The organism is Sinomonas mesophila, assembly GCF_001999765.1.
GTDB classification, from domain to species: Bacteria; Actinomycetota; Actinomycetes; order Actinomycetales; family Micrococcaceae; genus Sinomonas; species Sinomonas mesophila.
Genome location: NZ_KV908331.1, coordinates 1 through 40,553, shown reverse-complemented (window position 1 = coordinate 40,553; position 40,553 = coordinate 1). Strand labels below are relative to the sequence as shown.

Annotated in this window: 40 protein-coding genes, 3 tRNA genes and 1 pseudogene; 16 read left to right on the top strand and 28 right to left on the bottom strand. The window is 72.2% G+C overall.

Features of this window, described 5'->3' with window-relative positions; all coding sequences use genetic code 11:
• Positions 1 to 69: 69 nt before the first annotated feature.
• The 6 genes from BV907_RS10335 to BV907_RS10310 form a co-directional block, all read right to left on the bottom strand.
• Positions 70 to 387 (bottom strand): hypothetical protein, encoded by a 318-nt coding sequence (locus tag BV907_RS10335; protein WP_077489648.1) that lies wholly within the window; start codon positions 385 to 387, stop codon positions 70 to 72.
• Positions 388 to 534: 147 nt separating this feature from the next.
• Positions 535 to 1,179, bottom strand: coding sequence for a hypothetical protein (locus BV907_RS10330; RefSeq protein ID WP_077489647.1), 645 nt, complete (start codon positions 1,177 to 1,179; stop codon positions 535 to 537).
• Positions 1,176 to 1,778: a hypothetical protein gene (locus BV907_RS10325; protein ID WP_139346712.1), complete on the bottom strand. Its 603-nt coding sequence runs from the start codon at positions 1,776 to 1,778 to the stop codon at positions 1,176 to 1,178. Before BV907_RS10325 ends, BV907_RS10330 begins: the two co-directional genes overlap by 4 nt.
• Positions 1,771 to 2,154: a hypothetical protein gene (locus BV907_RS10320; RefSeq protein WP_245827912.1), complete on the bottom strand. Its 384-nt coding sequence runs from the start codon at positions 2,152 to 2,154 to the stop codon at positions 1,771 to 1,773. Before BV907_RS10320 ends, BV907_RS10325 begins: the two co-directional genes overlap by 8 nt.
• Before the next feature lie 77 nt (positions 2,155 to 2,231).
• Positions 2,232 to 2,423: a hypothetical protein gene (locus BV907_RS10315; RefSeq protein ID WP_077489646.1), complete on the bottom strand. Its 192-nt coding sequence runs from the start codon at positions 2,421 to 2,423 to the stop codon at positions 2,232 to 2,234.
• The gene (locus tag BV907_RS10310) at positions 2,420 to 2,845 is read right to left on the bottom strand and encodes an Asp23/Gls24 family envelope stress response protein (protein WP_077489645.1); all 426 of its coding nucleotides are present in this window, start codon (positions 2,843 to 2,845) and stop codon (positions 2,420 to 2,422) included. The genes BV907_RS10315 and BV907_RS10310 overlap by 4 nt, the downstream gene beginning before the upstream one ends.
• Before the next feature lie 305 nt (positions 2,846 to 3,150).
• On the opposite strand from BV907_RS10310, the gene BV907_RS10305 reads away from it, so the two are divergent.
• Together BV907_RS10305 and BV907_RS10300 are read left to right on the top strand one after the other, a co-directional pair.
• A complete protein-coding gene (locus tag BV907_RS10305; protein ID WP_077489644.1) occupies positions 3,151 to 5,133 on the top strand; it encodes a CHAT domain-containing protein in 1,983 nt (660 codons plus the stop codon).
• 84 nt (positions 5,134 to 5,217) lie between these two features.
• The gene (locus tag BV907_RS10300; RefSeq protein WP_077489643.1) at positions 5,218 to 7,521 is read left to right on the top strand and encodes a caspase family protein; all 2,304 of its coding nucleotides are present in this window, start codon (positions 5,218 to 5,220) and stop codon (positions 7,519 to 7,521) included.
• Positions 7,522 to 7,590: 69 nt separating this feature from the next.
• Here the strand turns inward: BV907_RS10300 and BV907_RS10295 are convergent.
• The 3 genes from BV907_RS10295 to BV907_RS10285 all read right to left on the bottom strand — a co-directional run bounded on the left by BV907_RS10295 (position 7,591) and on the right by BV907_RS10285 (position 7,945).
• Positions 7,591 to 7,666: transfer RNA gene (locus BV907_RS10295), tRNA-Phe, on the bottom strand.
• Positions 7,667 to 7,716: 50 nt separating this feature from the next.
• Positions 7,717 to 7,790, bottom strand: a tRNA-Asp gene (locus BV907_RS10290).
• An 82-nt stretch (positions 7,791 to 7,872) separates the two neighbouring features.
• Positions 7,873 to 7,945: transfer RNA gene (locus tag BV907_RS10285), tRNA-Glu, on the bottom strand.
• Between the two features lie 62 nt (positions 7,946 to 8,007).
• On the opposite strand from BV907_RS10285, the gene BV907_RS10280 reads away from it, so the two are divergent.
• On the top strand, positions 8,008 to 8,382 hold the full coding sequence (locus BV907_RS10280; RefSeq protein ID WP_245827902.1) for a metallopeptidase family protein: 375 nt from the start codon (positions 8,008 to 8,010) through the stop codon (positions 8,380 to 8,382).
• A gap of 1 nt (position 8,383) precedes the next feature.
• The gene (locus BV907_RS10275) at positions 8,384 to 9,337 is read left to right on the top strand and encodes a cation diffusion facilitator family transporter (protein WP_077489642.1); all 954 of its coding nucleotides are present in this window, start codon (positions 8,384 to 8,386) and stop codon (positions 9,335 to 9,337) included.
• A gap of 24 nt (positions 9,338 to 9,361) precedes the next feature.
• Here the strand turns inward: BV907_RS10275 and BV907_RS10270 are convergent, their stop codons facing one another.
• Complete coding sequence (locus BV907_RS10270; protein WP_077489641.1) at positions 9,362 to 10,402, bottom strand: universal stress protein; 1,041 nt, start codon at positions 10,400 to 10,402, stop codon at positions 9,362 to 9,364.
• Positions 10,403 to 10,741: 339 nt separating this feature from the next.
• Between BV907_RS10270 and BV907_RS10265 the strand changes: the two genes are divergently transcribed.
• Positions 10,742 to 11,416: an NAD(P)/FAD-dependent oxidoreductase gene (locus tag BV907_RS10265; RefSeq protein WP_077489640.1), complete on the top strand. Its 675-nt coding sequence runs from the start codon at positions 10,742 to 10,744 to the stop codon at positions 11,414 to 11,416.
• A gap of 18 nt (positions 11,417 to 11,434) precedes the next feature.
• Here BV907_RS10265 and BV907_RS10260 read toward each other — a convergent pair whose 3' ends face one another.
• Positions 11,435 to 12,067 (bottom strand): copper resistance CopC family protein, encoded by a 633-nt coding sequence (locus tag BV907_RS10260; RefSeq protein WP_077489639.1) that lies wholly within the window; start codon positions 12,065 to 12,067, stop codon positions 11,435 to 11,437.
• A 108-nt stretch (positions 12,068 to 12,175) separates the two neighbouring features.
• On the opposite strand from BV907_RS10260, the gene BV907_RS10255 reads away from it, so the two are divergent.
• Together BV907_RS10255 and hutG are read left to right on the top strand one after the other, a co-directional pair.
• Positions 12,176 to 13,609, top strand: coding sequence for an NCS2 family permease (locus BV907_RS10255; RefSeq protein ID WP_077489638.1), 1,434 nt, complete (start codon positions 12,176 to 12,178; stop codon positions 13,607 to 13,609).
• Between the two features lie 97 nt (positions 13,610 to 13,706).
• Entirely contained in the window at positions 13,707 to 14,732 is a 1,026-nt protein-coding gene (hutG, locus tag BV907_RS10250; RefSeq protein ID WP_077489637.1) for a formimidoylglutamase, read from the top strand.
• 67 nt (positions 14,733 to 14,799) lie between these two features.
• Here hutG and BV907_RS10245 read toward each other — a convergent pair whose 3' ends face one another.
• The 4 genes from BV907_RS10245 to BV907_RS10230 form a co-directional block, all read right to left on the bottom strand.
• The gene (locus BV907_RS10245; protein WP_077489636.1) at positions 14,800 to 15,378 is read right to left on the bottom strand and encodes a hypothetical protein; all 579 of its coding nucleotides are present in this window, start codon (positions 15,376 to 15,378) and stop codon (positions 14,800 to 14,802) included.
• Between the two features lie 241 nt (positions 15,379 to 15,619).
• Positions 15,620 to 15,853, bottom strand: coding sequence for a hypothetical protein (locus tag BV907_RS10240; protein WP_077489635.1), 234 nt, complete (start codon positions 15,851 to 15,853; stop codon positions 15,620 to 15,622).
• Positions 15,854 to 16,054: 201 nt separating this feature from the next.
• Positions 16,055 to 17,659 (bottom strand): histidine ammonia-lyase, encoded by a 1,605-nt coding sequence (gene hutH, locus BV907_RS10235; RefSeq protein WP_077489634.1) that lies wholly within the window; start codon positions 17,657 to 17,659, stop codon positions 16,055 to 16,057.
• Positions 17,660 to 17,671: 12 nt separating this feature from the next.
• Positions 17,672 to 19,378 carry a urocanate hydratase gene (locus BV907_RS10230; RefSeq protein ID WP_077489633.1) on the bottom strand — a complete coding sequence of 569 codons (1,707 nt, stop codon included), beginning with the start codon at positions 19,376 to 19,378 and terminating at the stop codon, positions 17,672 to 17,674.
• A gap of 255 nt (positions 19,379 to 19,633) precedes the next feature.
• Here BV907_RS10230 and BV907_RS10225 point away from each other — a divergent pair, with 255 nt between their 5' ends.
• Complete coding sequence (locus BV907_RS10225; protein WP_077489632.1) at positions 19,634 to 20,047, top strand: hypothetical protein; 414 nt, start codon at positions 19,634 to 19,636, stop codon at positions 20,045 to 20,047.
• A 317-nt stretch (positions 20,048 to 20,364) separates the two neighbouring features.
• Here the strand turns inward: BV907_RS10225 and BV907_RS10220 are convergent, their stop codons facing one another.
• On the bottom strand, positions 20,365 to 21,150 hold the full coding sequence (locus BV907_RS10220) for an IclR family transcriptional regulator (protein WP_077489631.1): 786 nt from the start codon (positions 21,148 to 21,150) through the stop codon (positions 20,365 to 20,367).
• 215 nt (positions 21,151 to 21,365) lie between these two features.
• On the opposite strand from BV907_RS10220, the gene BV907_RS10215 reads away from it, so the two are divergent.
• Positions 21,366 to 22,808, top strand: coding sequence for an amino acid permease (locus BV907_RS10215; RefSeq protein ID WP_077489630.1), 1,443 nt, complete (start codon positions 21,366 to 21,368; stop codon positions 22,806 to 22,808).
• Between the two features lie 23 nt (positions 22,809 to 22,831).
• Here the strand turns inward: BV907_RS10215 and BV907_RS10210 are convergent, their stop codons facing one another.
• The 3 genes from BV907_RS10210 to BV907_RS10200 form a co-directional block, all read right to left on the bottom strand.
• Complete coding sequence (locus BV907_RS10210) at positions 22,832 to 23,593, bottom strand: GOLPH3/VPS74 family protein (RefSeq protein WP_077489629.1); 762 nt, start codon at positions 23,591 to 23,593, stop codon at positions 22,832 to 22,834.
• A gap of 147 nt (positions 23,594 to 23,740) precedes the next feature.
• Entirely contained in the window at positions 23,741 to 24,484 is a 744-nt protein-coding gene (locus BV907_RS10205) for a 3-hydroxybutyrate dehydrogenase (RefSeq protein WP_139346710.1), read from the bottom strand.
• On the bottom strand, positions 24,481 to 25,866 hold the full coding sequence (locus BV907_RS10200; RefSeq protein WP_077489627.1) for an MFS transporter: 1,386 nt from the start codon (positions 25,864 to 25,866) through the stop codon (positions 24,481 to 24,483). Before BV907_RS10200 ends, BV907_RS10205 begins: the two co-directional genes overlap by 4 nt.
• 207 nt (positions 25,867 to 26,073) lie before the next feature.
• Between BV907_RS10200 and BV907_RS10195 the strand changes: the two genes are divergently transcribed.
• Entirely contained in the window at positions 26,074 to 26,988 is a 915-nt protein-coding gene (locus BV907_RS10195; RefSeq protein WP_077489699.1) for a LysR family transcriptional regulator, read from the top strand.
• Here the strand turns inward: BV907_RS10195 and BV907_RS10190 are convergent.
• A complete protein-coding gene (locus tag BV907_RS10190) occupies positions 26,985 to 27,860 on the bottom strand; it encodes a spermidine synthase (RefSeq protein ID WP_139346709.1) in 876 nt (291 codons plus the stop codon). The two genes, BV907_RS10195 and BV907_RS10190, sit on opposite strands and share 4 nt — an antisense overlap.
• Positions 27,861 to 28,151: 291 nt before the next feature.
• Between BV907_RS10190 and BV907_RS10185 the strand changes: the two genes are divergently transcribed.
• Both BV907_RS10185 and BV907_RS10180 read left to right on the top strand, forming a co-directional pair.
• Positions 28,152 to 29,294, top strand: coding sequence for an MFS transporter (locus BV907_RS10185; RefSeq protein WP_139346708.1), 1,143 nt, complete (start codon positions 28,152 to 28,154; stop codon positions 29,292 to 29,294).
• A gap of 109 nt (positions 29,295 to 29,403) precedes the next feature.
• The gene (locus tag BV907_RS10180; protein WP_077489624.1) at positions 29,404 to 30,210 is read left to right on the top strand and encodes an SDR family NAD(P)-dependent oxidoreductase; all 807 of its coding nucleotides are present in this window, start codon (positions 29,404 to 29,406) and stop codon (positions 30,208 to 30,210) included.
• 68 nt (positions 30,211 to 30,278) lie between these two features.
• Here BV907_RS10180 and BV907_RS10175 read toward each other — a convergent pair.
• From BV907_RS10175 to BV907_RS10145, 7 genes and pseudogenes are all read right to left on the bottom strand, one after another.
• Positions 30,279 to 31,465: pseudogene (locus BV907_RS10175) on the bottom strand (acetyl-CoA acetyltransferase).
• Complete coding sequence (locus tag BV907_RS10170; protein WP_077489623.1) at positions 31,462 to 32,157, bottom strand: CoA transferase subunit B; 696 nt, start codon at positions 32,155 to 32,157, stop codon at positions 31,462 to 31,464. The pseudogene BV907_RS10175 and the gene BV907_RS10170 overlap by 4 nt, the downstream one beginning before the upstream one ends.
• Before the next feature lie 28 nt (positions 32,158 to 32,185).
• Positions 32,186 to 32,902 (bottom strand): CoA transferase subunit A, encoded by a 717-nt coding sequence (locus BV907_RS10165; RefSeq protein ID WP_077489622.1) that lies wholly within the window; start codon positions 32,900 to 32,902, stop codon positions 32,186 to 32,188.
• Positions 32,903 to 33,081: 179 nt separating this feature from the next.
• Positions 33,082 to 33,453: a cupin domain-containing protein gene (locus BV907_RS10160; protein WP_077489621.1), complete on the bottom strand. Its 372-nt coding sequence runs from the start codon at positions 33,451 to 33,453 to the stop codon at positions 33,082 to 33,084.
• Positions 33,454 to 33,524: 71 nt separating this feature from the next.
• Entirely contained in the window at positions 33,525 to 33,977 is a 453-nt protein-coding gene (locus BV907_RS10155; RefSeq protein ID WP_139346706.1) for an anthrone oxygenase family protein, read from the bottom strand.
• Positions 33,978 to 33,986: 9 nt separating this feature from the next.
• On the bottom strand, positions 33,987 to 34,649 hold the full coding sequence (locus tag BV907_RS10150; protein ID WP_077489620.1) for an O-methyltransferase: 663 nt from the start codon (positions 34,647 to 34,649) through the stop codon (positions 33,987 to 33,989).
• Between the two features lie 132 nt (positions 34,650 to 34,781).
• Positions 34,782 to 35,153, bottom strand: coding sequence for a thiamine-binding protein (locus tag BV907_RS10145; RefSeq protein ID WP_077489619.1), 372 nt, complete (start codon positions 35,151 to 35,153; stop codon positions 34,782 to 34,784).
• 130 nt (positions 35,154 to 35,283) lie between these two features.
• On the opposite strand from BV907_RS10145, the gene BV907_RS10140 reads away from it, so the two are divergent.
• Together BV907_RS10140 and BV907_RS18850 are read left to right on the top strand one after the other, a co-directional pair.
• On the top strand, positions 35,284 to 35,907 hold the full coding sequence (locus tag BV907_RS10140) for a TetR/AcrR family transcriptional regulator (RefSeq protein WP_077489618.1): 624 nt from the start codon (positions 35,284 to 35,286) through the stop codon (positions 35,905 to 35,907).
• A 167-nt stretch (positions 35,908 to 36,074) separates the two neighbouring features.
• Positions 36,075 to 36,629, top strand: a complete 555-nt coding sequence (locus BV907_RS18850; protein ID WP_175637430.1) for a DUF5684 domain-containing protein — start codon at positions 36,075 to 36,077, stop codon at positions 36,627 to 36,629.
• Positions 36,630 to 36,761: 132 nt separating this feature from the next.
• Here the strand turns inward: BV907_RS18850 and BV907_RS10130 are convergent, their stop codons facing one another.
• The gene (locus tag BV907_RS10130; protein ID WP_077489617.1) at positions 36,762 to 37,637 is read right to left on the bottom strand and encodes a glycerophosphodiester phosphodiesterase; all 876 of its coding nucleotides are present in this window, start codon (positions 37,635 to 37,637) and stop codon (positions 36,762 to 36,764) included.
• Positions 37,638 to 37,758: 121 nt separating this feature from the next.
• On the opposite strand from BV907_RS10130, the gene BV907_RS10125 reads away from it, so the two are divergent.
• Both BV907_RS10125 and BV907_RS10120 read left to right on the top strand, forming a co-directional pair.
• On the top strand, positions 37,759 to 39,027 hold the full coding sequence (locus BV907_RS10125; protein ID WP_077489616.1) for an MFS transporter: 1,269 nt from the start codon (positions 37,759 to 37,761) through the stop codon (positions 39,025 to 39,027).
• A gap of 159 nt (positions 39,028 to 39,186) precedes the next feature.
• Positions 39,187 to 40,494 (top strand): DUF445 domain-containing protein, encoded by a 1,308-nt coding sequence (locus tag BV907_RS10120; protein ID WP_077489615.1) that lies wholly within the window; start codon positions 39,187 to 39,189, stop codon positions 40,492 to 40,494.
• The last annotated feature ends 59 nt before the right edge of the window (positions 40,495 to 40,553 follow it).

The following is a 40,553-nucleotide window of genomic DNA, read 5'->3' as shown; positions in this document are numbered from 1 at the left end:
GCGGGGCGCCGTCGTCGACGGCGCCCCGCTGGTGGAGTGTGTGCGGCCTGCGGCCGGCTGAATCCGGGTCTACCCGGCCTTGTCGCCCTTGAAGATCCCGGCGATCTTCGAGCCGAGGTCCTTCGCGTGCTGCCCGACGTCGCCCGCAAGGTCCTTCGCGTGCTGCCCGACGTCTCCCGAGAAGAACTCCTTGACGTTCCCGACGGCGTCCTCCGCGAGCTCCTTGCCCTTCTCGGCAGCCTCGCCCGCGAATTCCCTGCCCTTCTCCACGGCCTCGCCGGCGAACTCCTTGCCCTTCTCGACCGCCTCGCCCGCGAGCTCCTTGCCCTTGTCCACCGCGGCGTCGAATCCCTGCTTCGCACCCTCGGTGCCGTTGGTCTCGCTCATCGTTCCTCCTCGTGTGGGGCCGGTGTGGGCTCTCGTGTGGAGGCGAATATGCGTCTCCACGCATTCAACCTAGGTCGGCCCCCGCCGGCGAATCAAGGCCGACGGCGTGCGGCGTGTTCTGCGCGAGAGCAGGTACCGCGGGGACGTTCAGTGGACCCGTTCGGCGCGGCTGAGCCGGGCCCTCGCGCCGGACGCGATGTGGACGAGGACGGGCGTCCGAGTACCCATGACACTGTCGAGGCTCGCCACGAGGCGCTCGGCCTCGGCGGCGAGATCCCCGGGGTCGGCACCGTGCCGCGCAACGACCTTCACCCGCAGGGCCGTGCTGCCCTCGAAGTCGACCGCGGCGACAGAGGTGCCCAGGACGTCCTTGCGCTCCGCCAGGCCCGAGCGCAGCGCCTGCTCGACAGCGCTCGCCGCGATGCTCACCCTCCCCGGCACCTCCCCGTCCGCCAACGAGCCGCCGGGCCCCGCCCCGCCGTCGGGCGCCGTCGCAGCCACGAGATCCCTGCGGCCGCGGCCCTGCTGCGCGACCCACCACACCATGAGGAGCGCGAGGACGATCGTGAGGACCATAGCGGCGATCCACAGCCAACTCAGGCTCGTGCCGGGGACGCGGGCACCCTCGAAGGCGCGCCCCGCCGCGAGCGCCGCCTGCGGCGCCCAGCCCCGCCACCACGCAGTGACGGAGGGGACGGCCGCGAGCAGCACGGCCAGGACACCCGCCGCTAGCAGGACCAACCCTGCCAGGAGGATGAGCACACGGTTGAGCATCCGCGGCGTGCTGTTCATGCCCCGACCACCCCCGTTCCCTCGATCCGCACCCGCAGCACCGGGTAGGGCTCGGGGCGCAGCCGCAGAAGCTCGTTCTCGACGGCCGCGAGCACGTCCTCGGCGCGCACCGGGATGCCGGAGGTCGGCCGGACGTTGACCACGGCCTCCCGCTCGGAGAGGACGACGGTGACCTGTTCGGGGCGGACGACGGCGGCGGCGCGGGCCCTGCCCGCAAGCGCGGAGGCGAGCACCTCGTCGTCGACCACGACGGCGACCCGCCCGCCCGGGAGCGCGCGGCGTCCGCGGCGTCCCCGCCGGAGGGCGAGGACGATGAGGACGAGGCCGGCCAGGGCGACGACAGCCCCGACGAGGCTCAGGAGGCCCCGGTTCGTGCCCTCCGGCAGCGCCGCGACGGCGCGGGCCGCGGACGCGGGATCGATGAGCCAGGCCGGCTGCCCGAGGGCCTGGAGCGTCGACTCGAGGAGGACATACGCGCACAGGGCGATCACGGCGAAGGCGACGAGCCCGGCCAGGAACGACCGCGAGGCGGTCGTCTCCCGGCGCACCGCGGCATCAAGGCCGTGTGACGAGGGACGGTCCGTGTCCTGCTCAGGCACGGAGGCCTCCTTCCCCCGGGACGATGGGGCGATGATCCACGGCCCTGAGGCTCGGGCCCACGCGCACACCGGAGATGCGCAGGTCCACGCGGCTGATGAGGGCGCCGCTCAGGGAGGCCACGGACTCGAGGACCCGGCCCTTCGCGCGTGCCGCGCGCTCCCACGCGCTGCCGCCCCACGGCGCGAGGTCCGCCGGGGAGGTCACCGACGCGAGCGGGGGCACCGCGATGGGCGAGACGAGGGACAGGGCGAGCAGGCCGGCGTCGTCCGCCCATTCGGCGCGCACGTCCGCCGGCTGGACGCCGAGCTCGGCCGCCGCTGCCGCGCAGGCGAGCGACGTGAGGGCCTGGGTGCTGACCCGGTTGTGCCCGGCCAACGGCGGGCGTTCCGCGGTGGGCGGCCGACCGGGCGGTTCGGGGGTGGCGGGCTCGGGCACGGCGTCGGGGGTCGTGTTCACGACGACGAGCGCCGGCCCGTCAGCGCCTCCCACACCCTGCGCAGGTCGAGCCGGCCCTCGGCGACGCGGCCGAGGATCGCGCCGGCCGCCATGAACACGAGGGCCCCGAGGAATCCCCCGATGCCGAACTGGAACGACATGAACGCGAGGAACGCCCCCGCCGCCATGCCCACGACCACCAGATTCACTGGACCTCGATTCCCGGCTTGCCGCCGTGCCGCGCCTCGCCGATGAACACGTCGGCTATCTCGACGTTGACCTCGATGACCTTCAGGCCCGTGAGCTCCTCGACCGCCCGATACACGGCGGCGCGGACCTGGTCGGCGAGCTGCTGGAGCGGGACGCCGTAGGAGGCCACAAGCGTCACATCCACGGCCGCCTGCGTCTGCCCGACCTCGGCGCGGACGCCCGCGATGTGGTCCGGCTGCCCGACGGCGTCGCGGATCGCCCCGAGCGCCCTGCTCGGCGCCGTCCCCAGGGAGTGCACGCCGCGGACCTCGCGCGCGGCGGCGGCCGCGACCTTCGCGACGGCCGCCTCGTGGATCACGGTGCGCCCCGTCGCGTCCACCGACAGGAGAGGACGCTCCGGCTCGGCAGAGCTGCTGGGCATGGCGGCCCCCTCAGGCACACCGCCGTCCGCGCCCGGTACCTGGACCACCCTGTCTCCCGTCGCCGTCGTCCGACCGCGCCGCGGCCGTGCGCCCTCGTGCACGGCAGCGGGCCCACTCACGCATGGAGGCGGGCCCTTCCGCGGCTCTCGCGCTCTACCTTAGTACGGCCTCCCGAACCCGCATCCCCTCCGCGCCGCACAGGATCTTTCGCGCCGGGTAACCCTGTGACAGCATGACGCTTGCCATCAACTCTCGGTGTCAGGCTGGCTGGGGAGCTCCCGCCCGACGAAGGGGACAAGCATCAATGGTGACCGGCCCAGCGCCTGCTCCGTCGGGGGCATCGGCCAGCGGCGGGTGGCTGATCGAGCACCTGCCCGCGGAGCCGCTCCCGCCCGAGGTCTTCGACCTGTTCCCTGACGCGCCTCTCGCAGTACTGGACGTCTACGAGCTCACCGCACCCGCGTCTGCCTTGCCGGGGTGCGTGGCCGTCACGCTCCGGTTCCCCGAGGGCGGCCCGGAGACTGCCGTCGTCGTGCTGCGGCCCGGCGCGGCGCCCGAAATCGCCCCGGTGGAGCGCCTCGGAGCCGCCGTCGCCGTCGAGCTGTGGCTCGGGCCGGACGACGGCGGCACGCGCCTCGTGCTCCTCGCCGTCGGCCCGCTGCCCCTCGCCGCCGCGGACGAGCCGTACGAGGCGGCTCCCTGGGAGGAGACCTCCGGCGGCGGGGCCCTCACCGTTCCTCCGCCGCCTCCCGCGATGGCGCCGCCCCCGGCGATGGCGCAGCCCCCGGCGATGGCTCCGCCGGACGCTGCCCTGCCGCGGCACGTCCCCGCGTGGCTCGTTGCAGGCATGCCCTCGGTCCTCAAGCCGGGCGAGCGGGTGTCCGTGACGGTCCGCGTCTCGCGCACCGAGCTCGCACCCGTCGGGGACGAGGCGCACGCGAGCCGGAGCCTGCTCGGCAACCCGGAGCTGCCGTTGCGGATCAAGCTGCGGCGCCGGAACCTCGGCGTCGTGCCCGGGACGCGGGACCGCCATGAGGTCCCGTTCCCTGGTGAAGACGAGGTCGTGGCCCGGACGTTCGAGGTCGTGGCCGGGACGGCGGGGCCGGCCGAGGCCGAGGTGGTGCTCGAGCAGGGTTCCTCGGTCATGCCCCTCGCGGTCGTGCGGCTCGAGGTGACGGTCGCCGAGGACGCGCCGGACATCCCCGAGCGGGCGGAGGCCACGGCGGCCACCTCCGCCCCCGACCCTCGCCTCGCGGGCCTGCCGGTGCTGCGCGTGGACGAGGACCAGTTCGGCGACCGCTGGAGCCTCGAGTTCGATCTCACCCTCGGCGACGACCTCGTCACGCACTACGAGATCGCCCCCGCGGTGCCCAAGGACGAGTTCCTCGACGCGCTCTACGCGCGGATCGGCGAGGGGTGGGCGGGCGCGGGCCAGTCGCCCACGGACTTCGAGTCCCGGCTCGCCGGCCTCGGCGCCGAGCTGGCCCGGACTCTCCTGCCCGAACGGCTCCGCGCCGATCTCGACGCCTCGTGGGACCGGCTCGGCGGGCTCGCTGTCCTCAGCAGCGAAGCGCGCATCCCGTGGGAGCTCGCCCAGGTCGCCGGACCCGGGGAACCGGCCCGATTCCTCGGCGAGACGGGGCTGGGACGGTGGGTGTACGGCGTCGTGCATCCTCACCGGCTGCGCGTGCGCGCGGCTCGGAGCCGCTACCTCTGCCCCGCCTACACCGGCGAGCTCGCGCTGGCGCAGACCCCGCTCGAGGCCGAGTTCCTCGCTGGCCTCGGCGCGTCGCCCCTCGAGCCCGGCGACGCCGGCTCGCTCTCCGCCCTCCTCGGGGCGCGGGGGTTCGACCTGCTGCACTTCGGCGGGCATGGGTCCTCCGACGCCGAGGGCCAGCGGATCCTGCTGGCCGCGGCGGCCTCGTACCCGGCGGCGTCGCTCGCGACGGACTTCCCTCGGCGGGCCCCCGATCCCGCGGGCGAGCCGGGGCCCGTCGTCGTGCTCAACGCGTGCCGCCTCGCCGAGGCGCCCCGCACGGGCGCCGAGGCCTTCGCGCCGGCATTCCTCGCGGGCGGCGCCGGCGCGTTCATCGGCTGCCTGTGGAGCGTGGGCGACCGCCCCGCCCTGGGGTTCGCCGAGGCCTTCTACTCCGCCCTGCGCGGCGGGGAGACGGTCGCCGCGGCCGTGCGCGCCGCGCGCCTCGCCGCCCGCGCCGCGGGCGACGCCTCGTGGCTGGCCTACACCGCCTACGCCCATCCCCTCGCGACCGTGGAGTTCGCGCCCTGAGGCGCGCCGCCCGCCGTCGTGCCGCGCCCGCCGGGACATCGTCCAGTCACCTGACCCGCCCACGAAGCACGCGAAAGGACCGTCATGACCACCCCTGAAACCGACCCGGGCGCGGCCCGGGGCTCCGGGCTCACCGCCGACGAGCTCGCCGCCCTCAAGCCCCACGTGATCAACCTGCGCCGCGGCCTGCTGTCCGAGGGGCCGGGGGCCCTGGACGGCGAGTACTCGAGCACGGCGGACGACGTGCGAGCCATCTTCACGACCCACCTGCCGGCCTTCCTCGCCGAACGCAAGGGGCCTGTCCCGCTCCTGGTCAATGCCCACGGCGGGCTCGTCACCGAAGCGTCGGGGCTGCGCGCGGCCGCCGCCAGGATCCCGTGGTGGACGGCAAATGGCATCTATCCCGTGTTCTTCGTCTGGGAGACCGGGCTCGTGAGCTCGCTCGCGGACGTCCTCGCCGGCTGGCTCGGCGGGAGTCGGGGGCCGGGGGACATCAAGGATCGGATCGTCGAACTCGCCGCGCGCTTCGGCCAGGGCGAGCGCGTGTGGGGCCAGATGAAGGAGTACGCCCGGGCAGCGAGCGCCGACGGGGGCGGGGCATCGTTCTTCGCGGACCAGCTCGGGACCTTCATGACCGACAACCCCGGCGCGCTCACGGTGCATGCCGTGGGGCACAGCGCCGGGTCGATCTTCCACTCGCACTTCATCCCCGTCGCGCTCAAGGCGGGCGTGCGGAAGGTCGAGACGGTGAGCCTGCTCGCACCGGCGGTGCGCACCGACCTCTTCAAGGCCACACTCCTGCGCGAGGTCGACGCCGGGATCGGCAAGCTCTCGATGTTCACGATGACGGACGAGCTCGAGCGCGCCGACAACTGCGTCCGGGTCTACGGCAAGAGCCTGCTCTACCTCGTGCGGGCGGCATTCGAGCCCGGCGTCGGAGATCCGATCCTGGGGCTGCAGGACTCCGTGCGGGCCGACGCCGAGCTGCGCGAGTGGTTCGCCGAACCCGGCTCGGAGTCCTCGGCCGAGGTCGTGTGGGCACACGCGGATCAGGGGCCGTTCAGCAGCACTGATGCGTCGAGCCATGGGGCGTTCGACGATGATCCGGCCACGATGGAATCCGTCATGCGGCGGGTCCTCGGCCGCAAGGACATCCAGCCCATGCCGGTGACGCGCGGCGCCGAGGCGCTGTGGCCCGCGCAGCCGCGCACCGCCAGCCTCGACACGTGGCCGGGCAACGCCACGAAGAAGGCCCTGTGCGTGGGCATCAACGCCTATGAGCGGCCCGACGACCGGCTCAACGGCTGCGTCGCCGACGCCGGGACGTGGGGCACGGAGCTCGAGAAGCTGGGCTTCGCGGTGCATTCCCTGACGGACGCCGAGGCCACGCGCGAGGGGATCCTGCTCAAGATCCTCGAGCTCGTCTCCACGAGCACGGCCGGGGACACGCTCGTGGTCCAGTACGCGGGCCATGGCACGACGGCGCCGGACCTCGACGGCGACGAGGCCGCCACCGGGCAGGGCCGGAACCAGGAGGACGAGGCGCTGTGCCCGGTCGACTTCCGCTCGGGCGAGCTCATCATCGACGACGACCTGGGCCGGATCTGGGACGTGCTCCCGGAGGACGTCTCGCTCACGCTGTTCTTCGACTCGTGCCACTCCGGGACCGCCCGGCGGGAGATCGTGTCTCCGGCGGAGCTCGAGGCCCTCACGACGGCCAAGAGCCTCCCGCGGCGCGTCGTCCTGGGCGACGAGGACCGCGAGCGGTTCCGCGCCCGGCGGGGGCATGGGCGTGCCGCCTCCGCCGAAATGGGGTCTCCCACCACCGAAATGGGGTCCCGGGTCGCCGAAATGGGGTCTCCCACCACCGAAATGGGGGTCTTGGGCGCCGAGATCGGGGCTTCGGTGACGCTGACGACGGCGGGCGCGTCGCCGTCGTCCTCCGTGGACCGCTACCGCGCGGCGCGCGAGGTGCAGTTCGCCGCGTGCGCCCCGGATGAGCTCGCGTACGAGACGGCGGGCCACGGCGACTTCACGTCGAAGGCCGCTCCCCTCCTGGCGGAGGCCGCCGGGGCGGTGACGAACGCGGAGTTCCTCGCCCGCGTGGTCGACGGCTTCGACAAGCGCCAGCACCCGGGCATCTATGCCTCGGACGAGTGGCATTCCCGCACCTTCCTCGGTGCCATCGCCGGGGCACAGGCCCCCACCTCGGCGGTACAGGCCCCCACCTCGGCGGCCCAGGCCCCCACCTCGGCGGGGATGAGGGCGGACGACGCCGAGCTGGCGGCCCTCGACTTGGCCCTCACCGGGGAGGCCGCGGCGGCGGGGCACCGCTCGGCGAGAGTCGCGGCGCTCCTGCGGGCGATCGCCGACGTGATCGAGGGGTGAAGGATCGATTCTGGAATGGTCGGCGCTGGAACGCAGAAGGACCCCCGCATTGCGGGGGTCCTTCACTGCTGGTGGCTCCGACCGGCGTCGATCCGGTGACCTTTCGATTTTCAGTCGAACGCTCTACCAACTGAGCTACAGAGCCTCGGTGACTGCTCACCGAAGGCAACCTGACCGTAAGCCATGTCGCCGAAGCGACCCTGACGGGACTTGAACCCGCGACCTCCGCCGTGACAGGGCGGCGCGCTAACCAACTGCGCTACAGGGCCTTGCTTGTTCCCGGGGCTTCCCCCGCTCACAAGACCAAAATCCTACCAGAGCCTCAGGCCCGGTCAAAATCGGTCTTGCCAGTACCCCCAACGGGATTCGAACCCGTGTCGCCGCCGTGAAAGGGCGGTGTCCTAGGCCACTAGACGATGGGGGCCAGTGGACCCTCAAACTATAGGGCTGGCCGGCAGTACCACACAAATCGCTAGAGTGTGGTGCATGGGCGCGGCGTGGATGGACGAGGACGAGTTCGAGGAGGCCGTCGACGCTGCCCTCGCCCAGATCCCCGACCGGATCGCCCGCCACATGGACAATGTCGCCGTCTTCATCGAGGACCGCTACGTCCCCGGCCCGCACGAGGACCCGGACACGGTCCTCTTCGGTCTCTATGAGGGCACCCCGCTGACCGAGCGCGACAGCTGGTACGGCGCCGGCTCCCTCCCGGACCGGATCATGGTCTACCGCGAGCCCATCCTCGAGATGTGCTCCTCGCGCGAGGAGGTCGTCGAGGAGATCCTCGTGACCGTGGTCCACGAGATCGCCCACCACTTCGGCATCGACGACGAGCGGCTCCACGAGCTGGGCTGGGGCTGACATGGGGCACGGACACACTCACAAGCACACCCACGGGCACGCGCACAGCCACGTCGGCAACACGCAGACCGCCACAGGGAGGCACCGCCGCCGCCTGCTCGTGGTCCTCGGGATCACGCTCAGCGTCGTCGTCGTGCAGCTCGTGGCGGGGTTCCTCTCCGGCTCGCTGGCGTTGCTCGCGGACGCGGGCCACATGTTCTCGGACGCGGCCGGGCTCGGCATCGCGCTCACGGCGGCCTGGATCGCCGCCCAGCCGGCCACCGACCAGCGCACGTTCGGCCTCATGCGCGCGGAGGTGCTCGCTGCGCTCGCCAACGCGCTCGTGCTCATGGTGGTCGCCGTCGTCATCTGCATCGAGGCCGTGCAGCGGCTCGGCGGGGGCAGCGAGGTGCAGACGACGACGATGCTCGCCGGCGCCGCGCTCGGCGCCGGCGCGAACCTGGCCGGGCTGCTCATCCTGCACGGCGCGCACCGGGAGAGCCTCAACGTCCGGGGGGCCTACCTCGAGGTGCTCGGGGACCTCCTGGGCTCCCTCGCCGTCATCGCAGCGGGCATCGTGATCGTCGCGACGGGCTGGGTCCAGGCGGACGCCGTGGCCTCGCTGCTCATCGCCGTCCTGATCGTGCCCCGGGCGTGGGCGCTCCTGCGCGACGTCGTCGACGTCCTGCTCGAGGCGACCCCGAAGGGGGTGAGCATCGAGCAGATCCGCGAACATATCCTCTCCGCGCCGGGCGTCGTGGACGTGCACGACATCCACGCCTGGACCATCACCTCGGGCATGCCGGTGTTCTCGGCGCACGTCGTGGTCGAGGACAGGCTGCTCGACGCCGAGGGCATGGACATAGTCCTCGACCGGCTGGGCACGTGCCTCGGCGAGCACTTCGACACCGAGCACTGCACGTTCCAGCTCGAGCCCGCCTCGCACCGCGACCACGAGCCCGACCAGCACGCCTGAGGTCGGCGGGCCGCCAAGGCGCACTCAGGGCGCGAGCATCGGCCCGAAGGCGGAACGGTCGGCGAGCCGGGCGTCCTCGCGGTCCGGCACGACCATGATGGGTCCCTTCGCGTGGTGCAGGACGCCGTCGGTCGTCGAACCGAGGAGCATCCCGGTGAAGCCGCCGCGGCCGCGCGTGCCGAGCACGAGGAGCTCGACGGTGCGGCTCACGCCGACGAGGACGTCGACGGGCGGCCCGTCCAGGAGGCTCGTCTGGACCTCGAGACGGGGGAAGTGGCTCTGGAGCCACGCCGTGCCGGCCTTGAGCTGGGCGCGGATGTCCTGGAAGAGCTGCTCGCGGTCGATCGGCGCGGGCACCCACGCGAGGCTCCCGCTGAACTGCGGGACGGCGCACACGATCCGCAGGGGCATGCCCAGAAGCATGGCCTCCTCGGCCGCCGCGAGCACCGCGACGCGGGCCTGCTCCGAGCCGTCGACGCCGACGGCGACGATGCGCTCGATCTCGGCCGGGCCCTCCTTGGCCTGCTCGGCGAGCACGTGCCGGTCGTCGACCTTCTCGCCGATCCGCTCGGCGTAGCGGAGGGGCACGGTGACGGTCGTGCAATGCGCGTGGGCGGGCAGGGCGCTCGAGACCGAGCCCAGGAGGCGGCCCACGAAGCCGCCGCGCCCCCGCGTGCCGAAGACGAGGAGCTCTGCGGACTTGGAGAACTCGAGGAGCACGCCGGAGGCGTCACCGGACTCGACGGACGAGGTGACCTCGACGCCGTCGAGCGGTCCGAGGCCGTCCAGGGCCTCTTTGAGCACGGCCTCGGCTCCGTCGCGGATGACGGTGTCGTCGAAGGTCGCATAGCCGCCGTCGAGGCCCGAGGCGGCGAAGAGCGGCACGCTGTATGCGGTGACGACATGGAGGGACGTGCCGCGGCGCTCGGCCTCTCGCGCGGCCCATTTGAGGGCGCAGTTGCCGTGTTCGGAGCCGTCGACACCCACCACGATCCCGGTGGGGAGGTCCGCTTCCTCGGGGCCGTTTCCGGCCGCGCCGTCCTGCGGGTGGAGCTGGTCTGCCATGGCTGCCTCCTCAACTCGGTGCGAGCCTAACACGGTCCTCAGCTTCCATGGTGGACCGTTTCCCGGGTGGGTCAACCCTCTGTTTCCCGGGCCTCGAGCCGCTCTCGAGGGGCCTCCGGAGGGGCCGTGGGGAGGGGCAGGGTGGGCCGCGCCAGGGCGGGTCTCCGGAGCCCCGTGAGTCGCCTACCCATGGGGCAGGATTTTCTGTAGGGTTCAACACGTTGCCGCCGCGCATCGCCTCTGCAGCCTGTGGAGGGCGCCGGCAGCAGTGACCTGCAAGCCGCTGGGGGCGACGCGAGCAGCCCACGTTCAGTCCGTTTCGCCGGGAGGGATACGCTCGTGCCGACGCCGCGCTCCGAGGACATGCCTGCACCTGCCCAGGGCGGAGAGTCGACAGCCGCGGTCGTCATCGGCACGGGGCTCTCGGGCCTCGCGGTCGCCGCCGAGCTCTGCCGCCACGGCGTCCCGGCCACGACCCTCGGCGGCCTCGAGAGCGCCTCGCCCAGCACTGCGACGAGCCAACTGCGGGTCGCGGACCTCTCGAGCGCCGAGTCGGCGGAGTACCTCGACGTCCTCCGCCACGTGCGCAAGTACGCCGTCACCCATGCGCTCGACGTGCGCCACCATGTCCACGCCCGCCACCTCGCGCTGGTCGAGCCGGCCGAGCCCGCTGTGCCCGGGGAGGGCGGCGCTCCCGTCCGCTGGGCGGTCCGGACGGACGACGGCGTGCTGTTCGCCGACGCCGTCGTCCTCACCCGCTGCGCCCACAACCAGCTGCGGCGCTTCCTGGCGGACCTCGGCTACTCCCTCGGCGAGAACCTCATGGCGGCCCTCGCCGAGATCGGCCTCTACCTCATCGGCGTCGCCGAGCTCGAGGCGCCGAGCACGCGGGAGCTCGTGCGCCAGGCCAAGGCCGTCGGGGCCGAGGTGGCCGGGCGGATCGCGGGGCTCACGCCGGAGGGGCGGGGCCTTGCGCCCGAGGGCAGGGACGGCGAGACGCTCCAGACGGCCTGAAGCCCGGCGCGGGGCCTGCTAGGAGTCCCCGCCCGCCCCCAGCCGCTTCCGGGCACCCCAGCCGAGCGCCGCCAGCAGGGCGACGGCGACGAGCGCGAAGACGACGATGAGCCACGGGATGTCCTGCGAGGGGGCCGAGGGCGTCGGCGCGGGCGTGGCCGTGGCCCCCGGCTCGGGGGTCTGGATCGCCGGGCCCGAGACGCCTGGCGAGGCTGTCGCGGCGGGCGACCCGACCGGCGTCGTGCTTCCCTCGGCCACCGTGAAGCCGAACGTGCCCTCGATAGGGTGCGAGTCCGAGCTGACCACGCGCCAGACGACGGTGTAGCCGCCCGCGGGGGCGCCCGGGCGCAGCGGCTGGCGGACGCTGCGGTCCACGACCTCGGGCGAACCCTCCGACCACGTCGCCCCGGACGCGTCCGTGACCCTGACCTCGACGCCGACCCCGAGCGGGCGGTTGTTGAAGTCGAGCCGGATCTCCGACGGCGCCGCCGGCAGCGCCTCGCCCGACGCCGGGGCGGAGCCCTCGAGCGCGTCATGGGCTGCCGCCGGGGCTGCCGGGGCACAGAGAGCGAGAGCGCCCGCGAGCGCGGCCGCGAGTGCGGCTGAGGCCGGGACAGCCAGGACGGAGCGGAGCCTCGTGAGGATGTGCATCACATCAGCCTAGATTTCGACGGCTCGTAGAACAACTGGCCAGTAGGATTGACCCGCCCGGCCCCAGCCGCGCGCGTTCCTCCCGCGACCTGCCCCAGGAGAAAGCCCATGGCATCGGCACTGGACCGCTACTTCATGATCAGTGAACGCGGTTCCTCGGTCCCCCGCGAGATCCGCGGCGGCCTCGCCACGTTCTTCGCGATGAGCTACATCGTGGTCCTCAACCCGCTCATCCTGGCCGGCGCTGACTCCGCCGGCAACACGCTCGGGATCCCGCGGGTCGCGGCGGCGACCGCGCTCGTGGCCGGCCTCCTGACGATCATCATGGGCCTGTGGGCCAAGCACCCGTTCGCGATCGCGACGGGCCTCGGCGTGAACGCGTTCGTCGCCGTCACGGTCGCGACGCATCCCGGCGCGACGTGGCCGGACATGATGGGCCTCGTCCTCGTCGCGGGCGCGGTCATGTTCGTCCTCGTGCTCACGGGCTTCCGGACAGCCGTTTTCAGGGCCGTGCCGGAGGGACTCAAGACGGCGATCGTCGTGGGCATCGGCATCTTCATCGCGCTCATCGGGCTCGTCAACGCCGGGTTCGTGCGCCGCATCCCTGACGCCGCCGGCACCACCGTGCCGCTCAGCTTGGGCGACGGCGGGCGCCTCCTCGGCTGGCCCACGCTCGTGTTCGTCGTCGGGCTCGTGCTGACGGTCGCCCTCGTCGTCCGCCGCGTCCCCGGCGCCCTGCTCATCGGCATCCTGGCCGCGACCGTGCTCGCGAACGTCCTCGAGCTCGTGTTCCGCATCGGCCCGTCCGTCGCTCCGGGGCAGGAGCCCAACCCGGCCGGCTGGTCCCTCGTCGTGCCGGGCCTGGGGACCGTCGCCCCCGTCGACCTGAGCCTCATCGGTCAGGCGGACCCGCTCGGGGCCTTCACCGACCTCGGGGTCCTCGGCGCCTCGATCATGGCGTTCGTGATCCTGCTCAGCATCTTCTTCGACGCGATGGGCACGATGGTCGGCCTCGCCCGCGAGGCCGGGAGCATGCGCCCCGACGGCCAGATCCCGAACGTGGACCGGGTGCTGCTCGTGGATGCGTTCGGCGCGGTCGCCGGCGGCGGCTCGTCGATCTCGTCCAACCAGATCTTCGTCGAGTCCGGGGCGGGCATCGGCGAGGGCGCCCGCACGGGCCTCGCGTCCGTCGTGACCGGCGTCCTGCTTCTGCTCGCGATGTTCCTGACCCCGCTCATCAACCTCGTGCCGTTCGAGGCGGTCGCGCCGGCTCTCGTCGTCGTCGGCTTCCTCATGTTCCAGCAGGTGGCCCGGATCGACTGGAAGGACCTCGGGATCGCCATCCCGGCCTTCCTCACGATCGGCCTCATGCCGTTCACGTACTCGATCGCCAACGGCCTCGGCGCCGGCTTCGTCTCGTACGTCCTCGTGCGCAGCTTCCAGGGCCGGGCCCGCGAGGTGCACCCGATCATGTGGGCCGTCGCGGCGGCGTTCCTGCTCTTCTTCGGCATCGGCCCCGTCGAGAAGCTGCTCGGGCTGTAGGCGGGAGCCCGCGGGCTCCCCACGCGCGTCCGGGATTCCGGACCGCCGCTGTCCTGAGGCCTTCCGCGGCCCCGGCCGGATGCGGTGTGCTGGGATCATGAGCACTGGCCCGCGCATCCCTGACGTCTCTCAGATCCCGTTCACTTCCTGGACCGGCCGGCACGACGGCGACTCCCCCGAGCACCGGCGCTGGTGGCAGGCCGTCCGCGAGCACACGCCGGGCGCCCTGGCCGAGGCGGCGGCTCGGGCTGATGCGGCGCAGGACGGCGGGCGCGCCGCCGCGGTGCCGCGCGCCCCCGCCGTGCTCGTGGGCTTCGCCTCCGACGAGGGCGTGCGGCGCAACAAGGGCCGCATCGGCGCCTCCTCCGGGCCCGCGGCGATCCGCTCGGCGCTGGGCCCGCTCGCCTTCCACCTCGGCCGCGAGGTGTTCGACGCCGGCGACGTCGCGGTGCCGCTGAGCCTCGACGGCGGGACCGGTCCGCTCGAGGAGGGGCAGGAGCGGTTCGGCGGGCTCGTCGCGTCGCTGCTCGATGCGGGCGCGCTCACGGTCGGGCTCGGCGGCGGGCACGAGACGGCGTTCGCGAGCTACCTCGGCGTGGCAGGCTCTCGGCGCACGGACGGGGCGCGGCTCGGGGTGCTCAACCTCGACGCGCACTTCGACCTGCGGGACGAGGAGCGGCCCAGCTCGGGCACCCCGTTCCTGCAGATGGCCCGCGCCGAGGCCGCCGAGGGGCGCACGCTCGACTACGCCGTCGTGGGCATCTCGCGGCCCGGCAACACCCGCGCCCTGTTCGAGCGGGCCGACGAGCTCGGTGTCCGGTACCTCCTCGACGAGTACACGACCCGCGAGACGGCGGAGTCCTTTGTCGAGGACTTCCTCGCGGGGGTCGACGCCGTCTACCTCACGATCGACCTCGACGTCCTCCCGGCCGCCGTCGCCCCCGGGGTCTCCGCCCCCGCGGCCCTCGGTGTCCCGCTCGAGGCGATCGTCGCCGTCGTGCGCCGCGTGGCCGCGAGCGGCAAGCTGCTGCACGCGGACCTCGCCGAGCTCAATCCCGCCCTCGACATCGACGGGCGGACGGCGCGGGTCGCGGCGCGGCTCGTGGACACGATCCTGGGCTAGAGCGGGCTGCAGGCAGCACAGGGCCGCCGGCATGGTGCGCCGGCGGCTCTGTGCTGCCTGAGGTGGATCAGGATGGGTCGGCCGGCCATCCCCGGCCGCCGCCGATCACCCCCTTCTCGATGGCCTTGGCCGCTCCGTCGGCCTCGGCCTGGGTCAGCGTGCCATCGGCAACGGCGTCGTCGAGGCGGGTCTTGAGGGCCGCGATGCGTTCGGCCTTGCGCTCCGCCTGGATCTCGTCGAGGGCCCTCTGGACCGTCGTCTGGTCGAGGCCGAGCGACTGGGCGAGGGACGCCGCGAACGCGGACTCCCTCGCCTCCCGGTCCGGTCGCTCGCGGGTCGCGCCGGTGTCCGTCGGCTTGTTGGCGTCGCGGAAGGCCTCGAGAGCCTCGGTCACCGTGGCCTCGTCGACGCCGAGCTTGGAGGCGAGCTCGGCGGCGTCCGCGCCGACGCCGCGGTGCCCCCGCCAGCCCTTGCCCGCGCCGTCCGGCGTCGCGCCGTCCGTTGCCGTGCCGTCCGCGCTCGCGCTGGCCGACGGCGTGGGCGTGGGCGCCGTGGCGGCCGACGCCGCGGTGGCGACGCCGAGGCCCGCGCCGAGCGTCAGGAGCGCGGCGGCCGCGCCCAGGGCGATCTTCTTCTTCTCGATCATGTCTTCTCCTCGGTTCTGCTGGCCCGCCGGCTGCTGCGGCAGCCGGTCGGCGGGCGGTACAGACTCAGGATCGAGGCGGAGGTTAGGGGCGTACCTTCCGGGACCTGTCGACGGCCTGTGAACCACAGGAGAAACGGCGAGGGGGTCCGCACCTGTTCGGTGCGGACCCCCTCCCGGTTGCGAGCGTCCTGCAGACGCTGGGCCGCCGGTGGCCCGCTGTGGCGGGACCGGCGGAGTCTTGTCAGGCCCGGCGGACGAGCACGCCCTCGGACTTGAGGAAGAGCTGGCGCTCATGCCCCGTGGGGACGATCCAGAGGACGTTCCCGCTCAGCGAGACCTCCTCGACCTCCCCGGTCGCGATGACCTGCGCGTGCCGCACGATCTCGACCGCGTCCCCGGCCCTGAGCACCCCCCAGTTCTCCACCGGCGCCTGGTGTGCCTCGCGTCTGGTGAGAACTGCTCCTCGTGCCTTCATGTAGACGTTCACTCCTTTGTGGTGTCTGCGTGCTGTTCTGGACTTGGTGTTGACCGCTGCGCCGCCCGACGAACCCCGACTGTGGGATTTGTCATAGCGACCCTCCCTTTCTATCGTGTCCTCGAGGGCTCTGCTATGTGGACCCTGACGAGGAATGTCAGAAACCGCTATGCATTAGCCCAACGGCTTACTGACACTCTGTCAGCGAAGGCCGCCGACGGCGGCGTCCACGGCTTCGAGGAGCTCTCCCGAGGCGAGGACGCGGTCCGCCTCTTCGAGCTCGGGCGACATGAACCGGTCGGCGCCCGGCCCCTGGACCGTCCGGCGGAGCACCTCGAGGGCCGCGGCGCCGCCCGGGCCGGGGACCAGCGCGCCGTCGGACATCGCCGTGCGGATGTCGATCGCGCGGGCCGCCGCGACGAGCTCGATCGCGAGGACGCGGCGCAGGTTCTCGACGGCCTTGCGGAGCTTGCGCGCCGCGTGCCAGCCCATCGAGACGTGGTCCTCCTGCATCGCCGAGCTCGGGATCGAGTCCACAGAGGCGGGCACCGCGAGGCGCTTGCAGTCCGAGACGAGGCCCGCCTGCGTGTACTGGGCGATCATGAGGCCCGAGTCGACGCCCGGATCGTCCGCGAGGAACGCGGGCAGGCCGTGCGAGCGGGCTGGGTCGAGCATGCGGTCCGTGCGGCGCTCCGCGATCGAGGCGAGGTCCGCGACGGCGATCGCGAGGAAGTCGAGGACATACGCGACCGGGGCCCCGTGGAAGTTGCCGTTCGAGCTTACGCGGCCGTCCGGCAGCACGACGGGATTGTCGATCGCGGCCTCGAGCTCCCGCTGGGCCACGGTCGCGGCGTGCGCGATCGTGTCCCGGACGGCGCCGGAGACCTGCGGCGCACAGCGCAGCGAGTAGGCGTCCTGGACGCGCGAGTCGCCCTCCTTGTGCGAGGCCACGATCGCCGAATCGCGCAGGACGGCGAGCATGTTCGCGGCCGCATCCGCCTGGCCCGGATGCGGGCGCAGCGGCGTGTGCAGCTCGGGCAGGAAGACCTGGTCCGTCCCGAGCAGGCCCTCGACCGAGAGGGCCGCCGTGACGTCCGCCGTCTTCACGAGCTGGCCAAGGTCGTGCAGGGCCAGGAGGAGCATGCCGAGCATGCCCTCGGTGCCGTTGATGAGCGCGAGGCCCTCCTTCTCCGCCAAGGTGACCGGCGCGATGCCCGCCTCGGCGAGCAGCTCCGCCGTCGGACGCTGACCGGCGCCGCCGAACTGCTCCCCCTCGGGGCCCACAGCCTCGCCCTCGCCCATGAGGACGAGCGCGATGTGGCTCAGCGGCGCGAGGTCGCCCGAGCAGCCGAGCGAGCCGAACTCGCGCACGACCGGCGTGATGCCGGCGTTGAGCAGCTTGACGAACGCCTCGAGGACCACAGGGCGCACGCCCGTCCGGCCCGAGGCGAGGGTCTTGGCGCGCAGGAGCATGAGCGCGCGGACCACCTCGCGCTCGACCGCGGGGCCCATGCCGGCCGCGTGCGAGCGGATGAGGGACTTCTGCAGCTGCGTGCGCTTCTCCTGCGGGATGTGCAGGGTCGCGAGGGCGCCGAAGCCGGTCGAGATGCCGTAGGCGGGCGTCTCGGACGCGGCGAGCTTCTCGACGTGGGCGCGGACGCGGGCGACGGCGTCGAGCGCCTCGGGCGCAATGCTCACCCGTGCGCCGTGGCGGGCGACGGCGACGACGTCGTCCGGCGTGAGGCCGTGGGTCGAGAGCGTGACCTCGGAGGGGAGGTGGGTCTCGGGGGATGCGGTGAGGGTCATGTCAGGGGTTCCTTACTTGGCTTCGCGCGTCTCAGACATCGGGATCTTGACGCCGCGCTCGGCGGCGACCTCGGTGGCGCGCTCGTAGCCGGCGTCGGCGTGGCGGATCACGCCCATGCCGGGGTCGTTGGTCAGCAGGGCGGTGAGCTTCGCGGCGGCGAGCTCGGTGCCGTCGGCGACGGAGACCTGGCCGGCGTGGATCGAGCGGCCGATGCCGACGCCGCCGCCGTGGTGGATCGAGACCCAGGTCGCGCCGGAGGACGCGGCGGTGAGGGCGTTCAGGAGGGGCCAGTCGGCGATCGCGTCGGAGCCGTCCTTCATGGCCTCGGTCTCGCGGTAGGGGGAGGCCACGGAGCCGGAGTCGAGGTGGTCGCGGCCGATCACGATCGGGGCCTTGACCTTGCCCTCGGCGACGAGCCTGTTGAAGAGCAGGCCGGCCTGGTGGCGCTCGCCGTAGCCGAGCCAGCAGATGCGGGCCGGGAGGCCCTCGAACTCGACGAACTCGCCTGCGGCGTCGATCCAGCGGTGCAGGTGCTCGTTCTCCGGGAAGAGCTCCTTGATCGCCTCATCGGTGACGCGGATGTCCTCCGGGTCCCCGGACAGGGCGACCCAGCGGAACGGGCCGAGGCCCTCGCAGAAGAGCGGGCGGATGTAGGCCGGGACGAAGCCCGGGAACTCGAAGGCGCGCTCGTAGCCGCCCTTGCGGGCCTCGTCGCGGATCGAGTTGCCGTAGTCGAAGACCTCGGCGCCGGTGTCCTGGAACTCGACCATGGCCTGGACGTGGCGGGCCATCGAGTTCTGCGCCTTCTTCGTGAAGCCCTCCGGGTCCGCCTCGGCCTCGTGGTGCCACTGCTCGACCGAGTACTCGGTGGGCAGGTACGAGAGCGGGTCGTGCGCGGAGGTCTGGTCCGTGACGATGTCCACGGTGAGCTCGCCTGCCTTGTGGCGGCGCAGGACCTCGGGGAACACCTCTGCGGCGTTGCCGACGTACCCGACCGAGAGGGCGCGGCCCTCGGCCTTGGCGGCGGTGACCTTGGCCAGGGCGGCGTCGAGGTCGGTCTCGACCTCGTCGAGGTAGCGCTTGCCGGCGCGCCGGCGGAGGCGGGTCTCGTCGACGTCGACGATGAGCACGGCGCCGCCATTGAGGGTCACGGCCAGCGGCTGGGCCCCGCCCATGCCGCCGCAGCCGCCCGTGAGGGTCAGGGTGCCCTGGAGCGAGCCGTTGAAGCGCTTGGCCGCGACCGCCGCGAAGGTCTCGTAGGTGCCCTGGAGGATGCCCTGGGTGCCGATGTAGATCCACGAACCGGCGGTCATCTGGCCGTACATCATGAGGCCCTCGGCCTCGAGGCGGCGGAACTCGGGCCAGGTCGCCCAGTCGCCCACGAGGTTCGAGTTCGCGATGAGCACGCGCGGGGCCCACGTGTTGGTGCGGAAGACGCCGACCGGCTTGCCGGACTGGACGAGGAGGGTCTCGTCGTCGTCCATCTCGCGCAGGGTCTCGACGATCGCGTCGAACGCCTTCCACGAGCGCGCCGCGCGGCCCGTGCCGCCGTAGACGACGAGGCTGTCCGGGTGCTCGGCCACCTCCGGGTCGAGGTTGTTCATGAGCATGCGCAGCGGCGCCTCGGTCTGCCAGGACTTGGCCGTGAGCTCCGTCCCGCGCGGGGCGCGGACCGGGCGGGCGCCGGTGGTGAAGTCTGCCTTCGGGGTGGTGGTCATCGTGACTCCTGCGTCAGCGGTTCGGTGTCGAGGGGCGGGCCCTGCACGGGCCTTCTGCATCAATGACACCGCGCGGGGAGCCCCGCGAACAGGGATTTCGAGAGGGTCTGGTCTGGAATGACAGACACGCCGGGCGGCTGGCGCCCGGCGCACGACGGCGGGCACTCGCCGTCGTGCGCCCCCGCCCGGTGACCCGCGGGCGGGGGCGTGGTTCACTGGAGAGCGGGCGCTCGGTGCCGAGGCGTGAGGGGGGACATGGACTGGTCCGATCCGGGGGCATGGCGCCGGCTCCTGCTCGAGGGCGCATGGGGCCGGGCCGCGCGCTCCCGCAACCCGCGGGGCCGGCACATCCTCGGGGCGGCCTCGGCCGTGTGCGGGGCGTCGGCCCTCGCCGGTGCCCTGGCGATCTCGTGGTATCTCAGCTCGGGCCTCGGCTGGTACGGCCCGCGCGCGGAGGCCGAGCTTGGCCCGTGGATCCTGATCCAGTGGAACGCGATGTACGCCGCGTGGGTCTGCGCCGGGGCGGCCGTCGGCGGGCTGGCGTGCGGAATCTCCTCGCTGTTCCTGCGGTGGTCGCTCGGGCTCACGCTCGCCGGGATTGGACTCTCCGCGGGCGCGGCCGCGGCGACGGTCCACGCCTACGGGCTGTTCTTCTGGAACCACCTCTAGCCGCCGTTGCGGGGTCACCTCCCAGCGTTGCGAGGTCACCTCCCAGCGTTGCGAGGTCACCTCCCAGCGTTGCGAGGTCACCTCCCGTCGGGCCAGCCCAAGACCGAAGAGCTTCTGGCACTCGGCACCGCCTTGCGCGCATTCGCACTCGTGTCGCCGTCGCAGGCTGGGGCAGACGCCGGCGAACTCAAAGCGAGCGTGTGCTTCGCGAAGGGGCTCTCCCAGGAGGGTGACCTCGCATCGTAGGGATGTGACTTCGCATCGCAGGGAGCTGACCCCGCAACGTTGGGAGGTGACCCCTCAACGATCGGGGTTGGTCAGCCGCGGCCGTAGATCCTTGCCGAGAGCTCTCCCGCCACGCGGTGGACGCGCTTCGCCAGGTCCTCGCGCTCCCCGGCCGGCATGCGCTCGGCCTGGTAGGTCACGGCGACCGCCGCCGTCGGCCATCCCGTGTGGTCCAGCACGGCGGAGGCAACGGACGAGAGCCCCGAAGTGACCTCGCCCTCCTCGGTCGAGTAGCCGCGCTGGCGGACCTGGTCGAGCTCGGACTGGAGGGCCGCGTACGAGCGGATCTGCTCGCCCTCCTCCGTGCGGGACGAGAACGCCGCGGCGTTCGGGTAGAGCGCGCGCACCTGGGACTTCGGCAGGGCGGCGAGGATCGCGCGGCCGCTCGCGGTGAGGTGGCTCGGCAGCCGGACGCCGACGTCGGTCACGAGCGAGGGCCGGTTCTTCGCGCGCTCCTCGACGATGTACAGGACGTCGCGCCCGTGCAGGACGGCGAGGTGGGCGCTCTCCCCGATCGCGTCGACGAGCGCCGCGAGCACGGGCCGGCCCAGTCGCGAGAGGGGCTCCTGCCGCGAGTACGCGCTCGAGAGCTCGAACGCCCCGATCCCGAGCCCGTAGCGCTGCTCCTCGGCAAGGTGCAGGACGAAGCCGTTCTGCTCCATGACCGCGAGCAGGTGGTACACGGTCGAGCGGGGGAGGCCGAGCTGGGTCGCGATCGCCGACGCCGGTTGGGGGCCGCGCCGGGACGCGAGCAGGCGCAGGATGCGCAGCGTGCTCTCGGCCGCGGGGACCTTGGACTTCTGGGCGGGCTCGGGCATGGCGGGGACCTCAGCGTCGACGTGTCTGTAATACCGAACTCCAGTGTGCGCGCGAACGACGGCTGCGCGCACCCGCCGTCGTCGGCAACTAGTCCGGGATACCGGACATACCGTATGTCTGCGATCCGAGACGGCCGCGCCCCGTGACAGCACTCACAGACCTCGGCGGTCCGGGAGGGTGGTAGGGATCCTTCCCAGAGTCGTGAGGTACCCCCATGCACACCCCCCTGAAGAATCCCGCCGCGCTCAGCCGCGGCCTCAACGTCCGGCACATCCGGTTCATGGCCCTAGGCTCGGCCATCGGAACCGGGCTCTTCTACGGCTCAGCCTCGGCGATCCAGGCCGCCGGCCCCGCCGTCCTCATCGCGTACATGGTCGCGGGCGCGGCCGTGTTCATGGTCATGCGCGCCCTCGGCGAGATGGCCGTCCGGCATCCCGTCTCGGGCTCCTTCGGGCAGTACGCCGGCCGCTACCTCGGCCCCTTCGCGGGCTTCGCGACGGGGTGGACCTACGTGTTCGAGATGGCGATCGTGGCCCTCGCCGACGTCACGGCGTTCGGCATCTACATGGGCTTCTGGTTCCCCGAGGTGGACCGCTGGATCTGGATCGCCGCCGTCATCCTCTTCCTGACAGCCGTGAACCTGCTCAGCGTCAAGGTCTTCGGCGAACTCGAGTTCTGGCTCACCCTCGTCAAGGTCGCCGCGATCATCGCGATGATCGTGGGCGGCGCGGCGCTCATCGTGTTCGGATTCTCCTCCGCGGGCGGCCAGGCCGGCCCGCACCAGCTCGTCGAGCACGGCGGGCTCCTGCCCAACGGCTTCGGGGGTCTGCTCGCGGCGTTCTCGGTGGTGGTGTTCGCGTTCGGCGGCGTCGAGACGCTCGGCGTCACGGCCGGCGAGGCCGCCGACCCCAAGCGGGCCATCCCCGGCGCCGTCAACACGGTGCCGGTGCGCATCCTCGTCTTCTACGTCCTGACCCTCGCGGTGCTCATGAGCCTCTTCCCGTGGAACCTCGTCGGCGCGGAGGGAAGCCCGTTCGTGCAGATCTTCGACGGCCTCGGCATCCCCGGCGCCGCGCACGTGCTCAACGCCGTCGTCATCACGGCCGCGCTCTCGGCCATCAACTCGGACATCTTCGGCGCCGGGCGCGTCCTGTTCGGCCTCGCCCAGCAGGGGCACGCGCCGTCGTCCTTCGCGAAGGTGTCGCGGCGCGGAGTGCCGTGGATGACGGTCGTCGTGATGACCGGGGTGCTCGCCGTCGGCGTTGTGCTCAACGCCGTCATTCCGAAGGACGTGTTCACCGTCATCGCCTCGATCGCGACCTTCGCGACCGTGTTCGTGTGGTGCATGATCCTCGCGAGCCATGTGGCCATGAAGCGCGAGATCCGGCGCGCAGGGCTTGCCCCGAGCGAGTTCCCGTCGCCGCTGTGGCCCGCTGCGTCGGTGGCGGCGATCGCGTTCCTCGCGCTCGTCGTCGTGCTCCTGGGCTGGTTCGAGGCCACGCGCGTCGCGCTCGTCGTGGGCGCGGCGTGGATCGGGCTGCTCGCCGCGGCCTACGCGCTGTGGGTGCGCGGGGACGGACGACGCCGGCCCGCCCTGCGCGACGAGACCTCGCCGGTGCCGGTGGTCGCCCCGGCCGAAGAACGCGCGCGGGTGTAGGGGACCTGGGCGCCCACGCCAGGTCACATGGTCATCGTTTCTTCCTCCGCGATCCTGATCAGGCGGAGTTCGTCCTCCACGGCGTGGGCCGGCCAGTAGTCCTTCGCCAGCTCGTCTGCCCAGGTCTTGTCTGCTGCCGGGAAGAGCTTGGCGAGCAGCCCGGCCGCCTGGAGCAGGGCGATGAGGGCCACGGTCCTGTCGTCGGGCGCCTTGGCACGCGGCTTCGCGGTCTCGGGCGACCCTCCCTCGGGCGTCCCGGCCTCTGCAGTCGCCGTCTCAGCCGCCCCGCCGTCAGCCGCCGTGGAGCCCACCGCCCCGGGACCGTAGGGGGCGCCGCCGAGCGCGGCCTCGATCCTCCCCAGGAGCGTCGCCTCCGGAGCGTGGTCCTTCTCCGCGTAGCGTCTGGCCCGGAACCATCCCCGGTGCCCTTCGCCGACGCGTTCCAAGACGCCCAGGGACTCCATCCCCTCGTAGACGCGCTGCACTTCGGCGCGGCCCTCCAGCATGGAGACCCACTGCTTGGGGGTGTGGGGCCGGGACTTGCCTCGGATGAGCTCCAGCTCCTGCTGGAAGTCCGTGGCGGGGGCGGTGCCGGTGGCCCTGACGTGCTTGCCCTGCAGCTCGATCGCGCCAAGCAGGTCCAGCTCGGCGAGGATTGCCCCTGCCAGCGTGGTCCGCAGCGCGAAGACCGGCACCTCGGGCCTGCCGTCCTTGTCGTTGGTGGCCAGGAGCAGGAAGGCCTGAGGGAGGCTCAGTTCCACGGCCCGGGGCGTGTCGGCATCCATACGTTCATGGTGGCGCAGCCCGGCTGCCACGACAACGAGTGACGCCGAGGCGCGTGAGGCGCGCGAAACTGCACAACTCAGGGCGGTTCCTGCCTCCGTGAAGAGAGAATCGGCCCTGAGTTGTGCAGTTTCCGACGGGTCTGCCGACTACCGAGCCGACCAGCCGCCGTCCATCGTGTACGACGCGCCGGTGACCATGCCGGCGTCGTCCGAGGCGAGCCACGCGACGAGCGAGGCGACCTCCTCGGGCTCGACGAGGCGCTTGACGGCCATCTCGGTCAGCATGACCTTCTCCAGGACCTCGGCCTCGGGGATGCTGTGGGTCGCGGCCTGGTCCGAGATCTGCCGCTCGACGAGGGCCGTGCGCACGTACCCCGGGCTGACGCAGTTCGAGGTGACCCCGTGCTCCGCGCCCTCGAGGGCCGTGACCTTCGAGAGCCCCTCGAGCGCGTGCTTGGCCGCGACGTAGGCGCCCTTGAACGCGGAGGCGCGGATGCCGTGCACCGAGCTGAGGTTGATCACCCGGCCCCAGCCGCGGCCGTACATGTGCGGCAGGGCGGCGCGGATGAGGAGGAAGGGCGCCTCGACCATGAGCCGCTGGATGCGGCGGAAGGCCTCGGGCTCGAATTCGTGTAGCGGGGCGACCTTCTGGATGCCGGCGTTATTGACAAGGATGTCGCAGTCGAGGCGCAGGTCCTCGAGGGCGGGGGTGTCGAGCAGGTCCACGGCCCACGCGCTGCCGCCGAGGTCCGCGGCGAGCTTCTCGGCGCCGTCCCGGTCGAGGTCTGCGACGACGACGTGGGCCCCGCGCTCGGCCAGGGCCCGGGAGGCGGCGGCGCCGATGCCCGCCGCTCCCCCGGTCACGAGAGCCTTGCGCCCGGCGAGGCTCACGCCGTGGCCTTCGCGTCGGCGGACTCGCCGCGCAGCTTCGCGGCGTCCGCGGCGTCGAGGGCGTGGAGCGAGGCGCCCTTTGTCTCGCGCATGCTCACCACGGTGACGGCGGTGATGACGCCCGCAACGAGCAGGTAGACGGCGGTGGGCCACCACGAGCCAGTGGACTTGAGCCATTCGGTGGCGAAGACCGGGGCGAGCGAGCCCGCGACGATCGAGGTGACCTGGTAGGAGATCGAGACGCCCGAGTAGCGCATGCGGGTCGGGAACATCTCTGCCATGATGGCCGGCTGGCTGGCGTACATGAGGGCGTGGAAGGCCAGGCCGACGATGATGGCCAGCAGGATCACGGCCGTGTTCTGCGTGCCGAAGGCCGGGAAGGCCCAGAAGCCCCACGTGCCGCCGAGGACCGCGCCGGCGAGGTAGACGGGCCTGCGGCCGAGGGTGTCCGCGAGGCGGCCGACGATGGGGATGACCACGAAGTGGGCGATGTGGGCGATCGCGATGACGCCCAGGATCGAGGACGTGTTCATCTTCAGGCCCGTGCCGAGGTACACGATCGAGAAGCTGACCACGAGGTAGTACATGATGTTCTCCGCGAAGCGCAGGCCCATGCCGGTGAGGATGCCGCGCGGGTAGCGCTTGATGACCTCGAAGACGCCGTAGCCGACGGCCTTCTCGCTCTCCAGCTCGACCTTGGCGGCCTCGAAGATGGGCGCGTCCGTGATCTTGGTGCGGATGTAGTAGCCCACGAGGACAACGATGGCGGAGAGCCAGAACGCGACGCGCCAGCCCCAGCCGAGGAAGGCGTCCTCGGTCAGGGTCATGGACATGATCCACAGGACGGCGGTCGCGAGCAGGTTGCCCACGGGGACGGCTGCCTGGGGCCACGAGGCCCAGAAGGCGCGCTGCTTGTCCGGGGAGTGCTCCGCGACGAGGAGGACGGCGCCGCCCCACTCGCCGCCGAGGGCGAGGCCCTGGACGAAGCGCAGGAGCACGAGGAGGATCGGGGCCCACAGCCCGATCTGGGCGAACGTGGGCAGGCAGCCCATGAGGACGGTCGCGGCGCCGATCAGGAGGATCGTGATCTGCAGGGTCGCCTTGCGGCCGAGCTTGTCGCCGAGGTGGCCGAAGACGACGCCACCGAGGGGGCGGGAGATAAAGCCGACGGCGTAGGTCAGGAACGCGGCGATGATCGCGTCGTACTCGTTGCCCATCTTCGGCAGAAGCACCTTGTTGAACACGAGGGCCGCCGCGGTCGCGTAGAGGAAGAAGTCGTACCACTCAACGACCGTGCCGGCCATCGAAGCCGAGACGATGCGCTTGAGGAGCGACGGGTCGGTCTGGCCTGGCTGGCCGGCGGAGCGCTGGTCGACGCTCATGGGTTCCCTCCTGGTGTCTTCGGTGACACGGGTCTTCGGTGAACACGGGCTCACATTTCTGCTCGCGTGGGCGTCTTCCCTGTGTGACCGCCACTACGCTCCCGACGAGTATTTCCCGCACATCGATGCGCACTCAATGGCCAATCAGGCACCGATTGTGTGCAGAAATGCAGACAGGCCCGGGCTGCGCTCACTATCGTGGGCCGCATGACGACGGCGTCCCCCTCCCCGAGCCTGCTCCTGGTCCTCCTCGAGGTGTCCCGCAGCGGGAAGTTCACGACGGCGGGCGAGACCCTGGGCCTCAACCACACCACGGTCGCGCGCAAGATCGCGGCGCTCGAGAAGGCCCTCGGCGGGCGGGTCCTCGCGCGGGCGGCCGGGGGCTGGGAGCTGACACCGCTCGGCGAGCGGGCGGTGGGCGTGGCCGGGCAGGTCGCCCAGGCGGTGGCGCGGCTCGGGCCCGGGGCCTCGGACCCGGTCACCGGGACGGTGCGTATGACGGCGACGGACGGCTTCAGCGCGTACATCGCCTCCCCGGCCGTGGCGGGGCTCAGGGCTCAGCACCCGGACCTCACGGTCGAGCTCGTGACCGTGACGCGTCGGGCGATGCAGCAGCGCTCGGGCGTGGACATCGAGGTCGTCGTGGGCGAGCCTCAGGTCCACCGCGCCCAGGCCGTCCGGCTCGGCGAGTACACGCTCGGGATGTACGCCTCGAGGGACTATCTTTCGCGCCACGGCACGCCGACGACTCCCGAGGAGCTGGCCCGGCACGGCCTCGTCTACTTCGTGGACTCGATGCTGCAGGTCGACGACCTCGACGCGCCCCGTCGCCTCGCGCCCGAGATGCGGGACGGGCTCACCTCGACCAACGTCTTCGTCCACGTCGAAGCGACGCGCGCCGGCGCGGGCGTCGGGTTCCTGCCCTGCTTCATGGCGGACCGTCACCCGGACCTCGTCCGACTGCTGCCCGGGCGCTTCCGCGAGCAGCTCCCGTACTGGATGGTGCTGCGGCCCGACTCGCTGCGGCAGCCCGCGGTCGCCGCCGTGGCGGAGGCCTTGCGGGCCGAGACCGAGAAGGCGCGGCCGATGCTGCTCGGCCGGGCCTCGGAGGGTGGGGGCTAGGGGACGGGCGGGGACGCGGGACGGTCCTCGGACTCCGGCCCTCGCGTGGCCCCCTGGCGCGGGTCCCTCCGCGGAGGTGCGTCGCCGATCCATGCCCGGACCTCGGCGTCCTCCCACACTTGGGCCGGAAGGGCGCCGCCGAGCAGCCGGCGGCGCAGCGCGGGCGAGGCGGGGATCGGCGTCGCGCTTCCCGCGATGATGATGTTGCCGTAGCGGCGGCCCTTGAGCATTGCGGGATCGGAGACTATGGCCGTGTGCCGGAAGACCTCGGCAATCGCGGCCGCCTCGATTCGCGCCGAGACATGGTCCGGGGCGCTCCCGACGTTCGCGACGTAGAGCCCCCCAGCGTCGAGGAGCCGGGCGGAGGCCTGGGTGAATTCGACGGTCGTGAGCGGATCGGGCGTGAACGAGCCCGAGAACACGTCGCGGATGACAATGTCCCGCGTCTGGGGCGTGAGGGACTCGGTGACGGCGCGCGCTTCGCCCACCCGGATGCGGACGAAGGGGGCCCGAGGCAGGTCGAACCACGCGCGCACGTAGTCGGCGAGCTTCGCGTCGAGCTCGACGACGACCTGCCGGGCGTCCGGGTAGCGGGCGGCGAGGTAGCGGGGCATGGAGCATCCGCCGCCGCCCTGGTGGAGGACACGGAGCCGGGCGGTCGGTGCGGGCGCGAAGCGGTCCTCGATCAGGGCCGTGATCCACCGCATGTACTCGAAGTCGAGGCGCAACGGATCGCTCAGGACGATGTGCGAGCTCTGTACCCCGTTGATCTTCAGGAGCCAGCCATCGGGCGAGTCGCCGTCCGCGACGAGCTCGGCCGAGCCCGTGCTGATCGGGTAGAGCCCCGGCCGCGGCCCCGGGGGTCGACTCATGGCCTCACCCGGGGGGCTGGCGGCCTGCCGTGGCGCGTCGCCCTGGGAAGGGCGCGCGGCTGTCTTGCGGCCCCCCTGTCTGCGGGCCATCAGGGCGCCACCCGGTGTGAATCCATGGCTCCCACGCTAGTCCAGCTTTCAGGGTCGGGGCATTCCCCTCCCCCGGAGTGCTGAGGCAGCCCGGACTAAGGGGAGGGGCCGTGGGCGTTAAAGTCAGAGGCTGAGTCATGTCTCGGCTCGCATCCCTCTCGATACGCATCCTCCCTCGACAAGAACAGCGGCAGCCCACGCATGACAGCCTTCGGATACCTCGCGGCCTCGATACCGCCCAGGATGGCCCTGGCGGGCTCGGCCGTCGCCATCCCCATCCTCGCGGTGCAGGAGCTCGACAGCATCGGCCTCGGCGGCGCGCTGGTTGCCGTCTCGCTCGGCCCGAGCATCATCGCCGCTCCGCTCGTGGGCGTGGCCCTCGACAGGGCGCGCCACCCCGGCCTCCTGGTCGCGGCCGCCGGGCTGCTCACGGCCGCGGCCTTCCTGCTCACGGCCTTCCTCGGGGACGTCCCGCTTCCGGCGGCCTTCGTAGCCCTTGCCGTCGCCGGGGCCGTCTCGCCGTTCTTCATGGGAGGGCTCTCGAGCTTCGTCTCGGACATGATCCCGGACCAGAAGCGCGCCTTCGCCTACGACGCGCTCTCCTACAACGTCTCGGCCGTCGCCGGGCCGGCCCTCGTCGCAGCGATCATCACGGTCCTCCCGGCCCCCGCCGCGATGGCCGTGCTGGCCGCGGCCGCCCTCTCCGGCTCGATCAGCGCGGCGGCCATCTCCCTGCCGGCCCATGGAGGGACGGGGGTCTCGCTGTGGGGATCCGTCGCGGCAGGATTCAGGCACATCTTCGGCCACCGCCCGCTCGCGGTCGTGACCCTCTCCTCGACCCTCACCCAGCTCGGACAGGGCGGACTCGCGGTTGCCGCGATCGCCCTCTCGATGGAACGCGTCGGCTCCCCCGGACAGGGTGCGCTGCTCGTGACCGCGTTCGCCGTGGGCAGCCTCCTCGGCGCCTTCGCCGAGACGGCCCGCCCCACCCGCGCCCGCCCGCACGTGGTCATGGGTGTTGGGTTCCTCGCCACCGGCGTGTTCACGATCCTGGCCGTCCTCGATCTGGGGCTCGTCTGGACGGTCATCGCGATCGGGCTCTCGGGCGCGTTCACGGCCTCGACCGCCGCCGCAATGCTGTTCCTGCGCAGCGCCCTGAGCCCCGCCGAGCTCAGGTCCCAGGTCTTCACGGTGGGCGCCGGGCTGAGGGTGAGCGCCTCGGCGGCCGGGGCCGCCCTCGCGGCATCGGCGATCAGCCTCAGCGGCGGGCTCTCGGTGGCGGCGGTCGGCGCGCTGTGGATCGCGTCCGCCGCCCTCATGGCGGCCTACCCCGGCGGGGAGTAGACCCTCAGCCGGGCGCCGACCACCCGCCGTCGACCATGAGGTTGGCGGCCGGTGACGTACGAGCTGTATTGACACTCCCCCGGCGCCCCGCGGCCACGAGAATGGTGCTATGAGCGTGGATCCATCGGCCGGCAGGGCGGCAGGCTTCGGCCTGGCCGGACGGGTCGTCGTCGTCACCGGGGCCAACGGCGGCCAGGGGCTCGCGGAGGCGCGCATGCTCGCCGACGCCGGCGCCGTCGTCCTCGCGGCGGATCTGGCGGGGGCCCCTTCACCCGCCCTCGAGGCGGTGCTGGCGGGTGCGGCCGAGACGGCGTCCTACCTCCGGCTCGACGTCTCGGACGAGGCCCAGTGGGCCGAGCTCGCCGAGGCCGCGCGGGCGGCCCACGGCCGGATCGACGGGCTCGTCAACAACGCCGGCGTCACGCGCCGCCCGCGCCTGCTCGAGGCGACGCCCCAGGATGTGCTCGAGGTCGCGGAGGTCAACGTCGTCGGTGCCCTGCTCGGCATCCAGGCCTGCGTCCCGCTCATGGGCCCGGGATCGTCGATCGTCAACGTCGGCTCTGTCGCAGCGCTCACCGCGCACTATCCGGTCGCCTACACCTCGAGCAAGTGGGCGCTCCGCGGGGTCTCGGGCGTTGCCGCGATGGAGCTCGGGCCGCGCGGGATACGGGTGAACTCGGTGCATCCGGGCTTCATCGAGACGCCCATGACGGCGAGCGCGAGCCCGGCCTTCCGCGAGGCGACGGTCGCCGAGACGCCGCTCGGCCGCACCGGCACGCCCGAGGAGGTCGCCGCCGTCGTCCTCTTCCTGCTGAGCCCGCTCGCCTCCTTTGTCACCGGAGCGGAGATTCCGGTCGACGGCGGGCAGAGCGGCCACGGCGGGGCAAAGTCGGTCTCGGACGCGCTGGGCGGCTGAACGCGGTTTTCAGGGAGACGGGCCCCTCGGGGGGGCCCGAAGCACCCGCTCCGCTGAGTGACCGCCGGCTACACGGCCTCGAGCACGCTCACGTAGTTCGCGATGCCCACGCCGCCCATGTTCTGCACGACGGCCCGCCGCGGGTCCGGCAGCTGCATCGCCCCGGCCGTGCCGGTGAGCTGCATCGCCGCGAGGACGTGCTGCGAGACGCCCGTCGCCCCGACGGGGTGGCCCTTGGCCTTGAGCCCGCCCGAGACGTTCACTGGCAAGCGCCCGTCCTTGTACACCCAGCCCTCCTGGACGGCCCGCGCGCCCTCGCCCGGCGCCGTGAGCCCCATCGCCTCGTACATGAGCAGCTCCGCGATGGTGAAGCAGTCGTGCACCTCGGCGAAGTCGACGCCGTCGAGCCCGACGCCGGCCATCGCAAAGGCACGCTCGAAGGACAGCCGCGTGGCCGCGAACGCCGTCGGGTCGCGGCGCCCCGCCGGGAGGAAGTCGTTCGCGTGCCCGAAGCCCGCGAGCCGCACCGGCGCCGTCGCCGCCACCGCGGACGGGGCGACGCTGAGCACGACGGCGGCGGCGCCGTCGGACACCGGGGAGCAGTCGGTGCGACGCAGCGGGTCGGCGACCATCGGGTTCTTGTCCGAGACGGTGCGGCAGAACTCCTCGCCGAGGTCCTTGCGCAGCTGGGCGTAGGGGTTGTCCACGCCGTTGCGCTGGTTCTTCGCCGCGATGCTGCCGAGGACGTCGGAGACGGGCCCGTACCGCTTCGCGTAGTGCTTGGCCACCTCGGCGAAGAGCGCCGTGAACCCGGCCGACGACGCCTGGCCGGCCATGTCGTAGTCCGCTCCCAGCAGCGCCGCGCCGACCTTCTCGGCCCCGGCCGGCGTCATCATCTCCGCCCCGATCACGAGGACGTTCCGCGCGGTCCCGGCGAGCAGCGCCTTGGCGCCCTGCTGCACGGCCGCGGAGCCGGAGGCGCACGCGTTCTCGACCCGCGTGGCCGGCACCCCGAGCAGGTCCGGGGAGAGCTGCAGCGCGAGCGAGGACGGGAACGCCAGCGGCATCATCCCCGCGTTGAACTGCCCGACGTAGACCTCGTCGACGTCGCGCGGCTCGAGCCCCGCGTGCGCGAGGGCCTGGCCCGCGACCTGGACTATGAGCGACTCGAGCGTCTCGTCTCCCAGCTTCCCGAAGCGGCTGTGCCCCACCCCGTGATGAGGACGTCCCTGCCGAACTGCTCCCTGAGGCTCATGCGAGCGCCCCTTCCGTCTCCTGCGCGCCAAGCACGCCCTGGTCCTCGAGGTCGACGTCGAACGGCGCCTCGGTCTTCTCCCGCACCTCGCCGAGACCCACGCCGGGGGCGAGCCGGCGCAGCACGAGCTGCCGGCCGCCGTCGTCCTCCACCACGTCGAAGACGGCAAGGTCCGTGATGATGCGGTCCACGACGCGCTGGCCGGTGAGCGGCAGCGAGCAGCGGTCCACGACCTTGGGCGAGCCGTCCTTGGCCACGTGCTCGGTGAGCACGATGATCCGCGGCGTCCCGGCGACGAGGTCCATGGCCCCGCCCATGCCCTTGACCATCTTCCCGGGGATGGTCCAGTTGGCCAGGTCGCCGTCGGCGGAGACCTGCATCGCGCCGAGCACGGCGACCTTGACGTGCCCGCCGCGGATCATGCCGAAGGAGGTCGCGGAGTCGAAGATGCTCCCGCCGGGCAGCACCGTGACGGTCTGCTTGCCCGCGTTGATCAGGTCCGCGTCCTCGTCGCCCTCGTACGGGAACGGGCCCATGCCCAGCAGCCCGTTCTCGCTCTGCAGCACGACCCGCACGCCCTCGGGCAGGTTGTTGGCGACGAGCGTCGGGATGCCGATGCCCAGGTTCACGTAGTCGCCGTCGTTCAGTTCCTCGGCCGCGATCGCGGCCATCTCATCCCGGCTCCAGGCCATGGTCTCTCCTCCTTGGACGTGGGGTGTCTCAGACGGCCGCGGACTCGCGGCGGGGGCGGACGGTGCGCTGCTCGATGTCCTTGACCCGGGGCCGGGCCTGGACGAGGTGCTGGACGTACACGCCCGGCGTGACGACGTGGTTCGGGTCCAGCTCGCCCGGCTCCAGGATGATCTCGGCCTCGGCGATCGTGACCCTGCCCGCCGTGGCCACGACAGGGTTGAAGTTCCGGGCCGTGTAGCGGTAGACGAGGTTCCCGTCGGTGTCCGCGGTGTGCGCGTGGACGAGCGCGACGTCGGCCACGATCGCCCGCTCCTGGACGTAGGCCACGCCGTCGAACTCGGCATGCGGCTTGCCCTCGGCGACGACGGTCCCCACCCCGGTGCGCGTGTAGAACGCGGGGATGCCTGCCCCGCCGGCCCGGAGCCGCTCGGCGAGCGTGCCCTGCGGCGTGAATTCGACCTCGAGCCGCCCCGACAGGTACTGCTGCGCGAACAGCCTGTTCTCACCCACGTACGAGGCGATGACCTTCCGCACCTGCCCGGCCTCGATGAGGATCCCCAGGCCCTTGCCGTCGACGCCCATGTTGTTCGACACGACCGTCAGGTCCCGCACGCCGCTGTCCCGCACGGCCTCGATGAGGTCCGCCGGGATCCCGCTGAGGCCGAAGCCCCCGACGGCGAGCGTCCCGCCGTCGTGCAGAACGGTCCCCAGCACCTCCGCAGCGTCCCCTCTGAGCTTTCTCATGCCCCTTCTCCTTCCTGCACTGTCACCACGTTGTGGACAGGCTTGTGCCTCCATCGAGGCTAGGAAGAACGACGGCGCGCGGCAACAGGGAGAGATGCCGGAGCCCCACAGCGCGGACAGACGTCGTGCGGATGTCCACATAGTGGCGAGTTTCTGCCGCGACGGCCGTCTCGGGCCGATCAGTCGGGCAGCATCAGGATCAGCACGTGCATGTCCTCGGTTCCGGTGACGCTGCTCCTGTGGCCCTTCCCGGTGGTGTCCTCGGCGAGAAGGATCGTCCCCGGCACCAGGTCCCTCGCTTCGCCGTCGCTCGCGACCATCTCGCCGGAGCCCGAAAGGTAGACCGCCATGAGGCGCTGTGGAACCGGGTGCCAGTCCCCGAACCAACCTGGAGGGACACGCTCAATGCTGAATGCGGAGGCAGGTTGCGAGGGTGACAGCAGTACCGGCGGCGCGGGCGGGACAAAGTCCGCTTCCTCGAAGGGAATGTCGAGGTCCTCGAAGTGCGACTCGCCACGGGCATCGGCGTAGATCCTCAGGTACGACACCATCGCATCTCCTCGTGTCTCGATGTTCTGAGGGGCGGCCGGCGATGACTCTCTTCCGGCTGTTCGGCCAGAGGCTAGCCGCTGGCGAAGCCGATCGCGAGAAGGCCGAAGGCTCCGAGCAGGAGCCAGGCACGGACCCCTTGGAAGGCGTCCCAGCGTCGCCTGACCCCGCGCCAGCCCTCGGGAGGCTGACGCGGATCCCACCGGGCAGTGTCCGCATTGATGGGGACGTTCACAGCCAGTGTTGTGGCCGTGGCAAGTGCCCATGCGCCGGCGGCAAGCCAACGCCAGAGAGAAGAGCCTCCCTCGCCGCCGCCCCATATGGCGTAGGCGATGAGCAACGCAATACCGAGGGGCATCAGGACCGGATAGACCCGGCCGAACGTCGAGAGCAGCCCCTGCTCAAACCTGATCTGCTCAGCATCAGGCATCCGCCGGACGACGGGGTGGACCAAGGCGTAGGAGCCGAATTCCGCGAAGGCCGCGAAGCCCACGAGCAGCAGCACGATGAAGCCCAGCAGGTCCACAGTCTGCCCTCACTTCACGACGGCGAGCGCGAAGCCGTCCCAGCCCTTCGACCCAGCCGTCTGGATGACGGTCGCGTCGAAGAGCGGCCCGCCGAGCAGCTCGAGGGCCTCGACGATCCCGGGACCGTTCTCCTCGTCCCGGCGCGGGTCGAGCATGATGCCTTCCCACACGGCATTGTCGAGGACGACGACGGTCCCCGGCCTCCCGAGCCGCACCGCCCACTCGAGGTATGCGGCGTCGTTCTGCTTGTCGGCGTCGATGAACACGAGGTCGTACGGCCCCTCGAGCCGCGGAAGGGTTGTGAGCGCGGCGCCGACGTGCACCGTGACGCGCTCGGTGAGGCCGGCAGCGGCGAAGTTCTCGCGCGCGACCTCCGCGTGCTCGGGTAGGTACTCGAGCGTGTCGAGGTGCCCGCCGTCGGGCAGCGCCTGGGCCATCCAGACGCTGCTGTACCCGGCGAGCGTGCCGACCTCGAGCACGCGCCGCGCCCCCGAGATCCGCACGAGCAGCGAGAGCAGCTTCCCCGCCGTCGGCTGCACCTCGATGGCCGGCATGCCGCGCTCGACGGCGGAGCGCAGCGCCCGCTCGTGCTCGGGGCCGGGCTTGACGACGGTCGTGGTGAGCCAGCGTTCGGCGTCGACCCACTCGGGCTTGGCGGCGTGCTCGATCATGCGGCCCAGTCTGTCCCGGGCCGCCGCATCCCGCAATTGTCGAGCTGGGGTCGGTGCGGGGGGGCCTGCACCGACCTCAGCTCGACAATTCCGGAGTCCGGTCAGGGGGCCCATGCGGGCCAGGGGCGGGGTTCAGCCCTCCTGGGCGGCGATGGCCCTCTCGAGCCGGTCGACCTTGCCCTCGATCTCGCCCGTGTGGCCCGGGCGGATGTCCGCCTTGAGCACGAGCGAGACGCGCGAGCCGTACCGGCCCACGGCCTCGGTCGCGCGCTTGACGACGTCCATGACCTCGTCCCACTCGCCCTCGATCTCGGTGAACATCGAGCTCGTGCGGTTGGGCAGTCCTGACTCGCGCACGATCCGCACGGCGGCCGCGACGGCCTCGTGGACCGAGTCGCTCGCGGCGCTCGGAGAAGAGGCGGACGACGGCGCGTCCCCGGCTGCGGCGGCGGCGCCGGCGTCGGGTGCAGGGCCCGAGGGGGCCACGGAGAAGGCGACGATCATGCGCCCAGTCTCCCACGCCGTCGTGCGCGGACGGCGCGGGCTGACGGCGCGGGCTGACTGCGCCGCCGAAGGCACGGGGGCGCCCGTCACACAGGCGACTGAGCCACTCTCGGATGGGTACTGTGAAGGCATGCAGGAACGGGCGTGGCGCAAGCCGATGCGGGCCGACGCAGCCCGCAACATCGAGAAGATCATCACCGCAGCGCTCGAATGCTTCCGCGAGGAAGGCCCCCACGTCTCGCTCAAGACGGTCGCCGACCGTGCGGGCGTGGGCCCCGCGACGCTGTTCCGGAACTTCGCCGACAAGGAGGAGCTCGTCCTCGCGGCGATCGAACGCCAGCTCAAGGTCAAGGTCGATCCGGTCACCGAGCTGGCCCTCGAGAACCGTGACCCCGCCGCCGGCCTCGTCGAGGTCCTCGGCGCCGTCATGCAGGTCGCGAACGAGGAGCACCACCTGCTCTCCGCGGTCGCAGGACGCCGGGCGCTGCTCGTGGGGCTCGCGGGCAAGCTCATCGAGTCGATGGGGGTTCTCCTCTCCCGCGGCCAGCAGCAGGGGACGCTGCGGGAGGAGCTGCGGCTCATCGACATGGTCCGGCTCGTCGCGATGCTCATCGGCGCGGGGGACACGGTCGAGCCCGGATCGATGGCATGGCAGCGGTATGTGGCCTTGGTCGAGGACGCCATCCGCACCCACCGCGAGGACCGGCCGCTGCCGCCGCTCGAGCCGATCCCCGACGTCGACCTCCCGCTCTGACCTCCCGGGCGGGACCGCCAATGACAATTTCGGTAAACTCTCGGTGAAATGGGGACGTGTCCCCATGGGAACCCCGCCGGCCACGCAGTAGGGTCGAGACCATGACGAACTATGGGGACACCGGGGCTGCAACCGGTCTTTCAATCCTTCTCAGTCTGATCTTCTTCGTGATCGCCTTCGCTGTCGCCGGACTCCTGTGGATGGGCGTCTTCACGAAGGCCCGCCGTCCCGCGTGGGAGGCGTTCGTGCCGTTCTACAACACCTACGTCCTGGTCACGCACATCGTCGGCAGGCCGGCCTGGTGGTTCTGGGTGATCATCGCCAGCTCCGTCATCCCGTTCCTGAACTTCGTCACGTGGATCGTGGCGCTCGTGTTCGGGATCCTGCTCATGAATGACCTTTCGAAGTCCTTCGGCAAGGACACCGCCTGGACCGTGGGCCTCGTCCTCCTGCCGGTCGTCTTCCTCCCGATCCTCGGCTACGGCCAGGCGCAATACCTCGGCCAGGGCGCGCTCATGGGCCCGGGCGGCTACAGCGCGCAGGGCCTCTACGGCCAGCCCCAGCAGGGCGCCCCGCAGGCCTACGGCCAGCCCTACGGCCAGGCTCCGCAGCAGGCCGCCTATGGCCAGCCGGAGCAGCAGCAGGGCTACGGCCAGCAGGGCCAGCCGCCGACGTACGGACAGCAGCCCTACGGACAGCAGGGCGAGCAGCCGAAGCAGTAGCGGCCGATCCCGGCGGAACTACTCTTCTTTCCGCGGCGCGCGGGCTTGGCGCCGTGGTCATGAGGGCGCGGATCAGCCCCAGCCCGGCCGAAGCCAGCCCGGCCGCCGTCCGCGCCGGGTCCGGGATGCCCGTCAGCCAACGGCGGCCGCCACCTGCGCGAGGACCTCGGCCGGCCGGTTGGTCGTGATCTCCTGGACGCCGACGGCGAGGCAGTGGCCCACGTCGGCCGGGTCGTCGACGGTCCAGACGCGAAGGCGCAGGCCCGCCGCGAGCCAGGCCCGCACGCGGTTCGGGTTCTCGCGCACGTAGGAGACGCCTGGGCCGGCGATGCCCACGTGGCCGGCGTCGAGGATCGCCTCGGCGTCCTGCTGCGTGGCTTTGAGCACGTTCGCGACCGCCCCGCCCGTGAACCGGCCCAGAGCCGTGGCCTGGCGCAGCTCCTTGACCGTGACGTCGTCGACGAGCATGCACACGTGCCTCGCCGGGACGCGCTCGAGCAGGTACTCGACGGCGTCGGTGTCGAAGCTCATGAAGCTGACCGTGATGTTGCCCAGGACCGAGGACTCGGGATCCCAGCCGCGCGCGGCCAGGAGCCCGAGGACCCGCTCCTCGAGCTTGAGCCGATAGGGGGACGGGTGCTTGAGCTCGATCGCGAGGCCCACGGGCCGGCCGGCCGCAGAGAGGAGGTCGAGGAGCTCGGGCAGGGTCAGGAGCTGCTGGCTCGCCGCGCCGTACTCGTCGGGGATCCGGGCGCCCTTCCACGAGGAGAAGTCGAGGTCGCGCAGCGTCGCGAGCGTGCGATCGGCCACGGGCCCGGTGCCCGTGGAGGTGCGGTCCAGGTTCGCGTCGTGGATCAGCACGACGTGCTGATCCCGGGTCAGGTGGACGTCGCACTCGACCCCATCCGCGCCGTCGGCGAGCGCCTGCAGGTAGGCCGCGCGCGTGTGCTCGGCGAACCGTGCGCTCGCGCCGCGGTGGGCGTAGACGAGGGGGCGTGGGGAGGTCATGGGAACCACCGTAGCGAATCCGGGTTCTGCGGCGAGCAAGGTCCTCGGAGCGTCTGGACGGGCAGCGGGTTGCGCACGCATACTTCGGTCGCATGAAGCCCGTGCCGGCGAACTGACTCCCATGCCGCATCACGGTCGATCCGAGGGGCCCAGGCTCGGCCTGCGCGCCAACGCCCCGCAGTTCCTGCTGCTCGTGGCGGTCAACGCGCTCGTCGGCGGGCTCGTCGGCCAGCAGCAGACCGTCCTGCCGCTGCTGGCCACGGACGAATTCGGGCTGACCGGCTTCACGGCCGTCTTCACGTACATCGCCGCCTTCGGGATCACCAAGGCAGCGAGCAACTACGCCGCCGGATCGCTCTCGGACCGCTTCGGGCGGAAGCCCGTGCTGCTGGTCGGATGGCTCGTCGCCGCCCCCGTGCCGCCCCTGCTCATCTGGGCCCCGGACTGGGGGTGGGTCGTCGCGGCGAATGTCCTGCTGGGGATCAGCCAGGGCATGACCTGGTCGACCACGGTGGTCATGAAGATCGACCTGGTCGGCCCCGCCCGCCGGGGCCTCGCCATGGGACTCAACGAGGCGGCCGGCTACGGCGCCCTCGCCCTGACCTCGCTGGCCGCGGGGCAGCTCGCAGCCGCGTATGGGCTGCGACCGGCTCCCTTCCTGCTGGGCGCGGCGTACATCGCCCTGGGGCTCGCGCTCTCGAGCCTCCTCGTGAAGGAGACCCACGGACACGCCCGTCTGGAACAGGCCAGCCCTACGCCGTCCCGGCGCGCGGTGCACGCCGCGCTCAGCGGCAGGGCCGTCTTCGCGCTCGCCACTTGGCGCGAGCCGGCCCTCGCCTCCGCCAGTCAGGCCGGCCTGGTCAACAACCTCAACTTCGGCCTGGCATGGGGCCTGTTCCCGCTGCTGTTCGCCACGGCGGGCCTTCCCCTGGGCGAGATAGCCCTGTTGTTCGCGTTCTACCCGGGAATCTGGGGAGTCGGCCAGCTGGCCACGGGCGGTCTGTCCGACCGGTTCGGCCGCAAGCGACTGATCGTCGCGGGGATGGGACTCCAGGCCGCGGCGCTGGCCGTGATCGCGGCCAGCGGGACCTTCGGCGGGTGGGCCGCAGGCACAGCCATGCTCGGCGCGGGGACGGCCATGGTCTACCCGACCCTCCTGGCCGTCATCGGGGACGTCGCGCATCCCCTCTGGCGGGGGCGCGCGGTGGGGGTCTACCGCCTCTGGCGCGACCTCGGGTACGCGGCCGGCGCCGTCGTCGGGGGCGTCACCGCCGACCTCCTCGGACTGAACGCCGCCGCTTGGGCCGCCGCGTGCATCAGCGCAGCCTCGGCCACCGCCCTGGCGCTGCGCATGTACGAGACCCATCCCCGGACGGCCCCCGGGCACTGACTCTCAGGCGACGGCGTCAGCCATGGCGGCGTCCGAGGCACCCGCCCCGTCGCCGACCCAGATGCGCGGATTGGCCCGCTCGAGCAGGCGGGACGACGGCGGGTGCGCGACCCTCACAGGGAGCGTTCGGCTGTCGGCGCGCGCGGGTAGGGTGAGTCCATGGCGACGCTCAGCAGCCCACCCACGACGCGGCCCGGGCCCGGCCGGCCCGCGACGCCCGCCCCGACCGACGCCGAACGCGCTGCGGCCCTGCGCCGCATGAAGGCCCTCGCGCTCGGACTCCTGCTGGCCATGGCGGTCGTCTTCCTCGTCGCCTTCGCGCTCCAGGGGCGCTACCCGTGGCTCGAGTACGTCCGGGCCGCGGCGGAGGGCGGCCTGGTCGGCGCGCTCGCCGACTGGTTCGCCGTCACGGCGCTGTTCCGCCACCCCCTCGGCCTCAAGATCCCGCACACGGCGATCATCCCGACGCGCAAGGACGCGATCGGCGCCTCGCTCAGCGGCTTCGTGCGGGACAACTTCCTCTCCGCGGACATCATCAAGGCCAAGCTCGACTCGGTGGACGTCGCCCGCAAGGCGGGCACGTGGCTCGCGAGCCCCACGGGGGCCGAGCGGGTCGCGAAGGAGGGCGCAGCCGTCATCCGCGGCGCGTTCACCGTGCTCAACGACGAGGACGTCCAGACAGTGGTCGAGGGGATGGTGCGCCGGCACCTCGTGGACCCCCCGTGGGGACCGCCCGTGGGCCGGCTCGCCGAGCGCGTGTTCGACGCCGGCCACCACCACTCGCTCGTCGACCTCCTCGTGGACCGGGCCTCGGACTGGGTGGCCGCGAATTACCAGACCGTCACGCGGCTCGTGACCGAGCGCTCCCCCTCGTGGGTGCCGAGCTTCGCCAACGACCTCGTGGGGGACAAGGTCTACCTCGAACTGTCCAAGTTCGTCGCCGCCGTGCAGGCCGACCCGAACCACAAGGTGCGCGGCTCGATCGACGCCTACCTCAAGGACCTCGCCCGGGACCTCCAGCACGACCCCGTCATGATCGCCCGGGCCGAGGGCATCAAGGCGCAGGTGCTCGGCGACCCCGAGGTGCGCCACCTCGCCGGGCGCACCTGGGCCACGGTCAAGAAGGCGCTGCTCGAGGCCGTCTCGGACCCGCACAGCGAGCTCCACCACCGCTTCACGACAGCGGTGCGGGACTTCGGGGCGCGGCTCGTCGAGGACGAGGAGCTCGCGGGCAAGGTCAACGCCTGGGTCGGGGACGCCGCGGGCTATGTCGTCACGACCTACCGGCACGAGATCGCTGGCGTCATCGAGGACACGGTCGCGCGGTGGGACGCCGAGGAGACCTCGCGCAAGATCGAGCTCCAGGTGGGGCGCGACCTGCAGTTCATCCGGCTCAACGGCACGGTGGTCGGCGCACTCGCGGGGCTCGCGATCTTCGCGATCGCCCAGGCCGTGTTTGGCGGCTAGGGCGTGTTGCTAAACCGATCGAGGCCGAGTCTGCGGTTGGCTGGGTGGATGGGTGAGCG

Excerpts from the sequence above, each read along its gene's own strand:
- BV907_RS10335 (WP_077489648.1), bottom strand. The coding sequence starts at position 387 with ATGAGCGAGACCAACGGCACCGAGGGTGCGAAGCAGGGATTCGACGCC.
- BV907_RS10330 (WP_077489647.1), bottom strand. The coding sequence starts at position 1,179 with ATGAACAGCACGCCGCGGATGCTCAACCGTGTGCTCATCCTCCTGGCA.
- BV907_RS10310 (WP_077489645.1), bottom strand. The coding sequence starts at position 2,845 with ATGCCCAGCAGCTCTGCCGAGCCGGAGCGTCCTCTCCTGTCGGTGGAC.
- BV907_RS10305 (WP_077489644.1), top strand. The coding sequence starts at position 3,151 with ATGGTGACCGGCCCAGCGCCTGCTCCGTCGGGGGCATCGGCCAGCGGC.
- BV907_RS10300 (WP_077489643.1), top strand. The coding sequence starts at position 5,218 with ATGACCACCCCTGAAACCGACCCGGGCGCGGCCCGGGGCTCCGGGCTC.
- BV907_RS10280 (WP_245827902.1), top strand. The coding sequence starts at position 8,008 with ATGGGCGCGGCGTGGATGGACGAGGACGAGTTCGAGGAGGCCGTCGAC.
- BV907_RS10275 (WP_077489642.1), top strand. The coding sequence starts at position 8,384 with ATGGGGCACGGACACACTCACAAGCACACCCACGGGCACGCGCACAGC.
- BV907_RS10270 (WP_077489641.1), bottom strand. The coding sequence starts at position 10,402 with ATGGCAGACCAGCTCCACCCGCAGGACGGCGCGGCCGGAAACGGCCCC.
- BV907_RS10260 (WP_077489639.1), bottom strand. The coding sequence starts at position 12,067 with ATGCACATCCTCACGAGGCTCCGCTCCGTCCTGGCTGTCCCGGCCTCA.
- BV907_RS10255 (WP_077489638.1), top strand. The coding sequence starts at position 12,176 with ATGGCATCGGCACTGGACCGCTACTTCATGATCAGTGAACGCGGTTCC.
- hutG (WP_077489637.1), top strand. The coding sequence starts at position 13,707 with ATGAGCACTGGCCCGCGCATCCCTGACGTCTCTCAGATCCCGTTCACT.
- BV907_RS10245 (WP_077489636.1), bottom strand. The coding sequence starts at position 15,378 with ATGATCGAGAAGAAGAAGATCGCCCTGGGCGCGGCCGCCGCGCTCCTG.
- BV907_RS10240 (WP_077489635.1), bottom strand. The coding sequence starts at position 15,853 with ATGAAGGCACGAGGAGCAGTTCTCACCAGACGCGAGGCACACCAGGCG.
- hutH (WP_077489634.1), bottom strand. The coding sequence starts at position 17,659 with ATGACCCTCACCGCATCCCCCGAGACCCACCTCCCCTCCGAGGTCACG.
- BV907_RS10230 (WP_077489633.1), bottom strand. The coding sequence starts at position 19,378 with ATGACCACCACCCCGAAGGCAGACTTCACCACCGGCGCCCGCCCGGTC.
- BV907_RS10225 (WP_077489632.1), top strand. The coding sequence starts at position 19,634 with ATGGACTGGTCCGATCCGGGGGCATGGCGCCGGCTCCTGCTCGAGGGC.
- BV907_RS10220 (WP_077489631.1), bottom strand. The coding sequence starts at position 21,150 with ATGCCCGAGCCCGCCCAGAAGTCCAAGGTCCCCGCGGCCGAGAGCACG.
- BV907_RS10215 (WP_077489630.1), top strand. The coding sequence starts at position 21,366 with ATGCACACCCCCCTGAAGAATCCCGCCGCGCTCAGCCGCGGCCTCAAC.
- BV907_RS10210 (WP_077489629.1), bottom strand. The coding sequence starts at position 23,593 with ATGGATGCCGACACGCCCCGGGCCGTGGAACTGAGCCTCCCTCAGGCC.
- BV907_RS10200 (WP_077489627.1), bottom strand. The coding sequence starts at position 25,866 with ATGAGCGTCGACCAGCGCTCCGCCGGCCAGCCAGGCCAGACCGACCCG.
- BV907_RS10195 (WP_077489699.1), top strand. The coding sequence starts at position 26,074 with ATGACGACGGCGTCCCCCTCCCCGAGCCTGCTCCTGGTCCTCCTCGAG.
- BV907_RS10190 (WP_139346709.1), bottom strand. The coding sequence starts at position 27,860 with ATGAGTCGACCCCCGGGGCCGCGGCCGGGGCTCTACCCGATCAGCACG.
- BV907_RS10185 (WP_139346708.1), top strand. The coding sequence starts at position 28,152 with ATGACAGCCTTCGGATACCTCGCGGCCTCGATACCGCCCAGGATGGCC.
- BV907_RS10180 (WP_077489624.1), top strand. The coding sequence starts at position 29,404 with ATGAGCGTGGATCCATCGGCCGGCAGGGCGGCAGGCTTCGGCCTGGCC.
- BV907_RS10170 (WP_077489623.1), bottom strand. The coding sequence starts at position 32,157 with ATGGCCTGGAGCCGGGATGAGATGGCCGCGATCGCGGCCGAGGAACTG.
- BV907_RS10165 (WP_077489622.1), bottom strand. The coding sequence starts at position 32,902 with ATGAGAAAGCTCAGAGGGGACGCTGCGGAGGTGCTGGGGACCGTTCTG.
- BV907_RS10160 (WP_077489621.1), bottom strand. The coding sequence starts at position 33,453 with ATGGTGTCGTACCTGAGGATCTACGCCGATGCCCGTGGCGAGTCGCAC.
- BV907_RS10150 (WP_077489620.1), bottom strand. The coding sequence starts at position 34,649 with ATGATCGAGCACGCCGCCAAGCCCGAGTGGGTCGACGCCGAACGCTGG.
- BV907_RS10145 (WP_077489619.1), bottom strand. The coding sequence starts at position 35,153 with ATGATCGTCGCCTTCTCCGTGGCCCCCTCGGGCCCTGCACCCGACGCC.
- BV907_RS10140 (WP_077489618.1), top strand. The coding sequence starts at position 35,284 with ATGCAGGAACGGGCGTGGCGCAAGCCGATGCGGGCCGACGCAGCCCGC.
- BV907_RS10130 (WP_077489617.1), bottom strand. The coding sequence starts at position 37,637 with ATGACCTCCCCACGCCCCCTCGTCTACGCCCACCGCGGCGCGAGCGCA.
- BV907_RS10125 (WP_077489616.1), top strand. The coding sequence starts at position 37,759 with ATGCCGCATCACGGTCGATCCGAGGGGCCCAGGCTCGGCCTGCGCGCC.
- BV907_RS10120 (WP_077489615.1), top strand. The coding sequence starts at position 39,187 with ATGGCGACGCTCAGCAGCCCACCCACGACGCGGCCCGGGCCCGGCCGG.